Origin of the sequence: Herbaspirillum sp. NPDC087042 (assembly GCF_044745245.1) — a bacterium.
Taxonomy (GTDB): Bacteria; Pseudomonadota; Gammaproteobacteria; order Burkholderiales; family Burkholderiaceae_D; genus Herbaspirillum.
The window spans coordinates 55601-111992 of record NZ_JBIUZW010000013.1; the positions used below are offsets into that span (position 1 = coordinate 55601).

The 56392-nt window shown below is 63.1% G+C and carries 52 protein-coding genes, 1 tRNA gene and 1 riboswitch (2 of these 54 cut by a window edge); of the genes, 25 read left to right on the forward strand and 28 right to left on the reverse strand.

What is annotated here, in order from left to right:
* A protein-coding gene (locus tag ACIPHN_RS17790; RefSeq protein WP_400438119.1) for a Tex family protein crosses the window boundary here: on the reverse strand, positions 1-1543 show its 5' portion. It extends 809 nt beyond the left edge of the window; the window shows 1543 of its 2352 coding nt (coding positions 1-1543); it begins with the start codon at positions 1541-1543; the stop codon falls past the left edge of the window.
* Between the two features lie 215 nt (positions 1544-1758).
* Between ACIPHN_RS17790 and pth the strand changes: the two genes are divergently transcribed.
* Positions 1759-2337: an aminoacyl-tRNA hydrolase gene (gene pth, locus ACIPHN_RS17795; protein ID WP_400438121.1), complete on the forward strand. Its 579-nt coding sequence runs from the start codon at positions 1759-1761 to the stop codon at positions 2335-2337.
* Positions 2338-2498: 161 nt separating this feature from the next.
* Here the strand turns inward: pth and ACIPHN_RS17800 are convergent, their stop codons facing one another.
* Positions 2499-3266, reverse strand: a complete 768-nt coding sequence (locus tag ACIPHN_RS17800; RefSeq protein WP_400438123.1) for a DsbC family protein — start codon at positions 3264-3266, stop codon at positions 2499-2501.
* Between the two features lie 183 nt (positions 3267-3449).
* A complete protein-coding gene (locus ACIPHN_RS17805) occupies positions 3450-4682 on the reverse strand; it encodes a UbiH/UbiF family hydroxylase (RefSeq protein ID WP_400438125.1) in 1233 nt (410 codons plus the stop codon).
* 85 nt (positions 4683-4767) lie between these two features.
* On the opposite strand from ACIPHN_RS17805, the gene ACIPHN_RS17810 reads away from it, so the two are divergent.
* Positions 4768-4843 (forward strand) — tRNA-Phe (locus ACIPHN_RS17810).
* A 45-nt stretch (positions 4844-4888) separates the two neighbouring features.
* On the opposite strand, the gene ACIPHN_RS17815 is transcribed toward ACIPHN_RS17810, so the two are convergent.
* The 8 genes from ACIPHN_RS17815 to ACIPHN_RS17850 all read right to left on the reverse strand — a co-directional run bounded on the left by ACIPHN_RS17815 (position 4889) and on the right by ACIPHN_RS17850 (position 11151).
* Positions 4889-5398 carry a type II toxin-antitoxin system YhaV family toxin gene (locus tag ACIPHN_RS17815; RefSeq protein WP_400438127.1) on the reverse strand — a complete coding sequence of 170 codons (510 nt, stop codon included), beginning with the start codon at positions 5396-5398 and terminating at the stop codon, positions 4889-4891.
* The gene (locus tag ACIPHN_RS17820; protein WP_400438129.1) at positions 5395-5724 is read right to left on the reverse strand and encodes a type II toxin-antitoxin system PrlF family antitoxin; all 330 of its coding nucleotides are present in this window, start codon (positions 5722-5724) and stop codon (positions 5395-5397) included. The genes ACIPHN_RS17815 and ACIPHN_RS17820 overlap by 4 nt, the downstream gene beginning before the upstream one ends.
* 174 nt (positions 5725-5898) lie before the next feature.
* Positions 5899-6270 carry a winged helix-turn-helix transcriptional regulator gene (locus ACIPHN_RS17825; protein ID WP_400438131.1) on the reverse strand — a complete coding sequence of 124 codons (372 nt, stop codon included), beginning with the start codon at positions 6268-6270 and terminating at the stop codon, positions 5899-5901.
* Positions 6271-6379: 109 nt separating this feature from the next.
* Positions 6380-7234: a type I restriction-modification system subunit M gene (locus ACIPHN_RS17830; protein WP_400438133.1), complete on the reverse strand. Its 855-nt coding sequence runs from the start codon at positions 7232-7234 to the stop codon at positions 6380-6382.
* A 173-nt stretch (positions 7235-7407) separates the two neighbouring features.
* Positions 7408-8127 (reverse strand): hypothetical protein, encoded by a 720-nt coding sequence (locus ACIPHN_RS17835; protein WP_400438134.1) that lies wholly within the window; start codon positions 8125-8127, stop codon positions 7408-7410.
* Between the two features lie 170 nt (positions 8128-8297).
* A complete protein-coding gene (locus ACIPHN_RS17840) occupies positions 8298-9377 on the reverse strand; it encodes a protoglobin domain-containing protein (RefSeq protein WP_400438136.1) in 1080 nt (359 codons plus the stop codon).
* A 259-nt stretch (positions 9378-9636) separates the two neighbouring features.
* Positions 9637-10440, reverse strand: a complete 804-nt coding sequence (locus ACIPHN_RS17845; RefSeq protein ID WP_400438138.1) for a flagellar motor protein MotB — start codon at positions 10438-10440, stop codon at positions 9637-9639.
* Positions 10441-10455: 15 nt separating this feature from the next.
* Positions 10456-11151 (reverse strand): hypothetical protein, encoded by a 696-nt coding sequence (locus tag ACIPHN_RS17850; protein WP_400438140.1) that lies wholly within the window; start codon positions 11149-11151, stop codon positions 10456-10458.
* Between the two features lie 210 nt (positions 11152-11361).
* On the opposite strand from ACIPHN_RS17850, the gene ACIPHN_RS17855 reads away from it, so the two are divergent.
* The gene (locus ACIPHN_RS17855; protein ID WP_400438142.1) at positions 11362-12189 is read left to right on the forward strand and encodes an alpha/beta hydrolase; all 828 of its coding nucleotides are present in this window, start codon (positions 11362-11364) and stop codon (positions 12187-12189) included.
* Between the two features lie 66 nt (positions 12190-12255).
* Here the strand turns inward: ACIPHN_RS17855 and mqo are convergent, their stop codons facing one another.
* Positions 12256-13881, reverse strand: a complete 1626-nt coding sequence (mqo, locus tag ACIPHN_RS17860) for a malate dehydrogenase (quinone) (RefSeq protein WP_400438329.1) — start codon at positions 13879-13881, stop codon at positions 12256-12258.
* A 566-nt stretch (positions 13882-14447) separates the two neighbouring features.
* Between mqo and cheD the strand changes: the two genes are divergently transcribed.
* Positions 14448-15059, forward strand: coding sequence for a chemoreceptor glutamine deamidase CheD (cheD, locus tag ACIPHN_RS17865; RefSeq protein WP_400438144.1), 612 nt, complete (start codon positions 14448-14450; stop codon positions 15057-15059).
* Positions 15060-15164: 105 nt separating this feature from the next.
* On the opposite strand, the gene ACIPHN_RS17870 is transcribed toward cheD, so the two are convergent.
* Entirely contained in the window at positions 15165-16427 is a 1263-nt protein-coding gene (locus ACIPHN_RS17870) for a urate hydroxylase PuuD (protein WP_400438146.1), read from the reverse strand.
* 160 nt (positions 16428-16587) lie between these two features.
* Positions 16588-17412 carry an outer envelope protein gene (locus ACIPHN_RS17875; protein ID WP_400438148.1) on the reverse strand — a complete coding sequence of 275 codons (825 nt, stop codon included), beginning with the start codon at positions 17410-17412 and terminating at the stop codon, positions 16588-16590.
* 721 nt (positions 17413-18133) lie between these two features.
* Between ACIPHN_RS17875 and ACIPHN_RS17880 the strand changes: the two genes are divergently transcribed.
* The 7 genes from ACIPHN_RS17880 to ACIPHN_RS17910 all read left to right on the forward strand — a co-directional run bounded on the left by ACIPHN_RS17880 (position 18134) and on the right by ACIPHN_RS17910 (position 25921).
* Positions 18134-19165, forward strand: a complete 1032-nt coding sequence (locus ACIPHN_RS17880; RefSeq protein ID WP_400438150.1) for an ABC transporter substrate-binding protein — start codon at positions 18134-18136, stop codon at positions 19163-19165.
* Positions 19166-19360: 195 nt separating this feature from the next.
* The gene (locus tag ACIPHN_RS17885; protein WP_400438152.1) at positions 19361-20146 is read left to right on the forward strand and encodes an ABC transporter ATP-binding protein; all 786 of its coding nucleotides are present in this window, start codon (positions 19361-19363) and stop codon (positions 20144-20146) included.
* A gap of 19 nt (positions 20147-20165) precedes the next feature.
* A complete protein-coding gene (locus ACIPHN_RS17890; protein ID WP_400438154.1) occupies positions 20166-20945 on the forward strand; it encodes an ABC transporter permease in 780 nt (259 codons plus the stop codon).
* A 170-nt stretch (positions 20946-21115) separates the two neighbouring features.
* Complete coding sequence (locus ACIPHN_RS17895) at positions 21116-22666, forward strand: ABC transporter ATP-binding protein (protein ID WP_400438156.1); 1551 nt, start codon at positions 21116-21118, stop codon at positions 22664-22666.
* A complete protein-coding gene (locus ACIPHN_RS17900; RefSeq protein ID WP_400438158.1) occupies positions 22659-23753 on the forward strand; it encodes an ABC transporter permease in 1095 nt (364 codons plus the stop codon). The genes ACIPHN_RS17895 and ACIPHN_RS17900 overlap by 8 nt, the downstream gene beginning before the upstream one ends.
* Positions 23754-23769: 16 nt before the next feature.
* Positions 23770-24690, forward strand: a complete 921-nt coding sequence (locus ACIPHN_RS17905) for an ABC transporter permease (RefSeq protein WP_400438160.1) — start codon at positions 23770-23772, stop codon at positions 24688-24690.
* 91 nt (positions 24691-24781) lie between these two features.
* A complete protein-coding gene (locus ACIPHN_RS17910; protein WP_400438161.1) occupies positions 24782-25921 on the forward strand; it encodes a BMP family ABC transporter substrate-binding protein in 1140 nt (379 codons plus the stop codon).
* A 91-nt stretch (positions 25922-26012) separates the two neighbouring features.
* Here the strand turns inward: ACIPHN_RS17910 and ACIPHN_RS17915 are convergent, their stop codons facing one another.
* A complete protein-coding gene (locus ACIPHN_RS17915; protein ID WP_400438163.1) occupies positions 26013-26288 on the reverse strand; it encodes a HigA family addiction module antitoxin in 276 nt (91 codons plus the stop codon).
* A 19-nt stretch (positions 26289-26307) separates the two neighbouring features.
* Positions 26308-26586: a type II toxin-antitoxin system RelE/ParE family toxin gene (locus ACIPHN_RS17920; RefSeq protein WP_400438164.1), complete on the reverse strand. Its 279-nt coding sequence runs from the start codon at positions 26584-26586 to the stop codon at positions 26308-26310.
* 243 nt (positions 26587-26829) lie between these two features.
* On the opposite strand from ACIPHN_RS17920, the gene minC reads away from it, so the two are divergent.
* From minC to prmC, 8 genes are all read left to right on the forward strand, one after another.
* The gene (minC, locus tag ACIPHN_RS17925) at positions 26830-27618 is read left to right on the forward strand and encodes a septum site-determining protein MinC (RefSeq protein ID WP_400438166.1); all 789 of its coding nucleotides are present in this window, start codon (positions 26830-26832) and stop codon (positions 27616-27618) included.
* 72 nt (positions 27619-27690) lie between these two features.
* On the forward strand, positions 27691-28506 hold the full coding sequence (minD, locus tag ACIPHN_RS17930) for a septum site-determining protein MinD (protein ID WP_400438168.1): 816 nt from the start codon (positions 27691-27693) through the stop codon (positions 28504-28506).
* A 1-nt stretch (position 28507) separates the two neighbouring features.
* Positions 28508-28777 (forward strand): cell division topological specificity factor MinE, encoded by a 270-nt coding sequence (gene minE, locus ACIPHN_RS17935; protein WP_006465131.1) that lies wholly within the window; start codon positions 28508-28510, stop codon positions 28775-28777.
* A gap of 110 nt (positions 28778-28887) precedes the next feature.
* The gene (locus ACIPHN_RS17940) at positions 28888-29595 is read left to right on the forward strand and encodes a winged helix-turn-helix domain-containing protein (protein WP_400438170.1); all 708 of its coding nucleotides are present in this window, start codon (positions 28888-28890) and stop codon (positions 29593-29595) included.
* Positions 29596-29824: 229 nt separating this feature from the next.
* Entirely contained in the window at positions 29825-31117 is a 1293-nt protein-coding gene (gene hemA / locus ACIPHN_RS17945; RefSeq protein ID WP_400438171.1) for a glutamyl-tRNA reductase, read from the forward strand.
* Between the two features lie 106 nt (positions 31118-31223).
* On the forward strand, positions 31224-32303 hold the full coding sequence (gene prfA / locus ACIPHN_RS17950; protein WP_400438173.1) for a peptide chain release factor 1: 1080 nt from the start codon (positions 31224-31226) through the stop codon (positions 32301-32303).
* Positions 32304-32482: 179 nt separating this feature from the next.
* Positions 32483-32977, forward strand: a complete 495-nt coding sequence (locus tag ACIPHN_RS17955; protein ID WP_400438174.1) for a disulfide bond formation protein B — start codon at positions 32483-32485, stop codon at positions 32975-32977.
* The gene (prmC, locus tag ACIPHN_RS17960; protein WP_400438176.1) at positions 32977-33810 is read left to right on the forward strand and encodes a peptide chain release factor N(5)-glutamine methyltransferase; all 834 of its coding nucleotides are present in this window, start codon (positions 32977-32979) and stop codon (positions 33808-33810) included. Before ACIPHN_RS17955 ends, prmC begins: the two co-directional genes overlap by 1 nt.
* A gap of 18 nt (positions 33811-33828) precedes the next feature.
* Here prmC and ACIPHN_RS17965 read toward each other — a convergent pair whose 3' ends face one another.
* The 7 genes from ACIPHN_RS17965 to ACIPHN_RS17995 form a co-directional block, all read right to left on the reverse strand.
* Entirely contained in the window at positions 33829-37410 is a 3582-nt protein-coding gene (locus ACIPHN_RS17965; RefSeq protein ID WP_400438178.1) for an indolepyruvate ferredoxin oxidoreductase family protein, read from the reverse strand.
* A gap of 567 nt (positions 37411-37977) precedes the next feature.
* Entirely contained in the window at positions 37978-38859 is an 882-nt protein-coding gene (phhA, locus tag ACIPHN_RS17970) for a phenylalanine 4-monooxygenase (protein ID WP_400438180.1), read from the reverse strand.
* A gap of 95 nt (positions 38860-38954) precedes the next feature.
* Positions 38955-39704 (reverse strand): GNAT family N-acetyltransferase, encoded by a 750-nt coding sequence (locus tag ACIPHN_RS17975; RefSeq protein ID WP_400438182.1) that lies wholly within the window; start codon positions 39702-39704, stop codon positions 38955-38957.
* A 10-nt stretch (positions 39705-39714) separates the two neighbouring features.
* On the reverse strand, positions 39715-40950 hold the full coding sequence (locus tag ACIPHN_RS17980) for a multifunctional CCA addition/repair protein (protein WP_400438184.1): 1236 nt from the start codon (positions 40948-40950) through the stop codon (positions 39715-39717).
* Between the two features lie 10 nt (positions 40951-40960).
* The gene (locus tag ACIPHN_RS17985; protein WP_400438186.1) at positions 40961-41662 is read right to left on the reverse strand and encodes a glutathione S-transferase family protein; all 702 of its coding nucleotides are present in this window, start codon (positions 41660-41662) and stop codon (positions 40961-40963) included.
* 44 nt (positions 41663-41706) lie between these two features.
* The gene (locus tag ACIPHN_RS17990) at positions 41707-42675 is read right to left on the reverse strand and encodes a complex I NDUFA9 subunit family protein (RefSeq protein WP_400438188.1); all 969 of its coding nucleotides are present in this window, start codon (positions 42673-42675) and stop codon (positions 41707-41709) included.
* A gap of 60 nt (positions 42676-42735) precedes the next feature.
* Entirely contained in the window at positions 42736-44736 is a 2001-nt protein-coding gene (locus ACIPHN_RS17995) for a transglycosylase SLT domain-containing protein (protein ID WP_400438190.1), read from the reverse strand.
* On the opposite strand from ACIPHN_RS17995, the gene ACIPHN_RS18000 reads away from it, so the two are divergent.
* Complete coding sequence (locus ACIPHN_RS18000; RefSeq protein WP_400438192.1) at positions 44735-45367, forward strand: 5-formyltetrahydrofolate cyclo-ligase; 633 nt, start codon at positions 44735-44737, stop codon at positions 45365-45367. The two genes, ACIPHN_RS17995 and ACIPHN_RS18000, sit on opposite strands and share 2 nt — an antisense overlap.
* A gap of 55 nt (positions 45368-45422) precedes the next feature.
* Here ACIPHN_RS18000 and metF read toward each other — a convergent pair whose 3' ends face one another.
* The 4 genes from metF to metK all read right to left on the reverse strand — a co-directional run bounded on the left by metF (position 45423) and on the right by metK (position 49611).
* A complete protein-coding gene (metF, locus tag ACIPHN_RS18005; RefSeq protein ID WP_400438194.1) occupies positions 45423-46265 on the reverse strand; it encodes a methylenetetrahydrofolate reductase [NAD(P)H] in 843 nt (280 codons plus the stop codon).
* Positions 46262-46615 carry a phage holin family protein gene (locus ACIPHN_RS18010; protein ID WP_400438196.1) on the reverse strand — a complete coding sequence of 118 codons (354 nt, stop codon included), beginning with the start codon at positions 46613-46615 and terminating at the stop codon, positions 46262-46264. Before ACIPHN_RS18010 ends, metF begins: the two co-directional genes overlap by 4 nt.
* Positions 46616-46752: 137 nt before the next feature.
* The gene (gene ahcY, locus ACIPHN_RS18015) at positions 46753-48153 is read right to left on the reverse strand and encodes an adenosylhomocysteinase (RefSeq protein ID WP_400438198.1); all 1401 of its coding nucleotides are present in this window, start codon (positions 48151-48153) and stop codon (positions 46753-46755) included.
* Between the two features lie 49 nt (positions 48154-48202).
* A riboswitch (S-adenosyl-L-homocysteine riboswitch) is annotated at positions 48203-48292 on the reverse strand.
* Between the two features lie 155 nt (positions 48293-48447).
* Complete coding sequence (metK, locus tag ACIPHN_RS18020; RefSeq protein ID WP_400438199.1) at positions 48448-49611, reverse strand: methionine adenosyltransferase; 1164 nt, start codon at positions 49609-49611, stop codon at positions 48448-48450.
* Between the two features lie 193 nt (positions 49612-49804).
* On the opposite strand from metK, the gene ACIPHN_RS18025 reads away from it, so the two are divergent.
* Genes ACIPHN_RS18025 through dapF form a run of 3 tightly spaced genes read left to right on the forward strand, consistent with a single transcriptional unit; the run spans position 49805 to position 52451 of the window.
* On the forward strand, positions 49805-50650 hold the full coding sequence (locus tag ACIPHN_RS18025; protein ID WP_400438201.1) for a lysophospholipid acyltransferase family protein: 846 nt from the start codon (positions 49805-49807) through the stop codon (positions 50648-50650).
* Positions 50647-51531, forward strand: coding sequence for a lipid A biosynthesis acyltransferase (locus ACIPHN_RS18030; protein WP_400438203.1), 885 nt, complete (start codon positions 50647-50649; stop codon positions 51529-51531). The genes ACIPHN_RS18025 and ACIPHN_RS18030 overlap by 4 nt, the downstream gene beginning before the upstream one ends.
* Before the next feature lie 59 nt (positions 51532-51590).
* Positions 51591-52451, forward strand: a complete 861-nt coding sequence (gene dapF, locus ACIPHN_RS18035) for a diaminopimelate epimerase (RefSeq protein ID WP_400438205.1) — start codon at positions 51591-51593, stop codon at positions 52449-52451.
* 76 nt (positions 52452-52527) lie between these two features.
* Here dapF and ACIPHN_RS18040 read toward each other — a convergent pair whose 3' ends face one another.
* The gene (locus ACIPHN_RS18040; RefSeq protein WP_400438207.1) at positions 52528-54126 is read right to left on the reverse strand and encodes a tetratricopeptide repeat protein; all 1599 of its coding nucleotides are present in this window, start codon (positions 54124-54126) and stop codon (positions 52528-52530) included.
* Positions 54127-54493: 367 nt separating this feature from the next.
* Here ACIPHN_RS18040 and ACIPHN_RS18045 point away from each other — a divergent pair, with 367 nt between their 5' ends.
* Positions 54494-55657: a porin gene (locus ACIPHN_RS18045; protein ID WP_400438208.1), complete on the forward strand. Its 1164-nt coding sequence runs from the start codon at positions 54494-54496 to the stop codon at positions 55655-55657.
* A 259-nt stretch (positions 55658-55916) separates the two neighbouring features.
* Positions 55917-56392, forward strand: the 5' portion of a protein-coding gene (locus ACIPHN_RS18050; RefSeq protein ID WP_400438210.1) for a DUF484 family protein. 193 nt of this gene lie beyond the right edge of the window; only the first 476 of its 669 coding nucleotides appear in the window; it begins with the start codon at positions 55917-55919; the stop codon falls past the right edge of the window.

A 56392-nucleotide genomic window follows, 5' to 3' on the forward strand; every position in this document is an offset into this window, starting at 1 on the left:
CGGAAGCAGTGTTGACGTCCACGCCCACGGCGTTGACGCAATCCTCCACCACGGCGTCCAGCGAGCGCGCCAGTTGCGACTGGCTCACATCGTGCTGGTACTGGCCCACGCCGATGGACTTGGGATCGATCTTGACCAGCTCGGCCAGCGGATCCTGCAAGCGACGCGCAATCGAGACGGCACCGCGCAGCGAGACGTCCATATCCGGCAATTCCTTGGAGGCGAATTCGGAAGCGGAATACACCGATGCCCCCGCTTCGGACACCACGATCTTGGTGAGCTTGAGTTCCGGGCGCAGCTTGATCAGGTCCTGCGCCAGCTTGTCGGTTTCACGCGAGGCGGTGCCGTTGCCGATCGAGATCAGCGAGACATTGTGCTTCTCGGCCAGCTGCGAGAGCGAATGCAGCGAACCGTTCCAGTCATTGCGCGGCTGGTGCGGATAGATGGTATCGGTGGCGACGACCTTGCCGGTGGCGTCGACGATGGCGACCTTGACGCCGGTACGCAGGCCAGGATCCAGGCCCATGGTGGTGCGCGGGCCAGCCGGTGCGGCCAGCAGCAGGTCCTTCAGGTTGCGGGCGAAGACGTTGATGGCCTCGGCCTCGGCCTTCTCGCGCAGGTTGGTCATCAGCTCGGTTTCCAGGTGCATGAAGACCTTCACGCGCCAGGCCCAGCGCACCGTGTCGGAGAGCCACTTGTCGGCCGCACGGCCCTTGTTGGAGACACCGAAGCGCGAGGCGATGCGACCTTCGCAAGGATTGTGGGGAGCATCCCACTTGGGCTTCTCTTCTTCGCTGTCCAGGCGCAGGATGACGTTCAACATCTCTTCACGGCGACCACGGAACAGGGCCAGGGCGCGGTGCGAGGGGATGGTGGAATAGGTCTCCGAGTAATCGAAATAGTCGGCAAACTTTTCACCGGCATCCTGCTTGCCCTCGATCACCTTGGATTCGACCACGCCATGCTCGGTCAGGTATTCGCGCAGGCTTTGCAGCAGCTCCGCGTCTTCCGAGAAACGTTCCATCAGGATCTGACGCGCGCCATCCAGGGCGGCCTTGGTATCGGGCACGCCGGGGTTGTCGCCGTTGTCGGTGGTGAAGGCCGGCTTGAGGTACTTGGCGGCTTCTTCTTCGGGATTGAGGCCGGGATCGTTCATCAGCGCATCGGCCAGCTCGGTCAGGCCGGCTTCGGCGGCGATCTGGGCCTTGGTACGGCGCTTGGGCTTGTAGGGCAGGTACAGGTCTTCGAGACGGGTCTTGTCTTCGGCGTGGGTGATAGCATCCAGCAATACCGGTGTCATCTTGCCCTGTTCCTCGATGGAAGCGATGATCGCGGCGCGACGAGCTTCTAGTTCGCGCAGGTAGCGCAGGCGCTCTTCCAGCAGGCGCAGCTGGACGTCGTCCAGGCCGCCGGTGACTTCCTTGCGGTAACGGGCGATGAAGGGAACGGTGGCACCTTCGTCCAGCAAGGCGATGGCGGCAGCGACCTGAACCGGCTTGGCGGCGAGTTCAAGGGCGAGTCGTTGTTCGATAGAAGGCAGCATGGTGAAACCCAGTCAACAAATAAACGGTAAAGAAAAACAAGCGTTGGATGATACGCAATTCAGGCACATGCGCCAATCTTGACATTGCCCGATTGCACGGAAAACGAAGCGCCACGGGCATGCCCGCTCGGCGCGGCATTGGACGGGGAGCGGCAAAGCCGGGATAATCGCCGCTTCGACGCCCTCCATGGCGTACTACTATTCATTTTTGCAACATGTCCATCCGCCTTATCGTCGGTCTCGGCAATCCCGGCCCCGAGTACGAACAAACCCGCCACAACGCCGGATTCTGGCTGGTCGACAATCTCGCCGGTCCGGTGCGCCTGGCGCGCGAGGCGCGCTTCAATGCGCTGGCCGGCAAGACCAGCATCGCCGGCAGCGAAGTCTGGCTGCTGGAGCCGCAGACCTACATGAACCGCTCCGGCCAGTCGGTCGGTGCGCTGGCGCGTTTCTACAAGATCACGCCTGACGAAGTGCTGGTGGTGCATGACGAACTGGACCTGCCGCCGGGCGCGGCCAAGATCAAGAAGGGCGGCTCCTCCGGCGGCCACAATGGCCTCAAGGACATCACCGCGGCACTGGGCACCCAGGACTACTGGCGCCTGCGCCTGGGCATCGGTCATCCGCGCACGCTGAACCTGCAGCAACCGGTGGCCGACTTCGTGCTGCACCGGCCGCGCAAGGAAGAACAGGCGCTGATCAACGAGGCGCTGGACCAGAGCCTGAACGTGATTCCCCTGCTGGTGCAGGGCAAGTTCGAACAGGCCATGATGGAATTGCATACCGGGAAGTGAGCGCAAGGCGTGCGAGACTAAGTTGTTCGTCATGACATTGTTAGACACGGACCATCACGGACTAACAAGATTCCCACAGGCAAAGACAGGACCGGCAGAAGGATAATCGGACAAAAGGACAAAAGGGGCGCCCGCCATGCGGACGCCCCTTTTTTTCGGGCTTACTTGAGCGAGGACAGTTTCTGTTCCAGGCCCTTGGCATCGACCGCACCCGGGATGCGCGAGCCATCAGTGAAGATGATGGTCGGCGTGCCGGTGATCTTGAGCTTCTTGCCCAGCGCCAGCACGTCTTCATGCGGCGCGTTGCAGGAGGCCGCAGCGGCCGGGGCATCCTTGCCGCTCACCATCCACTCGTTCCATGCCTTGCTCGGATTGGGCGCGCACCAGATGTTGCGCGACTTGACGATGGAGTCCGGCGACAGGATGTTGTACTGGAAGGTGTAGTAGGTGATGTTGTCCACTTCCTGCAGGGTCTTGTGCAGACGCTTGCAGTAGATGCAGTTGGGATCCTCGAAGATGGCGATCACGCGCTTGCCATTGCCCTTGACGGTCTTGATGGCCTTGTCCAGCGGCAGGGCCGAGAACGGCACCTGGTTCAGCGAATCGATCTTTTCCTTGGTGTAGTCGCGGTAGGTCTGCGAATCGACCACGCGGCCGATGAAGAGGTACTGGGCCTTGGCATCGGTATAGATCACATCGCCGTCGATCTGGATCTCATAAAGGCCGCCATAGGGCGTCTTGGTCACGGAGTCGACCTTGGCATCCTTGCCCAGGCGCGGCTCGATGAGCTTCTTGATGTTGGCTTCAGTGCTGTCGGCGGCCTCGGCCTGCGCATGCGCGCTCACGCCGGCGACGGTGGAAATGAGCAGCACGGCGGCCATGCTCAGATGGCGCAACTTGCTGGTCGTTGTGCTAAAAATTTTTTTCATGCTCGTCCTGATTCAAATCAAACGCGCCGGCAATCTTCGAGATGTCGGCCGCAAAGCCGCGCCCGTACTACCTTTGCGCTCACCTGTCATAAATTGTTGTGAATGGTTCCAATGGAGGATGCTGCCTGTCGGACGGGTAGCGCCCTCCGATGAAGGCCCTACCTTACCCTAAAACGGCTGCCCTCACCGCCCCAGTGCATGCGCGATCAGGCGGCGCTTGAGCACGGGCAGATGATTGACCAGGCTCATGCCGAGATTGCGCACCAGCCGCACTGGCTCGGCCTCGGTAGAGAAAATCCGATGCAGGCCGTCGGTGGCGATCTGCATCAGCAGCACTTCTTCCTTGCGGGCGCGGCCATAGCGACGCAGCACGCGGTCATCGCCGCAATCGTACTGGGGCTCGCGCTTGACCAGGGTCTCGATCAGGGCATCGACGTCGCCGAAGCCCAGGTTCATGCCATGACCGGCCATGGGGTGGACCGCGTGAGCGGCATCCCCGATCAGCGCCACGCGCGGCGCGATCATCGCATGCGGCTTGATCAGGCGCAGCGGGAAGGCCTTGGCCACCTCGGGCTGCAGCGGCGTCAGCTGGCCCAGCACCGGACCGGCCCACTGCGCCAGGCGCTCGGCCAGGGTAGCCAGCGGCAGGCGCATCAATTGTTCCGCCAGCGCCTGGGGCGCCGACCATACCAGCGAGACGCGGTTACCCGGCAACGGCAGCAAGGCGATGATGCCCTCGGTAGGGCTGAACCACTGGTAGGCCACACCGCGATGCGGCAGCTCGCAGCTGAAATTGGTCACGATGGCGTTTTGCCCGTAGGCGCGGTAATCCAGGCCGATATCGCACTGGCCGCGCACCCAGGAATTGGCGCCATCGGCACCGACCACCAGGGCGGCCGACAGCGACTGGCCGGACTCCAGCGTCAGCGTGGCGGCCTCGGCACCGACCGACAGGCCGGTTGCACGGCCCTGGACCACACGCACATTGGGCGCGAAGCGCAGGGCGGCATCCAGCGCCTGGTCAAGGTTGCGGCCCTCGACGATCCAGGCCAGGGCATCGGTACGCGCGGCGTAGGCATCGAAGCTGAGCAGGCCGGGCTTGGCCTTCTCGGCCAGGCCATCGCCCTGCACGGTCATGTTATCCACAGGGGCGATGCGCTCGGCATCCATGGCATCCCAGACGCGCACCGAGGACAGCAGGCGGTGGGCGGTATGGTTCAGGGCATAGACGCGCACGTCCCAGCTGGCGTCGTCGGGCGGCGCGGCCTTGGGCGGTGGGGCCAGCAGCGTCACCTTCAGGCCCGCCTGCGCCAGCCCCAGCGCCGCGGTCTTGCCGATGGCACCGTCACCGACGATGCAGATATCAGAGCCAGCCGCAGCCGGCGAAGAGGATGAGGGATGTGCGTTGGTAGTCATGCCGGGCATTATAAACGGGGGCGCGGAAACTATTTTTCAAAAAGGCCTTGCATAATTTTTTAAAGTGACTATACTTGTCTCTCTTGGCCTGGTAGCTCAGTTGGTAGAGCAGAGGATTGAAAATCCTTGTGTCGGTGGTTCGATTCCGCCCCGGGCCACCAAGAATGTTCCAAGCAAAAACGCCAGCCCTCACCGGCTGGCGTTTTTCATTTCCGGGACTGAAATCCTGCGAACTGTTGCAAGCACTGCCCCTCGGCCCGAGCCTCAGCCAGCAATTGAGCCCAATCATCGGGAGGGTGGCCGCTTTCCAGCATCTTGCGGAACACCCGATAGGCATCATTGCCACTCTCATAGGCACGCTTGGTGTCTTCGTCATTGACCCACGCGAACACAATCATCTTGCTCGGTGCGTGGTAGCGAAAAAACAAGCGGTATTGCTGGAAGAATTTCGCCCGGAGCCAGTGCTTGTGATCTTCGCCCAAGGTGCCGCCTTGGCGGTATTCGGGTCGGGCAGGGTCTTCTGGAATGACGTCGAAGGCGAGTTTTGTGATCGCCGCAAGCCGCTTGCTGGCATTCTTTTTCATGTACCCGCTCGGGTCCTTCTGTTTGATGCTTTCGACCTGCCCGGCCAGCACCTCAATCTGAGCGAGGAACAGCGGATGGGCAAAAACTGTCCATCCGTGAATGACCAGTGGCACAGGCTTGCCCGCGCTCATTCATCGTCTGCCGACAGTTCGGCATCAAGGTCGACCTCGATAGAACCGACAAGCGACTGAAGCCGCTGGACAAGGCCCTCGTCGATTGCCTGCAGGCGCTCGGGATGATTGGCAATGTCGCGGGCCAGAAAGCCCAGGAACTGACCGAGTATCGGGTCGTCACCTTCTGAGGCTTCGGCACGGGTCAGCACCACCTCGCCGCTGGGGCGGATCGTGTAGTGGATCTTGTCGCGCTTACCAAGTTTGAGGGCGCGACGCACGGTTTCTGGCACCGTGGTCTGGTAGCGATCGGTCAACGTAGATTCGACATCAAGGGTGGCAGGCATGGTGCTCTCCGGTTAGCGGGGCGGATTTTTTTTGCATGGTAATGCAATCGCATTACCATGTCAATGCAAATGCATTGCCGCCGTTCGTTGCTATTCTGTCTGGTGTTCCGGGGGGGGGGCGACTGGCTGCCATTGGACACGTCGAACAGTGCCGAGTTAACCTGTCCAGCAGTTTCAGCCGATGTCTGTTGATTTGCTCGCAGATTTGACCCTCTCCATTTGACCCACCTTCCATTGCCTGCTGAAGGCAGCCACCCGGTCATACGACCCCTCATATCCCAGCTCTCTTAAGTCCAGGAACATCTGTTTCAGGGTCCTTCTTTGCTTCCGAGATTTGATCGCCTCTGCGCTGAGCCAGGCGGAGAGCCTGGCGGTGAATTCATCGAGCGAGCTTGGCGAACGCCTTGCTGGATAAGCGGGTTCGCTGACATCGGATCGGATGTAGCGGCGAACAGTGTTGCGGGAAATGTCGAGCCTGCGGGCGATTTCCCGAATTGAGATGCGGTCTCTGATGTACCAGCGTCGAATAATTCCAAGTAGGGCCACGTCTATCACTCCGTTCTCCCGCTCGCTGTGATGAGCAGGATTGTGGTCTAAACATGGGTCAACTTTGGATGCAAATTTCCTGGGAAAGTGGGTCAGTTTTCAATGCAAATCAACAGGTATCCCCCAGCTGCATATTGAACTTGTCGTAGTTCACGTTGTGCAGGAACATATTCATCCGCGCCAGGTTATAGGTGGTGTGGTTGATTTCCTGCCCGAAGAAACCGTCTTCGATGATGTGGGCGTCGAAGTGCTTCTTGGCTTGCAGCAGCAGCGAGCCCGATCCGCAGGCCGGGTCATAAATCTTATTGACCGTGGCCTGCTTGTGCATCGCCAGTTGCGCAATCAGTTTGGAAACGTGCTGAGGCGTGAAGAACTCGCCTCCCGACTTACCTGCATTGGCGGCATAGTTGGAGATGAGGAATTCGTAGGCATCGCCAAAGAGATCGATGTGGCTGGCATCGAAATCGCCGAAGTCCAGTTCGGCCACGCCCTTGAGCACCGCCGCCAGTCGTGTGTTCTTGTCTTTGACAGTGTTACCCAGGCGGTTGCTGGTGGTATCGAAGTCGGCGAACAGGCCCTTGATATCCGGCTCAGAGGGGTAGCCATTGGCCGAGGCCTCAATGGAAGAAAAGATCGCCGCCAGATCGGTGTTGAGGCTTTCATTCGTGTTCGCGCCAGCAGCCACATTGGCAAACAACTGGCTGGGGTAGATGAAGTAGCCCTTGGTCTTGATGGCATCGTCTTTCACCGCGATGATATTTTGATCCCCATCATCCATCGCGGCATAGTCCACCGACGCGTCGCCACCGGTAACGTAGTCCGTGAAATTCTCGCTGATGAAGCGATAGAACAGCGTGCCCAGCACGTACTGCTTGAAGTCCCAACCATCCACAGCACCCCGGACATCGTTGGCGATGGCCCAGATTTGGCGCTGCAAGGCAGCGCGTTGTTGACTACTCGACATGAAATTAACTTTCCCTGGTACAAATTTATTGAGCGACTTAGTTGGCCATCGGAATCCCAAATTGGGGAACACCAGGCCAATGAATACCGGCGTTGACTGAACTTAACTAAGTGATTTTCTCGCATATTTAAGCTCTCCGCTTACCTCAGCGGAGGGCGAGTTTGGCGCCCCAATCAGCCTCCCCCTGTCGCTAGTGGCTGTTTCGCAGACTTCTTCCGATGAGGGGATGACAGGACTTTCTTGGTGGCGCGACCAAGTGCGAACATGGACTGATCGAAACCATATAAGCGATCTTGCGATAATTGATCTCCTGAGATTTTCTGAACCCAGGCGACATAGCTCGCAATCTCGCTGCCCGTTGATATGTCTTTCAGATGGGCTTTGTCGTCCGCACAGTCATCGCGATGAATTCGGTAGGCACGCAATGTGTGCTGATCTGCAATAGGCTGCTGAGCAGGTGCAGCGAGATGCTGACCGAACTGCCTGAACACAGGGCCGGGGGTGTTCTTGTCCATCACGACTGAGCGACCCAGGCCATACCCTAGCCCCTCAGCGATGTGGCGAACCTTTTGCAGATCTCCATTCTTCCAAACGACGGCAATGATTAGTCGCTCCAGTGGCGTCGAAACCTTCGCCAGCAGTTCCGCTGCATTCAGCTTTGCATAGTCCGTCAAGGTCTCCAATTCGGCTTGAGTGAAGTTCATCTGCAGCCGAGGATATTCATCAACAGACATGTTGAAATTCTTAGGCAACTCAGACGCTTCAATGAAGCCGCCGAACTCACGCTTCCCGCTTTCGATATCAGCCAAACGCTGGTACAGCGGCAGCAGAGAATTACGAAGTTTCTCAGTTTCAGGGTCTAAGCAAGGGTAGCTGGCAAGGGATTGGGACATACCACTTCAGGAGTCGATTATTAATTTTCCAATACTAACACTCTGAGCTATTTCCATAAGACATCTCCTCAGAGTTGACCGCTACCCGCCCCCCTTGAAGCGGATCTCGTTCGTTTGATCAGGCTTCCGCCACACTCGGCCACCTTGCCCGCGATCTCCAACGCAGCAAGCTACCCATCCGCATGCCGCGCCTGAATCGCATCCACCTCCGGCAGGATGCGCATGAATGCCTCCACCAGCGCCGGATCAAACGCTTCTCCGCTATTGGCCTGCAGATACTCCACCGCCTGCGCCTGCGTCCACGCCTCCTTGTAGGGTCGCACCGAGACCAGCGCGTCGTACACGTCGCAGATCGTGGCGATGCGTCCCTCCAGCGGGATCTCCTCTCCCCGCAAGCCCGCCGGATAACCTCCGCCATCCCAGCGCTCATGGTGCGTGAGCGAAATGCGGCGCGCCATCCGGATCACCTCCGACGGATAGTCCGGGATGATGGTCGCGCCGATGTCAGGATGGGTGCGCATCACATCCTGCTCTTCCGGGCTCAGGCGGCCGGGCTTGAGCAGGATGCTGTCGGGGATGCCGATCTTGCCCACGTCGTGCAGGGGACTGGCGATCTGGATCATCTGCGCCCATTGCGCGCCCATGTCGATCTCGATGGCCAGGGCGTGGCACATCTGGCTCATGCGCACCAGGTGATGGCCGGTCTCGTTGTCGCGGAATTCGCCGGCGCGCGCCAGCGCAAAATTGAGCTCGTTGGCCATCTGGCGCAGAGCATCCACCTGGGAGTCGTAATAGACCGTGGTGGAGATGCCCATGTCCAGGCTGGTGACCCGATTGATGGCCGACAGATAGCGGTGCTGCCGCGCCGGGTCATCGGCGATGTTCTCCAGGATGACCTTGCTCAACTGGTCCAGCATCAGCGTGTAGGTGCCCATGTAGAAACGCAGGTCGACACCGAGCCGGTAATGCGCTTCGCCAATGCGCCGCGCCGCCGCCAGGTAGGCGTCGTCGAAATCGCCGGAGAAGACGAAACGCTGCCAGTGATGCCGCTGTGCCGCCTTGGCACGCGCCATCGAGTCGGCATTGGCAAACATCTTGCGCGTGGCGGGATTGGCCTGGATCACGGCATAGACCGCTTCCAGCATCGCGTCCAAATTGCGCTCCAGCAGCGGCGCCACCTCCCCCAGAACTGCGCGCGTGGAAGCATCGATGGAAAGAAAATCGAGCCATTCGTTGAGGCGTAGATGCATGACGTTTTTGATTGTTATAGGAGCCGATAGCGCCCCGCATCCATTCCGGAAAGAGGCAGATCACGCTTGGTCAGGACCAAGCCATCGGCCAATATACAAGTCGGGTGGGTGTTCCGAATTTGATACAGGACAAAGCCACAGGGAATAGACCGCTGGCGCAGGCGCTGTGCGAGCACCTTCCTGCGCCCGCGGCGCCTTTTCTCACGCAGTGGTGACGGTCACACGTAACTTTTCCGCCAGAAAAACGACGTGACTCCCTTTACTTCTTCTCCGCGCCATTGACGAACCTGACCTCCACGCGCCGGTTGCGCTCGTCGCTGGCGGCCAGTCCCGGCAGGGGTTGCGAATCCCCGTACCCGGCCACGATCACGCGGCGCGCTGCCTCGGGGGCGCTGTGGCCGATCAGCAGCAGGCGCGCTTCACGGGCACGCGCGGCCGAGAGGGTGATGTTGTCGTCATAGACCGTGCAGAAGGCGCGGTAGTCGGTCACCGGGGCCTTCACCGGTTTGTCGTCGGTGTGCCCTTCGACGTAGATGCGTCCGCCCGGATTCTGGCGCAGGTACTCGGCGATGCGCTCTTCCACCTGGGCAAAGGCGGCGCGGGCTTCCGGTTCGACGCAGGCACTGCCACGACGGAAGGCGCCTTCCTTCAGGGTGATCTTGCCGGCCTCGGTATCCACTGCCACCAGGCTGGCGGCGCCCTGCTGCGCGAACACGGTCTGCACCTGGCGCAAGACCACAGTCAGGCCCGGCCCTGATGATTCGTTAGCTGCCGCCGCCCCCTCCTGCGCCTGCGCCGACTGCTGCGCGGGTACCGGGGCCGGGGCCGATGCCGTCGCAACAGCTGCCGGAGCGCGCGGGGTTGCTGCCGATGGTGCTGCCGATGGTGCCGCCGGTGTCGCGGCCGGTGGGGCTACCAGTGCCGCTGCACGCACCTCATCGGCCTGCGCCTGCACCGCCGCCGGACCACCCGCGCGCATCACGGCCAGCATCAGCACCAGTACCGCCACCACACCCATCATCAGGTTGGCGACGACGACCCACTCACTCTGCTTGTCCTTCATGGCCATCCCCAGGTGTCAGGCTTGTCGTGCAGGCTGCCGCTGCAAGGCATCCAGCAGCTCGGCGTGACGCAGGTGGGCGCGTTGCGCCTCGGCCTGTTGCGCCACCAGCAGGGCGTTGCCGCTCTCCCGGATGGCATCGATGAGGCCTTGCTGCCCGTCGGCCTGCTGTTGTGCCTGGCGCTCGCGGGCCTGCTCCTGCAGGCGCCTGAGCGCGAGCGTGCTCCAGACCAGGCGCGCCTGATCATGCGCGCCGACGGTAAACCAGATCTTCAGGATCAGGAAGGCGAGGATGCCCCAGGTGGAAATCTTGAACTTGGCACCCAGCGCATCGATGACCGCGCCCAGCGCGCCCGGCGCCTGTTGTCCACCCAGCACGCCAGCCGTATCGCTCAGCGCCAGGCCCAGGCCGATGAAGCTGCCCAGCAGGCCGGCGATGAGCAACAGGCCCGGCAAGACAGCCGCCCAGCGTTCCGCGCCGCTGGCCACGGCCTGGCTCAACTCTTCCGGGGTCGTCTGCGCAGGCAGGGTCCCGCCCTGCCCGGCCAGCGCAGCCAGGCGCTGCTCCCACTGGCTGGCACGCGCGGCCCGGGCCAGCAGTAGCGGGGTCACGATCACCACCGCCAGGAATACCACGGCAAACACGGCCTGCAAACCACCATAGGTGGAGCCATCCCATTGCGGCAACAGAAAAGCCAGTACCGACTTATCCATGCCTGCCCCCTGCGCGTGTCTCTTTTGCCTTCATGCCAGCCCCTTTTGTCTTGATCTCGTTACCGCATGTAAAGACTGAAGATTATCAGAAAGACCACATAACAGGACGTAAAGTGATGTGTCGACAGGACTTCCAACGACATCGATCAAGGCTGCGGCACGCGCCAGGACTTGCTTGCCGGCCCATCGGGGCTACGCGACAATGCCGCCATGCGCCTCACTTCCCTGCTCTGCATCTGCCTTTCCCTGTTGCTGTCCTGCCTGGCGGGCTGCGCCATCGATCCATTGCAGCATGCCGATGACATTGCCACCCACGCCAGCCTGCAGCGCCAGGAGGTCACCGCTGGGCCCTTCGTCCTGACCGCCTATGCACGCCTGCGCGCACCGGACCAGCCCCTGACGGTCTACCTCGAAGGCGATGGCCGTGCCTGGCTCGGTCGCACGACGGTCTCACCCGATCCGACACCACGGCAGGCCGTGGGCCTGCAACTGGCGACCCGCGACCCCGCTGCCAATGTGCTCTACCTGGCACGCCCCTGCCAGTTCACGCCCATGGCGCGCAACCCGCAATGCCAGAGCCGCTACTGGACCGACCTGCGCTACGCCCCCGAGGTCGTCGACGCGATCGATGCGGCACTCTCCAGCTATGTCGATCGCCTGCATCCGTCGCGGCTGGACCTGGTCGGCTACTCCGGCGGTGGTGCGATAGCGGTGCTGCTGGCGGCGCGCCGTCACGATGTTTCCTCGCTGCGCACCGTCGCCGGCAATCTCGATCATGTGGCCGTCAATGCCTGGCACAAGGTCTCGCCCATGCCCGGCTCGCTCAATCCCATCGACGTGGCCGCGCAGGTGGCGCAGCTGCCGCAGCTGCACTTCAGCGGCGCCGACGACAGCATCGTCCCCACCGCCATCGCGCGCAGCTTCGTGGCGCTGGCCGCACCTTGTGCGGCCTTGCGCGTGATACCGGCGATGGGGCATGAAAGCGACTGGGCCGCGCTCTGGCCCACGCTCTTGCAGTCTCCGTTGCCTTGCCAGTAGACCAGCATGAAAAAGGGGAGCCATCGGCTCCCCTTCTTTATCTTGCAACGCTAACGCCAGCTGGCATTACAGCGCCATATCAGCCGCCGCATTGGCCTTGGGCTTGTCCATGCTGGCCTTGCCTGCGTCCTTGGACGGCGCCTTGGGGGCGATCACCGGCGGCGGGTTCAGCTGCAGCACGTCGCTGGTATAGGCCCATTCCTTGGCGACCTGGTCAGGATGGTCGTTGAGCTTGGTGCCGTAGCTGGGGACGATCTGATGCACCTTCTGCTGCCAGGCCGGGGTGGCCAGCTTGTCCTTGAAGACCTTCTCCAGCACCGTCAGCATGATGGGCGCGGCCGTGGAGGCGCCCGGCGAGGCGCCCAGGAGGCCGGCCATGCTGCCGTCAGCCGAGGTCACGATCTCGGTGCCCAGTTTCAGCACGCCACCCTTCTTCTCATCACGCTTGATGATCTGCACGCGCTGGCCGGCTTGCCACAGGCGCCAGTCTTCCTTCTTCGCATTGGGGAAGTATTCCTTGAGGGCGGCAAAGCGCTGATCGTCGGACTGCATCAGCTGGCCAGCCAGGTATTCCACCAGCGGATATTCATCGATACCGACACGCGCCATCGGCCAGACGTTGTGGGTGGTGGCGGTGGAGAAGAGATCCCACAGCGAGCCCTGCTTGAGGAACTTGGTCGAGAAGGTCGCGAAGGGGCCAAACAGGATCACGCGCTTGCCGTCCAGCATGCGGGTATCCAGGTGCGGTACCGACATCGGCGGCGCGCCCACGGAGGCCTTGCCATAGGCCTTGGCCAGGTGGCGCTCGGCCACGGCCGGATTGTCGGTCACCAGGAAGGAGCCGCCCACCGGGAAGCCCGCATATTCACGCGCTTCCGGGATGCCCGATTTCTGCAGCAGCTTCAGGGCGCCGCCACCGGCACCGATGAAGACGAACTTGGCGTCGGTCTCGGTGGTGCTGCCATCCTTGAGGTTCTTGTAGCCGATGCGCCAGGTGCCATCGGCGTTGCGGGTGATGTCACGCACTTCGCTGGAGAGCTTCAGGCTGAAGTTGGGACGCCCTTGCAGGTAGGCCGCGAACTGGCGGGTGATCTCGCCGAAGTTGACGTCGGTCCCCAACGGGGTCCAGGTGGCCGCCAGCTTCTGCTGGGGATCGCGGCCTTCCATCATCAACGGAACCCACTTCCTGATCTGCTCGTGGTCTTCCGAATACTGCATGCCGGCAAACAGCGGGCTGGCCTGCAGGGCTTCATAACGCTTCTTCAGGTAGGCCACGTTCTCGTCACCCCAGATGAAACTCATGTGCGGGGTCGAGTTGATGAAGGAGCGCGGATTCTTCAGCACGCCATTCTTGACCTGCCAGGACCAGAACTGGCGCGAGATCTGGAAGGCTTCGTTGATCTCGATGGCCTTGGCGATCTGGATCTTGCCGTCCTTGTCTTCGGGCGTGTAGTTCAGCTCGGCCAGGGCCGAGTGGCCGGTGCCGGCGTTGTTCCAGCCATTGGAGCTTTCCTCGGCCACGCCATCCAGGCGCTCGACCATTTCCATCGACCAGCCCGGTTCCAGCTCGTTGAGCCACACCGCCAGGGTGCTGCTCATGATGCCGCCGCCGATCAGCAGCACGTCGACCTTCTTGACGTCGGCCGCCTGCGAAGCCGGTGCGAACACCAGCGCAACTACGAATCCCAGCATGGCCAGGAAGGATTTTTTCAACATTGTCTAATCCGTTTGTGATGAGGGAGGGCTGCGTCCCCGGCGCACCGGTCCGCCAGGCGGAGGGTGGGAAGCGGGGGATGCGGGCAACCGGCGCGAGACGTATCGGCGTACGCCTGCCTGTGGAGAGGAAGAGCGACGTGAGGCGCCAAGTGCGCTATGCAAGTCTGTTTCGGGCCTGCACAACGCCTGCCGGGCGTGGCCGCTGGCGGCCACGGCGCATCAGGTCGGACGTGTGCCCGCGCCTGTGCCTGCCGGATTCAACTGCCTTTCCGATGCCTGTCTCCGGCATTTGGGGAATGCCTGTAGAAATCGTCTCCGTCAGAGCGGACCGGGATCGGGTCATGTCGAGGGGGCGCAGCGTAGCACGGGATGCGCATCGGGACGATTGCGGATATCCCTCATTACCGGCCACTCGGTAGCCTGCTTTCAGGTCTAGGGAATTCCCCGATATCGCCGCGACGTGGCCTCGCCGACAATAAGCCCAGCAAGACAATCACAGTCCCTCACAGCTCCATTCGATACGTCCGAGATCAGGAAACAGTATGCAAACCGTCATCAACAAGCCGGAAAATTTCGCTTCCTACGTCTATCATGACCGCTCCTTCAATTGCGAGACGGCCAAGATCCTGCCCGGCGAGTACTACTACACGGGCAATGACATGATGATCGTGACGGTGCTGGGCTCGTGCGTGTCTGCCTGCCTGCGTGATCGCGTCACCGGCGTGGGCGGGATGAACCATTTCATGCTGCCCGACGGTGGTGGCGAGGCTGACAGTCCGGTCTCGGCGTCGATGCGCTATGGCACCTATGCCATGGAAGTGCTGATCAACGATGTGCTCAAGGCCGGCGCCCGGCGCGAAAACCTGGAATGCAAGGTCTTCGGTGGCGGCGCGGTACTGCGTGGCATGAATGCGATGAACGTCGGCGAGCGCAATGCCGCCTTCGTGAGGAGCTACCTGTCGGCCGAAAAGATCCGCGTGGTAGCCGAGGACCTCAACGATATCTGGCCGCGCAAGGTGCATTTCTTCCCGCGTACGGGCAAGGTACTGGTCAAGAAGATCAAGGATGCCAACGCCGACCTGGCCAGCCGTGAGCGCGAGTATGCCTCCAAGCTGCAGACCAAGCCGGTGGGTGGCGAGATCGACCTGTTCTGAGCCCCGCTGGAGTGAGCAACGGGATTGAAAATACTTAATCCCGTCGCCGCCGCTCCCCGTAGGAAATTCCCTGAAAAACTAATAGTCGCTACCCGTCAAACTTAGTTAACGGGTAGCTGCTCCTGCTTCGAACCACTTCCCGATGATGGCTCTTTCTTCATCGGTGATATGGGTCATGTTCCCCAGCGGCATGGACTTCTGCACGACCGCCTGTTGATAGATCTGTTGCGCGTGCTGGGCGATATGCTCGCTCGAATCCAGCAGCACGCCCTTGCCCGGCACCGGCATGAGCGTCGGTTGCGCGGCATGGCACTGGATGCAGCGCGCCTGGATGACCTGCTGCACCTGGGCAAAGCCGCCCTGCGTGACCGGCGCGGCAGCTGCCGTCGGCGCCGCAGCCGCATCGGCCCCGGCTGGCGCAGGATGCAGGACCGCCGGCACCGGCTTGTCACGCATGGCCGGGCTCAATCCCACTGCCACCGCCAGCAGCAACACCACGGCCACACCCGGATACCACCAGTTGTAGACGCCCTTGTGACGCAGCACGAAGAACTGCCGGATCAGGGCGCCGGCGGCCATGATGAACAGCAGCACCACCCAGTTATGCGGCGCGCTGTAGGTCATGCTGTAGTGATTGGACAGCATGGCAAAGAGCACCGGCAGCGTGAAATAGGTGTTGTGGACGCTGCGCTGCTTGCCGCGCTTGCCGTGGATGGGGTCGGGTGCCTGGCCGGCACGCATCGAGGCCACCATCTTGCGCTGCCCCGGGATGATCCACACCAGCACATTGGCACTCATGATGGTGGCCATCGAGGCGCCACTGATCAGGAAGGCCGCCCGTCCCGAGAACAGGTGGCAGGCCGCCCACACCGAGACCACCACCTGCAGGCCCACCAGCAGATTGACCAGCCGGTCCGCGCCGGCACGATCACCGATGGTGCTGCAGATGGCGTCATAGACCAACCAGTTGAAGACCAGGAAGGCAATGGCGGTACCGCCGGCCATCGAGGCCGACATGTCGAAGACATTGCGGTCCACCAGGAACACATTGGCATTGAACAGGTACAGCAGCGAGAACAGCGCAAAGCCCGACAGCCAGGTGCTGTAGGACTCCCAATAGAACCAGTGCAGGTGTTCCGGCAAGACCTTGGGCGCCAGTAGGTACTTCTGCGGATTGTAGAAACCGCCGCCATGCACCGCCCACAGTTCGCCACCCACGCCCTTCTCCTTGAGCTCAGGATCGGTGGGCGCCACCAGGCTGTTGTCCAGCCAGACGAAGTAGAAGGACGAACCGATCCAGGCGATCGCCGTGATCACGTGCAGCCAGCGCAGCAGCAGGTTCAACCAATCAAGAATGTATGCTTCCATGACGCCCCGCTCTCCCTACAGGAACCTGATGACGGTTCGAAGAAAACCATTTAGCCAATTCTTGCGCCCACGCAGGCGCGCAAACAAAAATGCCGGATCCCAGGATCCGGCATCGTCACGCTAGACCAGAGGCCAGGCCGGCGGCCTGTGCCCGCCAGACTTAGAAGTGATACTCGGCACGGATCATCGGCGTCTTCGCCAGCGAACCCGGCACGTTGCTCGGATTGCCGAACTTGTTGCGCCAGTATTGGTATTCCAGGCCGACGCGGAAGGTGTTCTTGCCCATTCCCAGCGGGGTACCCACATCGTACATGACCTGGCCGTCGAAGTTCAGCTCGGGTGCGGTCGGGCCGCCGAACTCGTTCTTGCCCTTGGAGGCGATGTAGTTCATGTAGCCTTCGAAGGCCAGACCAGTCGAGCCCAGCGGAATGCCCCAGGCCAAGTTCAGCATCGGGTGCGTGTCGTAGGTGTAGCGGCTGGAAACGCCAATGGGCTGGTTGCTTTCGAACAGCGCCAGCACGCTCACATTCAGGAAGCCCGGCACATCCATCATCAGGGTCGGGCCGACCACCAACATGCGCTTCTTGGACGCGTAGCTCTTGTCGTTCTTGGTGTTCCAGTCAAAGCCCAGGGTCATGCCGACGCCGCGTGCAGGGCCGAAGGACAGATCCTTGCCGCTGATCTTGCCGATATCCAGGGTATTGCGATAGGTGATATAGGCTTCCTGGGCGCTATCGTCCTTGCTGTCCGACATCAGCAGGTCCACGTTCAGGAAGTTGGTGCCGTACTTGTAGCCGCTGGCGTGCTGGAAGTTGACAATGTTCTTGCTGATGTCCTGCGTGTTGTAGGGCTCGGCAAAATGGGTACCGTAACGGTAGCCGATCGAGTTATCCGACCAGTCGGCGGCATGCGCCGACAGGCTGCAGGCGGTCGACGCGACCACCGCTGCCATCATCCAGTGTTTCCCCTTGATGCTCTTCTTCATACTTTTCTCCCTGGTTTGCTTCATGAAAAATTTGTGTTGATAGGGAAGCCCTCCCGCCCACCGCAGCACCTTGCTCTCCCCGCTGCCATGTGCGTCCCGGACACCCTGCCTTGCTCACCTTGTCAAATAAGGCTGGGCAGATTGCTTACACGATTGCCGACATCCGTACCGACCGAAGCCTTTAGGCAAGGCTCGTGCCAGCCCATGAATGGCATGCCAAACTGCGCCGATGCACGGCAGCCAATACGAGCCCGTCAGGCGATCTGGCATCCCGGCTCCCGCGCACAGGGGCGCATGGTAGCCGAGCCAACGCCCGACCCAAAGAGAAAAGCGATCTTCCGACAATTTTTCGGCAGTGATTGTCGACAATCAACCACAGAATTGCGGGCAGGACAAAAACGGCGGAGATGCCGTCATATAGGACCTATAGCGGGGTGCGTGCTATTTTTTTTAGTGCATTTCTTTCTACTTAGGTGCAACAGAGCACCAATTTGTTGCAAATGGGTTTTTTGATTGTCGACAAAATCGACGCCGGCTGTTGATCGGCCAAGACGCGCACCGGCTAGCGCGAGCCCGATTCCATGCAAACTTGCTACGCTTGGCACATTAAATGCTTTTAAGGGCTCTGTCAGAGCACCTCATGCGGGGATGACCGTGCATGCAGAACAGATGTCTCGGCCATGGGGTGCGCATCCATCAACAAGGAAAGGGGAAGTCCATCGTGCAATTCAGCAAGCTCTCCAAACTGGGCGCAGCCCTCCTGCTAGCCGCATCGTGCTCGACCACGTTCGCCCAGGAAACCAAGATCAAGTTCCAGCTGGACTGGCGCTTCGAAGGCCCATCCGCCCTCTTCCTGGTGGCCAAGTCCAAGGGCTACTTCGCCCAGGAAAAACTGGATGTCACCATCGATGCCGGCAATGGCTCCGGCAATGCGGTCAACCGCGTCGCCTCCGGCACCTATGACATGGGCTTTGCCGACATGGCCGCCCTCATGGAATTCGCCGCCAACAATCCCGACGCCCCCAGCAAGCCGGTGGGCGTGATGATGGTCTACAACGACACGCCGGCCGCGATCTTCTCGCTCAAGAAGACCGGCATCCGGAAGCCGGCCGACCTGGCCGGCAAGAAGCTGGGCTCGCCGGTCTTCGACGCCGGCCGCCGTGCCTACCCGATCTTCGCCAAGGCCAATGGTCTGGATGCATCCAAGACGCAATGGACCAGCATGGACCCGCCACTGCGCGAGACCATGCTGGCGCGTGGCGACGTCGATGCCATCACCGGCTTCTATTTCACCTCGCTCCTGAACCTCAATGCCCGTGGCATCAAGGATGAAGACATCAATGTGATGATGTATCCCGACTATGGCGTGCGCCTGTACGGCAACGTCATCATCGCCTCCGATGCCATGCTCAAGCAGAAGCCGGAGGCCATCAAGGGCTTCCTGCGCGCCTTCGCCAAGGCCAGCCGCGATGTGATGGCCAATCCGGAAGCGGCCATCAAGGTCCTGAAGGAACGTGATGGCCTGATCGACGAGAAGCTGGAACTGCGCCGCCTGAAGCTGGCCATCGCCAGCGCCATCGCCACCCCGCATGCGAAGTCGGAAGGCTATGGCCAGGTGTTCGGCCCGCGCCTGACGCTGATGGCGTCGCAGGTCTCGGACGCCTACGGCACCAAGACCCGCGTCAATGCCGACAAGATCTGGAATGGCAGCTTCCTCCCTTCCAAGGCGGAGCTGGATGTGTTCCCCAAGTGATCCAGAGGAATCAAGGGAGTCAGGGGCGAGCCCTGTGACTTCCTGATTTGTTAGAAAAACGCTGTTGAAAACTTAGTTTCAACAAATTGCCACCGGGAAAATGATCCGATCGAAAAACTAAGTTTCGAGATCCCTGGATCCTTTTCATCGCATCGTTTTCCCGGCCGGCAGAACAGAAGAAAAACGACCCGATCCATGAGCGAACCCTTCGTCGATTTCCGCCACGTCTACCTGGCCTATGATGGCGCCACCGAATTCGCGGTGGAAGACATCGACCTGCAGACCCGGGCAGGCGAATTCATCGCCATCGTCGGCCCCTCCGGCTGTGGCAAGTCCACGTTCATGAAGCTGGCCACGGGCCTGAAGCAGCCCAATCGCGGCAGCGTGGTCATCGGCGGCCAGGTCGTGACCGGGCCGCTGAAGTTCGTGGGCATGGCCTTCCAGGCGCCCACGCTGTTGCCCTGGCGCACCACGCTGGAAAACGTGCTGCTGCCGCTGGAGATCGTCGAACCCTATCGCCGCGACTTCAAGCAGAAGAAAGCCGAATACACCGAGCGCGCCCTGAAGTTGTTGAAGACCGTGGGCCTGGACGGCTACGCCGACAAGTTTCCCTGGCAGCTCTCGGGTGGCATGCAGCAGCGCGCCTCGATCTGCCGCGCGCTCATCCACGAACCCAAGATGCTGCTGCTGGACGAGCCCTTTGGCGCCCTCGATGCCTTCACCCGCGAGGAGTTGTGGTGCGTGCTGCGCGACCTGTGGGCCGAGCGTCGCTTCAACGTCATCCTGGTCACGCACGACCTGCGCGAAGCGGCCTTCCTGGCCGACACCATCTATGTGATGAGCAAGCGCCCGGGCCGCATCGTGGTCAAGCGCGACAATCCGCTGCCGCGCCCCTGCGACCTGGAAACCACCTACACCGACGCCTTCAACGCCCTGGTGCACGAGCTGCGCGAGCACATCGGCCACGTGCGCAATACCTGACCCCGGCCAAGGACAGATCATGAAAAGAACCTTCTCCGGAAAACTCAACCAGGCCGCCACCACGCTGGCGCCCTGGATCCTGCTCATCGTCATCCTGGGCATCTGGCAGTTCATCTGCAGCGTGTGGAACGTCTCTGACTTCATCTTCCCCAGCCCGGCCTCGATCCTGCAGGCCATGGTGGAATTCGCCGGCCCCATCACCGAGCATGCACTCTCGACCTTCTGGGTCACCATGGTGGGCTTTGCCATCGCCGTGGCAGTGGGCGTGACGCTGGGCTTCGTCATCGGCTCTTCGCCCATGCTGTATGCCGCCGCCTACCCGCTGATGACGGCCTTCAACGCCTTGCCCAAGGCGGCTTTCGTGCCGGTGCTGGTGGTCTGGTTCGGCATCGGCGCGGGACCGGCGATCCTGACGGCCTTCCTGATCTCCTTCTTCCCCATCATGGTCAACATCGCCACCGGCCTGGCCACGCTGGAGCCGGAGCTGGAGGACGTCTTGCGCGTGCTGGGCGCGCGCCGCATGGATATCCTGCTCAAGGTCGGTTTGCCGCGCTCCATGCCGTACTTCTTCGCCTCGCTGAAAGTGGCCATCACGCTGGCCTTCGTGGGCTCGACGGTCTCCGAGATGAATGCCTCCAACCAGGGCATCGGCTACCTGCTGGTATCGGCCGGATCGTCCATGAAGATGCCGCTGGCCTTCGCCGGTCTGGTAGTGATCGGCGCCATGGCCATGGCCATGTACGAATTGTTTGCCATCATCGAGCGCCGCACGACGGCCTGGGCGCATCGCGGAAAATGAGGTCTTGCGCGCCGGGGGCCGTACCTGGCATGCAAAAGCGGTAGGCGGCACAGCACAATTTGTCTATGATGACGCGCGTACCAAGCCCCGGCCCTCGGCCGGCAGGCCGGACTGGCGAAGGGGCCAGCCGATTCGAAACAGAGAACCTCAGAGAACCACAGGGAAATCACGTGAGCGCAGTGCCACTCCGCCTTGAAATCAGCCACGTCCGCAAGGCCTATCCGGGCGTGCTGGCCAACGACGACGTCAGCCTGGCGGTCGCGCCCGGCGAGATCCATGCCGTGCTCGGCGAAAACGGCGCCGGCAAGTCCACCTTGATGAAGATCATCTTCGGCGCGGTCAAGCCCGATGCCGGCGAACTCCGCTGGAACGGCGCGCCGGTGCAGATCGCCAATCCGCAAGTGGCGCGCAAGCTGGGCATTGCCATGGTGTTCCAGCATTTCTCGCTGTTCGATACGCTCACCGTCACCGAGAACATCGCCCTGGGCCTGGATGCCAAGACCGACCTGAAGGAACTGGCCGAGCGCATCACCCGTACCGGTGAGAAATACGGCCTGGAGCTGGAACCGCAGCGCCATGTGCACACCCTGTCGGTGGGCGAGCGCCAGCGTGTGGAAATCGTGCGCGCCCTGCTGACCGAGCCGCAACTGCTGATCCTGGACGAGCCGACCTCGGTGCTGACCCCGCAGGCGGTCGAGAAACTCTTCGTGACCCTGCGCCGTCTGGCCGACGAAGGCTGCAGCATCCTCTACATCAGCCACAAGCTCGACGAGATCCGCGCGCTGTGCCACAGCGCCACCGTCATGCGTGGCGGCCGCGTGACCGGCAATTGCGATCCGCGCAATGAAAGCAGCGCCAGCCTCTCGCGCATGATGATCGGCGACGAACTGGTGCGCCTGCAGCGCGAGCGCAATCCCGATTCGCAACGCAATGAACGCAAGCTGCATGTCAATCGCCTCTCGCTGCCCAAGGCCCACCTGTTTGCGACCGAACTGAAGGACATCGAGTGCGAAGTACGTGCCGGTGAGATCGTCGGTATCGCCGGGGTCTCCGGCAACGGCCAGCAGGAGCTGCTGGCGGCACTCTCCGGCGAGGACCAACGGGCTGCGCCCAACATGATCATGCTGGGCGGCAAGCCGGTGGGCGATCTCTCGCCCAATCCGCGCCGCGCGGCCGGCCTGGGACTGGTGCCGGAAGAACGCCTGGGGCGTGGTGCCGTGCCGACCCTCTCGCTCACCGCCAATATGCTGCTGTCACACCAGAAGGCACCCTATGTAAAGCACGGCATGATCGACTTCGGCTTCACGCGTCGTGCCGCCGCGTCCATCATCGAACGCTTCAAGGTCAAGGCGGCCGGTCCCGATGCGGCGGCCAAGAGCCTCTCGGGCGGTAATCTGCAGAAGTTCATCGTCGGCCGCGAGATGGAGCGCAAGCCGGCGGTGTTCGTGGTGGCGCAGCCGACCTGGGGTGTGGACGTGGGCGCTGCGGCGCAGATCCACGGTGAAATCCTGAAACTGAAACAGGAAGGTTGTGCAGTGCTGGTGATCTCGGAAGAACTTGACGAACTATTCGCCTTATGTGATCGCCTGCATGTGATCGCCAAGGGGCGGCTCTCGCCCTCCATCCCGATCGAACAGGCCACCCGCGAGCAGGTGGGCGTGTGGATGAGCGGTCTGTGGGATGACGCTGCAGCCAGCGGTGCGGAGGTGCGCCATGGCTGATCGTATGGGTTTCCCGCTGCGCCTGGAGTTGCGTGGCGCGCCGTCGAAGACGATGACCTATCTCTCGCCGGTGATCGCCATCGTCGCCACGCTGCTGCTGGGGGCGCTGCTGTTCCTGGCGCTGGGCAAGGATCCGCTGGCGGGACTGAAGGTGTTCCTGGTCGATCCCTTCAATGGCAAGCGCGCCATCAGCGAACTGCTGTTGAAGTCGATACCGCTGATCCTGTGTGCGCTGGGGCTGGCGGTATGCTTCCGCGCCAGCATCTGGAACATCGGTGCCGAGGGCCAGTTCACCGTCGGTGCGCTGTGCTCGGGCGCGATGCTGGTCTGGCTGGACGTGCCGGGCCACAGCATCTCCGGTGGCATGGGCCTGGCGTTGATGATCGTGGCCGGCGTCATCGGCGGGGCGCTGTGGGCGGCCATCACGGCCTACCTGCGCGACCAGTTCAATGCCAATGAGATCCTGGTCTCGCTGATGCTGACCTATGTGGCGCAGCTGCTGCTGATGTGGGCGGTCAATGGTCCACTGAAGGATCCCAATGGCATGAACTTCCCGCAGTCCAAGGTGTTCTCCGACGAGTTCATGCTGCCCATGCTGATCTCCGGCACGCGCCTGCACGTGGGCTTTGCAGTGGCCATCGTGGCGGCCGTGCTGATGGCGATCTTCATGATGCGCAGCCTGCGCGGCTTCTCGCTGATGGTCGGCGGCGTGGCACCGCACGCGGCGCGTTATGCGGGTTTCTCGGCACGCTCGGCGCTGTGGGTGTCGCTCTTGATCTCGGGTGCCTTCGCCGGCCTGGCCGGGGCCTTCGAGATCGCCGGCCCCATCGGCCAGCTGCTGCCGTCGGTGTCGCCGGGCTATGGCTTCGCGGCCATCATCGTGGCCTTCATCGGCCGCCTGCATCCCATCGGCGCCATCCTGGGCGGCTTGATCATGTCGCTGCTGTATCTGGGTGGTGAGCTGGCGCAATCGCGCCTGGGCCTGCCCTCGGCGATCACGGGAGTGTTCCAGGGCATGCTGCTGTTCCTGCTGCTGGCCTGCGATACGCTGATCGATTACCGCCTGGCGTGGAAAAAGAAAGTCTAAGGAATCAGGACAGGATATGGATCAACTCGCTCCTCTCATCGCAGCCTCGATCAATGCCGGCACCCCGCTGCTGCTGGCGGCCATCGGCCTGCTGATCAATGAACGTTCCGGCGTGCTCAACCTGGGCGCCGAAGGCATGATGCTGGTCTCGGCCATCGCCGGTTTCGCCGTGGGCTATACCACCAAGAGTCCGCTCCTGGGCTTTGTCGCCGGCGCCCTCTGCGGCATGCTGATGTCCACCCTGTTTGCCTGGCTGGCCCTGCGCCTGGCCACCAACCAGGTCGCCACTGGCCTGGCCCTGTCGATCTTCGGCGCGGGCCTGTCAGCCTTCGTGGGCCAGCGTTTCGTCGGCCTGGCGCTGCCGGCGCAACCGAACTCGGTGCCGTTGCTGGGCGATATTCCCTTCGTCGGCCAGGCCTTGTTCCACCAGCACTGGATGAGCTACCTGGCCTTCGTGCTGTGCCTAGCCAGCATCTGGTTCCTCTATCGCACGCGCGCCGGCCTGGTGCTGCGTGCCGTGGGTGAATCGCCCGAGTCCGCCCATGCACTGGGCTATTCGGTGCGCGGCATCCGCTACCTGGCGCTGCTCTTCGGTGGCGCCTGCTGCGGCCTGGCCGGAGCCTACATGTCGCTGGTCTATACCCCGATGTGGGTCGAAGGCCTGGTGGCCGGGCGCGGCTGGATCGCGCTGGCGCTGACCGCCTTCGCCACCTGGCGGCCGGCACGTGTCTTGCTGGGTTCGCTGCTGTTTGGCGGCGTCACCATCGCCCAGTTCTACCTGCAGGGCATGGGCGTGACCATTCCTTCGCAGATCCTGTCGATGGCGCCTTACCTGGCCACCATCGTGGTGCTGGCGCTGATCTCGCGCAATCCCGACTGGATCCGCCTGAACATGCCGGCCTCGCTGGGCAAGCCTTTCCGCCCGGGCGCATCCTGATGCCGGCCTGAGCGGTGATCATTTTCGTAGCAGCACTTGTATTGGCAACACCTGTATCTGTATCAATCCACTGACCTTGAGGGAGAACACAATGAAGATTTCGCGCAGGGCATCGCTGACGATGCTCGCCACCCTGGCGGCAGCAACCCTGATCGGTTGCGGCAAGAAGGAAGAACCCGCTGCGGCCGCGCCTGCTGCAGCGCCGGCCGCAGCCGCACCGGCGGCTGATCCGCTGAAGGTCGCCTTCGTCTACATCGGCCCGGTCGGTGACGCCGGCTGGACCTTCGCCCACGACAAGGGCCGCAAGGCCGTGGAAGAAAAGTTCGGCGACAAGGTCAAGACCACCTTCGTGGAAAACATCCCCGAGTCGGCAGCCGACGCCGAGCGCGTCTTCCGCCAGCTGGCCACCGATGGCAACAAGCTGATCTTCGGCACCACCTTCGGCTACATGGAAGCCATGCTGAAGGTCGCCAAGGAATTCCCGGACGTCAAGTTCGAACACGCCACCGGCTTCAAGACCGCCGACAACCTGGCGCAATACGACGTGCGTACCTATGAAGGTGCCTACCTGGCCGGCGTGGTCGCGGGCAAGATGAGCAAGTCCGGCAAGCTGGGCGTGGTGGCATCGGTGCCGATTCCCGAGGTGATCCGCAACATCGACTCCTTCACCCTGGGTGCGCGTTCGGTCAACCCCAAGGCCACCACCGCCGTGGTGTGGGTCAACAAGTGGTTCGATCCGGGCAAGGAACGTGAAGCCGCCACCACCCTGATCGGCCAGGGCGTCGATGTGCTGATGCAGAACACCGACTCCGCCGCCGTGGTGCAGACCGCGCAGGAAAAGGGCGTGTACGCCTTCGGCTGGGACAGCGACATGACCAGCTTCGGCCCCAAGGCCCACCTGGCTGCTTCCATGATCAACTGGGGCGTGTACTACACCGCCCGCGTGCAGGCCGTGATGGATGGCTCCTGGAAGAGCAGCACCACCTGGGTTGGCCTGAAGGACAACGGCATCGACCTGTCCGCCTTCAATCCTGAGCTGCCGGCCGACGTGAAGTCGCTGGTGGAAGAGCGCAAGAAGGGCATCGTCGACGGCAGCGCGCCGATCTGGAAGGGTCCGCTCAAGGACAACACCGGCAAGGAAGTGCTGGGCAAGGATGCCGTGGCCGATGACGGCTTCCTGCATGGCATCAAGTTCTACGTCGAAGGCGTGGACGGCAAGGTACCGGGCTGATGCAACGTGGCGCGCCCAGGCGCGTCCGGTGACAGCGCAAGACCGTCGGCACTGCGAGGTGCCGGCGGTTTTTTTTCGGGATTGCCAAGGCCTATGCCGTGATGCGCTCGATCACGGGACGCTGCAGCTTGCTGGCCTGGTAGAGATCGAATTGCATCTGCATACCGGCCCACAGTTCGGGACTGGTGCCAAAGGCGGCAGCTAGCCGATAGGCCATGTCGGGTGAGATGCCGGCCGCGCCGCTGACCACCCTCTGCAAGGTGACGCGGCTCACGCCCAGCCGCAAGGCGGCTTCGGTCACCGTCATCTCGCCGAGGTACTCCCTGAGTACCTCGCCCGGATGCGGCGGATTGAACATGCGAGTCATCGTAGAACTCCCTTCGATATCAGTGATAGTCGCGGTAGTCCACCAGTACCGCGTCTTGTCCCTCGAAGGCAAACACCATGCGCCAATTTCCATTGACGGTGATTGCCCAATGCCCCTTCAAGTCACCTTTGAGCGGGTGCAGCGCCCATGACGGCGCCGACAAGTCTTCCGCACGGGTGGCCTGATCCAGCGCCGCCAGCTGCAGCCTGAGCCTGCCCGCGTGCGTGGCCTGGATACCGGCCTTGCTGCCTGTTTCAAAGAAACGCTGCAGCCCTTTGTGTCGGAAACTTTTTATCATGCGAGACAATGTATCCTGTATCGCTACTATTTACAATCCGGTTTCGAGCTGACTGTTGCGCCCCGTTGCCGCGCAACAATGCATGATCGGCATGTCCATGGGCTTTCCGGCCTGCGCCCCGCCCCGCCGAAAACCCCCGACCCGCCGCTATCACAGCCGCATCCAGCCTGTATAATGCACAGCCAATATCTGCCGGAAGCTGGCGTTTTCCTTCACTTCCTGCCGCAATCAACATCTAGATTTATGCAAAAAACCCGCAAACCGATCGAGATCAAGATTTCCACCGTGGTTGCCATTTCGGCAATCCTGCATGAAACCGACCCGGCCTCGCTCGAACAGGCCCTGAAGGAAATGACCGGCGGCGTCGCCGACTTCTTCGAGGACGAATTCGCGGTACTGGACATCGGCACCCTGGACGCTGATGCCGCCGCCGGCATCGACTGGAGTGCCGTGGTGGCGCTGTTCAAGCGCTTCCGCCTCAACACCGTGGCCGTGCGCAATGCACCGGAAGGCTTGCATGCCGGTATCGTCGAACACGGCCTGGCCATCGACAATTCGGCCGTCGCCGGTGCCGGCGCGGCCAATGCGCGCGCCCAGGAAGCCGCCGTGCAGGACAGCGCGCCCGCCCCTGTCGCTGCTGCACCGGTGGCGCCAACTGCCCCGGCGCCCGTGCAGCCTGCCGCCGTGCCCGTGGCCAATACCGTCGTGATCGATACCCCGGTGCGGGCCGGCCAGCGCATCTATGCGCGTGGCGCCGACCTGGTCGTGCTGGCCGTGGTCAACAACGGTGCCGAACTGATCGCCGATGGCTGTATCCACGTCTACGCGCCGCTGCGCGGTCGCGCGCTGGCTGGTGCCTCGGGCAATACCGAGGCACGCATCTTCGCCGCATCGCTGGAGGCGGAACTGGTGTCCATCGCCGGAGTCTATCGAACCTTCGAGAACGGTCACGCGCCCGAACTCGCAGGCAAGCAGGTGCAGGTGCGCCTGCAGGGCGAACGCATCGACGTGCTGCAGATGAAGGCGTCCTAAGACGCTGCGGTAAATAATTTACTGAATCCAGCCGGGATCACCCGGCGTACTGTTCTTCTTAAGGAGTTTTTCGTGGCAAAAATCATCGTTGTGACTTCGGGTAAAGGCGGCGTCGGCAAAACGACGTCGAGCGCCAGTTTCGCATCGGGCCTGGCCATGCGCGGCCACAAGACCGCCGTGATCGACTTCGACGTCGGCCTGCGTAACCTGGACCTGATCATGGGTTGCGAACGCCGCGTGGTGTATGACCTGATCAACGTCATCAACAAGGAAGCCACCCTGAACCAGGCCCTGATCAAGGACAAGCACTGCGACAACCTGTTCATCCTGCCGGCCTCGCAGACCCGCGACAAGGACGCCCTGACCGAAGAAGGCGTGGAACGCGTGCTGGGCGACCTGTCCAAGATGGATTTCGAATACATCATCTGCGACTCCCCCGCCGGCATCGAGCACGGTGCGGTGATGGCGCTGACCTTTGCCGATGAGGCCATCGTGGTCTCCAACCCGGAAGTGTCCTCGGTGCGCGACTCGGACCGCATCCTCGGCATCATCCAGGCCAAGTCGCGCCGCGCCTCCTCGGGCGGTGAGCCGGTCAAGGAACACCTCTTGATCACCCGCTATTCGCCCAAGCGCGTCGAAGATGGCGAGATGCTCTCCTATACCGATGTGCAGGAAATCCTGCGCATTCCCCTGATCGGCATCATCCCCGAGTCGGAAACCGTGCTGCAGGCGTCCAACCAGGGCTCCCCCGCGATCCACATGAAGGACAGCGATGTGGCGCAGGCTTACCAGGACGTGGTGTCGCGCTTCCTCGGCGAGACCGTCGAACTGCGTTTCACCACCTACGAAAAGCCGGGGTTCCTGCAGCGTATCTTCGGAGGTAAGTGATATGTCCCTGCTTTCTTTCCTCTTCCCCAGCAAGCCCAAGAGCGCGGTGGCGGCGAAGGAGCGGCTGCAGATCATCATCGCCCGCGAACGCTCCAATGGCCGCCAGGGCCCGGACTTCCTGCCGGCACTGCACAAGGAATTGATCGAGGTGATTTCCAAGTACACCAAGGTCAATGCCGACGACATCAAGATCTCGCTGGACCGCCAGGGCAACCTGGAGGTGCTGGATGTGAACGTGGTGCTGCCCGACAGCGACGTGCCAGCCGCGTGAGCGCCACAACGGCGAGCGCCTGAACAGGGCTCGCCGCGCAGCAAGGGCAGCTCCGGCTGCCCTTTCGTCTATCTGAATGCCCTTGCCCACTGAAGTCCTTGCCTGATGCGATGAAGATCGGGATCCTCTGCTCCGACGCCGATACCGTCACCCTGGTGACCCAGCTGGCCGAACGCCACGACTGCACCGTCCATACCAGCCCTGCCGAGCTGGAGCTGGCGTGCCGGGACGGCGCCGGCCTGCTGGTGGTCGACCTGGATGAGCTGCAGGGACACCCGCAGGCCAATGCGCTCACCGAGCTGATCCACGCGCATCGCCCACCGGTGACCCCGCGAGCCTTGCCGGCCGTGCTGCTGCTGGCCACGCCAGCACACCAGACCTGGCTGCGCGGCATGCTGCTGGCCGGTGCCGATGACTACCTGGTCAAGCCGGTACGGCGCCAGGAACTGGCCCTGCGCCTGGACCTGCTGCTGATGGCGGCGCAGCCGCATGACATCCCCGAGCGCATCGTGGCCGCCGGTGGCTTCACCATCGACCTGGCGCGCCTGCGCGCCACGCATCCCGAGCGGCCCGAAATGGATGTCATGCTGACCCGCAAGGAAGCCGAACTGGCCCTGCTGCTGCTGCAACACCTGGGACGACCGCTGTCGCGCGCCTTCCTGCGCGAGCGGGTCTGGGGGGCCGAGGCCGAATTGCCCACCCGTACGCTGGATACGCACATCTCGCGCATCCGCACCAAGCTCGGCCTGCATCCGCAATACGGATACCAGCTGGCGACGGTCTATGGTTATGGCTACCAGCTGGAACAGCTGGCGTAAGGACAGAAAAAGTGTCGGCACGGCAAGATGGGCGCAATCGCAACGCTTGCCCCCGAAAAAGCTGATCCATGTCAGAGACATATACCGATTATCAGGGCTTGCTCCAACCCGATATTTCGCAAAGAGTATAATAGTTCCCAAAACCGGGGCTAAAACTGCGTGTTTCTAGCTGTTTTCCCACCCGGCCCTGCATCATCCCAGCTCATCGGCGCCCTCGCCGCGAAATTCCATGCACCTGCTTGCCGTCGGCCTCAACCACACTACCGCGCCCGTTTCGCTGCGCGAGAAGGTGGCATTCCCTGCGGACCAGATCGGTCAGGCAGTGGCGGCAGCGCGCGCGTGGTTTGGCGGCAATGACAAGATCGTAGCCTCCGGCGAGGCAGCCATCCTCTCCACCTGCAACCGCACCGAGCTGTATGCCGCCGCCGTTGCGGGCAAGGATGGCGTGGATTTCGCCATCGACCGTACCGCGCAGTTCCTGGCGGACTACCACCAGATTGCCTACGCCGACCTGCGTCCCTATCTGTACTCGCTGCCCCAGGACAATGCCGTGCGCCATGCCTTCCGTGTCGCCTCCGGGCTGGACTCGATGGTGCTGGGCGAGCCGCAGATCCTGGGCCAGATGAAGGATGCCGTGCGCCAGGCCGATGCGGCCGGCGGCCTGGGCACCTACCTGCACCAGCTGTTCCAGCGCACCTTCGCGGTGGCCAAGGAAGTACGCAGCACCACCGAGATCGGCGCCCACAGCGTGTCCATGGCCGCCGCTGCCGTGCGGCTGTCGCAGCGCATCTTCGATGCCGTCTCGGGGCAGAACGTGCTCTTCATCGGTGCCGGTGAAATGATCGAATTGTGCGCGACCCACTTCGCCGCACAGAATCCCAAGTCCCTGACGGTGGCCAACCGTACGATGGAGCGCGGCGAGACGCTGGCGCATCGCTTCAACGGCCGCGCCATCCGCCTGGCCGACCTGCCGGCACAGCTGGCCAGCTTCGACATCGTGGTTTCCTGTACCGCCTCGCAGCTGCCCATCATCGGCCTGGGGCTGGTGGAACGTGCGGTCAAGGCGCGCCGCCACAAACCCATCTTCATGGTCGACCTGGCGGTGCCGCGCGATATCGAATCCGAAGTCGGCCGCCTGGATGACGTCTTCCTCTACACCGTGGACGACCTGGCCTCGGTAGTGCAAAGCGGCGTCGAAAACCGCCAGGCCGCCGTGGCGCAGGCCGAAGCCATCATCGAGACCCGCGTGCAGTCCTTCATGCACTGGATCGACAGCCGCGCCATGGTGCCGCTGATCCAGGATCTCAACGAAACCGGCGAGGCCCTGCGCCTGGCCGAACTGGACCGCGCCCGCCGCATGCTGGCCAAGGGCGACGACGTCGAAGCCGTACTGGAAGCCCTCTCCAAGGGCCTGACCGCCAAGTTCCTGCATGGCCCGCAACAGGCCCTGCACCACGCCCAGGGCGAACAGCGCAGCCAGCTGGTCTCGCTGCTGCCGCAACTGTTCCGCGCCAAGCGTTAGCGTTCTCTCTCCTGCTGCTCCGCATCGCCATGCGGAGCGCGTGCTGGCGCTTGCCGGCGCCCGCCCTAGCCCCATCTCTACCCTCTTTGCACCGGATCGACACCCCATGAAACCATCGATGCTCGCCAAACTCTTCCAGCTCGCCGAACGACTGGAAGAGCTCAACAGCCTGCTGGCACAGGAAGACGCCACGGCCAACATGGACAACTTCCGCAAGATGACCCGTGAACATGCCGAACTGGGACCGCTGGTGGCGCTGTACCACGACTTCGTGCAGGCCGGCGACGATATCCGCACCGCCCAGGAACTGCTGTCGGACCCCGACATGAAGGCCTTCGCCCAGGAAGAGATCGACGGCGCCAAGGCCCGCATGGATGCGCTGGAGCTGGACCTGCAGAAGATGCTGCTGCCCAAGGATCCCAACGACGAGCGCAACATCTTCCTGGAAATCCGCGCCGGCACCGGCGGTGACGAGTCGGCCCTGTTTGCCGGCGACCTCCTGCGCATGTACACCCGCTATGCCGAGCGCCAGCGCTGGCAGGTGGAGATCGTGTCCTCATCCGAGTCCGAACTGGGCGGCTACAAGGAAGTGATCGCCCGCATCGCCGGCTTCGGCGCCTATTCGCGCCTGAAGTTCGAGTCCGGCGGCCATCGCGTGCAGCGCGTGCCGGCCACCGAGACTCAGGGCCGCATCCATACCTCGGCCTGTACCGTGGCGGTGATGCCGGAAGCCGATGAAGTCGAGGACGTCGACATCAATCCGGCCGATCTCCGCATCGATACCTACCGCGCCTCCGGCGCCGGCGGCCAGCACATCAACAAGACCGATTCGGCCGTGCGCATCACCCACCTGCCCACCGGCATCGTGGTGGAGTGCCAGGACGACCGCAGCCAGCACAAGAACAAGGCGCAAGCCATGAAGGTGCTGGCCGCGCGCATCAAGGACGTGCAGCTGCGCGAACAGCAATCCAGGGAAGCCGCCACCCGCAAGTCCCTGATCGGCTCGGGTGACCGCAGCGAGCGCATCCGCACCTACAACTTCCCGCAGGGGCGCATGACCGACCATCGCATCAACCTGACCCTGTACAAGCTGGACTTCATCATGGACGGTGACCTGGACGAACTGACCAATGCCCTCATCACCGAACACCAGGCCGAACTACTGGCGCAACTGGGCGATGATTGAGGCGGCACTGACAGTTTCCCGACATCCGGAACCAAAAGGTATGATGCTGTTCTGAAACAAACGTCGAGGCCCGCCTGAGGGGGCGGGTGCAGACTATCGGGGCTGTCCACTACAATCACGCCATGGCTGCAGATCGACGCCGTGGCTATCCTCATTGTCCGAGAATTGATCGAATCGATATGAAATCTTCCAAACCGGTTTTCCTGCTGGTGGCGCTGGTCTGCATCGCGCTGCTGGGCTTCGCCATGTACCTGCAGATCGTTGAAGAGATGCAGCCTTGTCCCCTGTGCGTGATCCAGCGCTACATGTTCGTGCTGGTGGCGGCCTTCGCGCTGCTTGGCTACTTCATGCCGCTGCCGGCCCGACGCGCCGGCGCCGCGCTGGGTGTGCTGGCCGCGCTGGGCGGTGCGGGCACGGCCATCTGGCACCTGTATGTGAAGGCGCATCCGGGCGTGTCCTGCACCACCGATCCGCTGGAGACCGCACTGAACCAGCTGCCCACGGCCAAGCTGTGGCCGCAGATGTTTACCGCCGACGGCTTCTGCTCGGCGCCGTGGCCGCCGGTATTCGGCCTGCAGATCCCGACCTGGTCGCTGATCTGGTTCGTGCTGCTGGCCCTGGTGCTGCTGGTGCAGGTATTTGCCCGCGCGCCCCGCTCGACCATCTGGAAGTGATGACCGCGCCGTCCCACTACGCCGGCTGCACGCTGGCGACGGTCTTGAAGACGGCACCGCTGGAACCGCTGGAAAACCGCATCCTGCTCTGCCACGCCTTGCGGCTCACGCGGGTGCAACTGATCACGCAATCGGAGCGCCGCCTGGACGTGGCCGAGGCCGACGCCCTGGCCGCCTTGCTGGCGCGGCGCCTGCAGGGCGAGCCGATTGCCTATATCGTCGGCCTGCGCGAATTCTATGGACTGGATTTCCGGGTCACGCCGGATGTGCTGATCCCGCGTCCGGATACCGAATTACTGGTGGAACTGGCCATGGAAAGACTGCCGCAACGCGGCAGCCTGCTCGACATGGGGACGGGCTCGGGTGCCATCGCGGTCGCCATCGCCCATACGCGGCCCGACGCCAGCGTCACCGCCCTGGACGCCAGCGCGGCAGCGCTCGATATCGCGCGCGGCAATGCCGCCGCCCACCACACCAGCGTGACACTGCTCCTGAGCGACTGGTACCAGGCCCTGCCCGCCGGCCAGACCTTCGACGTGATCGCCTCCAATCCGCCCTACATCGTCGCCGGTGACCAGCACCTGTCGCAGGGCGACCTGCGCTTCGAACCGGTCGATGCCCTGACCGATCACGCCGATGGCCTCTCCGACCTGCGCAGCATCATCGACGGCGCCCCCGCGCATCTGCAGCGCGGCGGCTGGCTGCTGATGGAACACGGCTACGACCAGGCCGCCGCCGTGCGCGCCCTGCTGGCCGGCAGCGGCTTTGCCGAGGTGCAGAGCTGGCGCGACCTGGCCGGCATCGAGCGCGTCAGCGGCGCCCGCCTGCCCTGAACCTCACGGCCGCCGACCTCAGGCGGCCTCCTTGCCCCCACCCTGCGGACGTTGCGGCTGGCCGATCTCGGCCAGCAAGCTGGCCTCCTTCTGCCTGGCCGCCTGCAGGTGACGTTCCTTGACGTGGCCATAGCCGCGTATGTCTTCCGGTACCCGCGCCACGGCGACGACCTGCTCCAGATTGTCGGCACTGAGCTTGTCGAGCAGACGCGTGATGGTCTGGCGATAGTCACCAATCAGGGCGCGCTCCTGACGGCGTTCCTCGGTATGGCCGAAGGGATCGAAGAGCGTGCCACGCAGGAAGCGCAGCTTGGCCAACACGCCGAAGGCCGGCATCATCCAGCTGCCGTACTGCTGCTTGCGCAGATGCCCCTTCTCGTCGCGACGCGCCAGCAGCGGCGGCGCCAGGTGGAAGCGCAGCTTGTAATCGCCCTCGAACATGCCGGCGATCTTGTCGCGGAAGCTGCGGTCGGTATAGAGGCGGGCAACCTCGTACTCATCCTTGTAGGCCATCAGCTTGAAGAGGTACTGCGCTACCGCGCGGCTGAGCTTGAGCGCACGACCGGCCTCGCCCAGGCTGCTTTCGCGCACGCGCACCTGTTGCACGAAATCACTGTAGGTGCGGGCATAGGCGGCGTTCTGGTAGTCGGTGAGGAAGGCCACGCGACGCTCCAGCAATTCATCCAGCGTCGGTGTGCGCTTGAACTCGATCACCTGCGCGCTCACGCCGTTGCGCCCCGCCGCCGCCTGCACGAAGGCCAGGTCATGCGCGGCCACGCGGCCCCAGGCGAAGGCCTGCTTGTTGAACTCCACCTGCAGCGCATTGAGTTCGATGGCGCGCAGCAAGGCCGCTTCCGACAAGGGCACCCAACCCCGTTGCCAGGCATAGCCCAGCATGAACATGTTGGTGGCGATGGCGTCGCCCATCAATGCGGTGGCGATGTGGCCGGCGTCGACCAGGGAGAGGTTGTCGCGTCCGCAGGCGCGGGCGATCTCACCCTCGCTGGAGGCCGTGGGGAATTGCCAGTCCGGATTGCGCACGAAGGCCGCCGTGGGCATCTGGGTCGAATTGACGGCGGCATGGGTGCGGCCCTCGCCCATGCGCGAGAGGGCGTCGCGGCTGGCGGTGACGATCACGTCGCAACCAATCACCAGGTCTGCCATGCCGGTGCCGACCCGGGTCGAGTAGATATGGTCGGCATGCTCGGCCACCCGTACGTGTGACATCACCGGCCCGCCCTTCTGCGCCAGGCCGCTCATGTCCAGCACCGAGCAAGCGCGTCCTTCCACGTGCGCCGCCATGGCGATGATCTGGCCGATGGTGATCACACCGGTGCCGCCCACGCCCGTGACCAGGATGCCGTAGGGCTGGGCCAGTCCCGGCAACACCGGCTGCGGCAAGGCAGGCAGGGCCGGACCGGATTGCGCCTTGGCGCGCACGGGCTTCTTCAATGCGCCACCTTCCACCGTCACGAAACTGGGGCAGAAACCGCTCACGCAGGAGTAGTCCTTGTTGCAGGACGACTGGTTGATCTGGCGCTTGCGACCGAACTCGGTTTCCAGCGGCTCCACCGACAGGCAGTTCGATTGCACGCTGCAGTCCCCGCAGCCCTCGCACACGGCTTCGTTGATGACGGCGCGCTTGGCCGGATCGGGATAGGCATTGCGTTTGCGGCGACGACGCTTTTCCGAGGCGCAGGTCTGGTCGTAGATCATGGCCGAGACACCGGCGACCTCGCGCAATTCGCGCTGGACCGCATCGAGTTCGCTGCGATGGCGGATGGTCACGCCCTCAGCCCACTGGGTGCCGGCCGGGTACTTGTCGGGTTCGTCGGTGACCACGATGATGGGACGCACGTTCTCGGCCGCCAGCTGGCGCGAGATCATGGCCGGATCGAGCGGACCGTCGAACTCCTGGCCGCCGGTCATGGCCACCGCGTCGTTATAGAGGATCTTGTAGGTGATATTGACCTTGGCCGCCACCGAGGCACGCACGGCCAGGATGCCCGAGTGGAAATAGGTGCCATCGCCGAGGTTGGCGAAGACATGCTTTTCGCTCGTGAACGGCGCCTGCCCGACCCAGGTCACGCCCTCGCCGCCCATGTGCGTGAAGAGCTTGGTCTCGCGGTCCATCCAGGTCACCATGTAGTGACAACCGATGCCGGCCAGGCCGCGGCTGCCTTCGGGCAGCTTGGTGGAGGTGTTGTGTGGGCAGCCCGAGCAGAAGTGCGGGATGCGGTCCTTGTCGGGGTCAGGCTTGCTGCTGATGTTGAGGGCGGCTTCCTTGGCTTCCAGGTAGGCCACGCGGGTGCGGACCCGCTGCTCCACCGGATGACCGGCGAAGTAGCGCGAAATGCGAGCAGCGATGGCGCGCGCAATCTGCGCCGGATTGAGTTCGTAGGTCGCCGGCAGCAGCCAGTTGCCATGGCCGTCGCGCTGCGAGCCGCTCCATTCGCCGGTATCGTCGAACTTGCCGACCACACGCGGACGCACGTCGTCGCGCCAGTTGTAGAGCTCTTCCTTCAACTGGTATTCAAGGATCTGGCGCTTCTCTTCCACCACCAGGATCTCATCCAGCCCCTGGGCGAACTCGCGCACGCCTTCGGCTTCCAGCGGCCAGGTCATGCCGACCTTGTAGAGGCGGATACCGATGTCGCTGGCCACCTGTTCATCGATGCCCAGGTCTTCCAGCGCCTGGCGCGTATCGAGATAGGACTTGCCGGCGGTGATGATACCGATGCGCGCACGCGGGCTGTCCCAGATGATGCGGTTGAGCTTGTTGACCCGCGCATAGGCCAGCGCGGCATACCACTTGTAGTTGATCATCCGCGCTTCCTGGCCCAGCACGGTATCGGGCAGGCGGATGTTGAGGCCATCGGGCGGCAGGGCGAAATCCTCCGGCAGCTGGATCTTCACCCGGTCCGGATCGATCATCACCGACATGCCCGACTCGACCAGGTCGGTCACGCATTTCATGGCCACCCACAACCCCGTGTAGCGGCTCATGGCCCAGCCATGCAAGCCATAGTCGAGGTATTCCTGCACCGAGGACGGATAGAGCACCGGAATGCCGCAGGCCTTCAGGATGTGCTCGCTCTGGTGCGCGGCGGTGGAGGACTTGGCGGCATGGTCGTCGCCGGCAATGACCAGCACGCCACCATGCCTGGAGGTGCCGGCCATGTTGGCGTGCTTGAAGACGTCGCCGCAGCGGTCCACGCCCGGCCCCTTGCCATACCACAGGGAAAACACCCCGTCGTATTGCGCGCCCTCGAAAAGATTGACCTGCTGTGTGCCCCACACGCTGGTGGCGGCCAGGTCCTCGTTCATGCCGGGGTGGAACTTGACCTGTTTGGCCGCCAGGTACTTGCGGGCTTTCTCGGCGGTCTGGTCGACCGATCCCAGCGGGGAGCCGCGATAGCCGGTGATGAAACCGGCGGTATTCAAGCCGGCGCGCTCGTCGTATTGCCGCTGCAGCATCGGCAGGCGGACCAGCGCCTGGATGCCGGTCATGAAGACACGGCCGCGCTCCAGCGCGTACTTGTCGTCCAGGGATACGTCGTCCAGCAACAGGCGCTGTCCGGATGGTAGGGGTGCGTTCATGTGGTCTCCGTGCCAAAAATCTTGTTTTTGCTTGCACATGCGCCCGGTCAGGCGGGCTGTGTCAAACCATCGGTCTTGTGAACCGGGTTAGTGTTATGCAATCAAGTTAGCACAAGGGTCAGCGCCCCGCTACGCACGCCGCAGCAGGGTTTCCGGGCTTTTTTGGCATACCGGAAACACTTTCCGCAGGACTTGCGGCGTTAGAGGATGAGCAGAGAAGAAAATGCCGGAAAGCGCCAAACAACAATATTTCCGGCTGAAAAAAAATTATCGTGTCCGGCGATGCAAGGGAGCAAGTGTTACAGGCAAGACGCGAGTGTAACAACCGGTAAAAGACTTTGGCCCCTCAGCGCAGCGGGAGTTTAATGAGACCTACTTGAACAGCGATGGATTGGTATCTCTTACTGTGCAAGGTTCCTCCCCTCTAGTGTTGAAAGCACCACTAGCTCGCGGATCTGGCCTCCCCTGTCAGATCCGCTTTTTTTTTGTAGTTGTTGCAGCGGCCTCCAAGGGACTGGCGATCCGCCGCGTAGATCCACGACAGACCACCAGCGTTCATTCACGCATTCACACCGTGCCAGGCAAGTTGATTTCGCCGGGCAGCAGGGTATTGGCCGGCAAGGCTTCCTGCTGTTTCAGACGCTCGTAGAAGGGCGTGAAATCGGGCGCGGTATCGTTGAACAGTTGTTCGAAATCGCGAATGACGAAATAGGTTTCCTGGTAGGTGTCGATCTTGTAGAGCGTGCGCATGATGCGCTCGACCTGGAAGGGAACACGGCGCGGCTTGTCGCTGGAGAGGCAATACTCGACCTCGCCCCCCGAGGACAGGATGCCGGCGCCATAGATGCGCAGGCCCTGCTCGCTCTGGATCAGGCCGAACTCGATGGTGTACCAGTACAGGCGCGCCAGGTAGGCCAGGCCATCGAGCTTGAGGGCCTTCAGGCCACCCTTGCCGTATTCCTGCAGGTGGTTGGCGAAGATGGGATTGAACAGCAGCGGTACGTGGCCGAAGAAGTCATGGAACACGTCGGGTTCGACGATGTAGTCGAACTCGTGCTCCTCGCGCAGCCACACCGTGACCGGGAAGCGGCGATTGGCCAGGTGTTCGAAGAAGGTCTGGTCCGGCACCAGGCCGGGCACGGCCACCAGCTGCCAGCCGGTGGCCTTGTAGAGGGCTTCGGTGGTGCGGTCGAAACGCGGGATGCCTTGCGAGACATCGAGGGCCTTCAGGCTGTCGATGAAGACATCGCAGGCGCGCCCCGGGATCAGCTTGGCCTGGCGTTCGTAGAGACGGCGCCACAGCGCGTGCTGGGCGGGCGTGTAGCCGTCCCAGTCCTGGGCCACGACGTAGTTGGCGTCGGCCTGGCTGTAGTCGCCGCGCAAGGCGCCGCTGTCGGACTTGGTGGCGACGGTGGCGAAGAAATCATCGGTATTGGGATTGGTGCTCATGGCATACCCGTTATCAAAGTGAGGCGCATATTATGCGCTCCCTTGCCGGGCAGGTCATGTGCGCCCGCGCAAATGCGCGGCTTCGGGATGCCAGATCAGGGTGGCGGTGGCGGGCCGGTGTCCTTCTTCGCCGCGCCGATGCCGGTCACGCGCACGCCCCATTTCAGCAGGGCCTTGAAGTTGGCCTTGACGATGTAGTCCAGCATGGCGACCTGCTCTTCCATCGCCTCCTGGAACATGGTGGCGGAGTTGGCCGGCTTGATCTTGAGGTAGGCGTCGGCCTCGCCGTAGTCGCGGTGGATTTCCATGCCGGCCTTCTTGGCGATGTGCATCATCACCTTGTTGGACGACAGGCAGTGCATGTACAGCGTATCGACGTCGGCATTGCGACAGCGCATGGCGGCGCGCATGAACAGCCGCGTGCCTACCCCCAGCCCGCGTGCGGCGGCGCTGACCGATACGCCGAACTCGGCCACCACCGGCTTGATGGTGGCGCCGCTGATGCGCGTGGTTTCCTTGGGCGCGAACGCCAGGTGCCCCACGCCCAGCAGGCGCAAGCGGCGGTCATAGACACCGAAGACGGTATCGCGGTCGAAATCGATGTGCTCGACGTAACGCGCCACCATCTCATCGGAGAGCTTGGAGCCGAAGCGCAGCAGGCGGTCCTTCTCTTCCAGCGCCAGGAAATGGCGCATCAGGTGCCGGCGCGCCCGCGGCGACAATTCCTTGACGAAGACGATGGGCTTGTCGTGATGCTCCGGCGCGCCCGTGCCGCTGCCGGCGGCTGCTGCGCTGCCCGCCTGGCCGCGCAGGCGTCTGATCAGGGCTGAAACGGGATTGGTCATCGGCTTCCTCTCAGGGCTGCGCCGGTGGCTGACGGTCGACGTAGGCGGCCACCTGGGCGCTGCGCGCAGCCTGGATGGCCTCGGGGATACGTTGCGGCTGCGCCTGATGCTGGCCGGCGATGGCGCCGGCATCGATATCCTGCGCAGCCTGCAGCGCCCCTGCCAGGTAGGCGGCCTGCGGGAAGGGTTGCTGCTCCAGGCCGGTCCGCCCGCGATGGTCGCACTCGGCGGCGCGCAGCATGTCGATGAAGCGCTGCGGCTTGCGGAAGGCGTCGCAACGCGAGAACAGCTTGACCAGGGTGTCCGGGCGCATCTCGAAGGCACGACCGACATTGCCATGTTCGCGCGCGGTCATCAAGGCCAGGTCGCGGCAGTCGCCGGGTACCTTCAGGCGGGCACAGACCTGCTCGGCCAGCTGCGCGCTGCGGGCTTCGTGGCCGTGATGGCGCGGCCACATCTCCGGCGGCGTGGTCCCCTTGCCCAGATCATGCAGCAGCGCGGCAAAGCGCACCGGCAAGGCAAAGCCTTGTGCGGCGGCCCAGTCGATCACCAGCATCACATGCACGCCGGTATCGATCTCGGGATGCCACTGCGCCGGCTGCGGCACACCCCACAAGGCATCGAGCTCGGGCAGGATGCGCTGCAAGGCGCCACAGCCGCGCAAGACCTCGAACATGCGTGAAGGCCGGTGTTCCATCAGGCCGCGCGAAAGCTCCTGCCACACGCGCTCCGGCACCAGTGCATCGACCTCGCCCTCCTCGACCATGCGCCGCATCAGCGCATTGGTCTCGGGCGCCACGGTGAAATCGGCGAAGCGCGCGGCAAAGCGCGCCACGCGCAGGATGCGCACCGGATCCTCGATGAAGGCATCGGAGACATGGCGAAATACGCGCGCCGCAATATCCTCGCGACCGTGATAGGGATCGACCAGGCTGCCATCCTCGTCCTGGGCGATGGCGTTGATGGTCAGGTCGCGGCGCGCCAGGTCGTCTTCCAGCGTCACATCGGGGGCGGCATGGAAGGCGAATCCCTTGTAGCCGGGCGCGGTCTTGCGTTCGGTGCGCGCCAGCGCATATTCCTCATGCGAATCGGGATGCAGGAACACCGGAAAATCCTTGCCCACCGGACGAAATCCCCGGTCGAGCAATTGCTGCGGCGTGGCCCCGACCACCACGTGGTCGCGGTCCTTCACCGGCAGGCCCAGCAAGCCGTCGCGCACTGCGCCGCCGACGGTGTAGATCTTCATCGTGCGTGCCTCACTTGTGGTCCGGAAGGACTTCCTTCTCGGCCAGGGCCTCGCTGATCCAGCGCGCCACTGCCGGATGCGCGCACACGCGATCGGCATAGGCTTGCAGCGCCGGCGCCAGCGGCACCTGGTAGCTGACGAAGCGCATCACCACCGGGGCGTAGAAGGCATCGGCAATCGAGAAGTCACCGAAGAGGAAATCGTGATGGCCGAATTGCGCCAGGCATTCTTCCCAGATCTCGCAGACGCGGGCGATATCGGCCTGGGCGGCGGCAGTGCGGCCCTGGCCCGGATAGCGACCACGGATATCCATGCTCATGGCGCTGCGCAGGCCGGCAAAGCCGGAGTGCATCTCGGCAGAGATGCTGCGGGCGATGGCACGGGCATCGGTGCGGGCCGGCCACAGGCCACGATCGGGGAATTGCTCGGCCAGGTATTCGCAGATGGACAGCGAGTCCCAGATCGCCATGTCGCCATCGAGCAGCACCGGCACGCGGCCGGAACCGGTGTAGCGGGCGATCTCGTTGGCGGTCTCGGGCTGGTCCAGCAAGACGCGTACTTCCTTGAAGGGAATGTCGAAGGCGACCATGGCCACCCACGGCCGCATCGACCAGGACGAGTAATTCTTGTTGCCAATCACCAGCGTGGGCATGTGGCGGCCGGCTTTTTGCAGCGTTTCGGACAATACCGGATCAAGTTCTGTGTCTTGCATGTTGGCTCGTTTCTTGGGAGTCGGAAGACGTCGCTGCTACCCGCTCAGCGACGTGCGTTGCTGCGGAAATAATCGTACTGCTGTTGCGGACTGCGCGCCGACAGATAGGCCGGCACGATCTCCTCGATCGCCCTGGGCGTCAACTGCAGCTCTGGCGCCATCGGTGCGGACAATACATTATCCACGCGCATGGAGGCCACATTGTCGCGGCTCATCAGCTTGCCCGGCAAATGTTCCAGTGCGAAGGCCTGCAACAGGCCCAGCGCCGGGGGCAAGGCAATGATGGGGCGCGGATGGCCGCAATACCAGCCGGACAGGCGCACCAGCTCGCGCAGGCTGTAGCTGGCCGGTCCGCCCAGTTCGAAGACCTTGCCGCCCAGCCTGGGCTGCGCCAGCGCATTGGCAAAGGCCTGTGCCACATCGCCCACGTAGACGGGCTGGAAGCGCGCATCGGCGCTGCCCAGCGGGATCACCGGGAAACTTCGGTTCAGGCTGGCGAACATGTTGAAGAAGTGGTCGCCCTCACCGAACACCACCGAGGGCCGGAAGATGGCCACATCCAGACCCGGTGCCGACAAGGCCTCCTGTTCGCCCGCAGCCTTGGAGCGCAGGTACATGGAGGGGCCCTGCGCATCGGCACCCAGCGCACTCATGTGCAGGTAGCGACGCACGCCCTGCGCGACGCAAGCGGCCACGATACGACGCGGCAACTGCACATGCTGGCGCGCGAAATCCGGACCATAGGGTGCTCCACCCCGTGCCGGAAGCGACTGCAGGATACCAACCAGGTTGACCACGACATCAGCCTCACCCACCAATTGCGCCAGCACGGCATCCTGGTGGATATCGGCCTGCACCACCTGGACCACCGGCGACACCAGCAGATGCTTGGCGCGCTCGTAGCGGCGCGTAGGCACCATGATGCGGTAGTCGGTGCCACCGCCCAGCAATTCCACCAGGCGCGTGCCGATGAAGCCGGAACCACCGATGACCAGAATCTTCTTTACTGCCATGCAAATGCCTCCGAATTGCTGAATGCCGCCGCGATCATGGCGACGGCACGGGCACCAGGATCAGGGCAGGTCGGTGGCGACGTTGGAATTGGGCGCCACCGTCCCCATGCGTTGCTTCAGCGACTGTGGGCGGTTCTCGAACATGGCCGCATAGTAAGTCGCATTGGACATCACGTTCTTGACATAACCCCGGGTTTCATTGAAAGGGATGATCTCGGCGAAGATCGCGCCTTCCACCGGACGCGGCAAGGTCGCGCGCCAGGTACGCGGCCGTCCCGGACCGGCGTTGTAGCCGGCCGTGGCCAGGGTCTCGGAGCCTTCCAGGTTGTTGAGCACCATGTCCAGGTAACTGGTCCCCAGCAACAGGTTGGTGTTGATGTCGTTGACCTGGTCGGCCGTGAACTCGGTCATGCCGATCTTCTTGGCCACGAACTTGGCGGTGGCCGGCATGATCTGCATCAGGCCGGAGGCGCCCACGTGCGAGCGGGCCGCCTTGATGAAGCGCGACTCCTGGCGGATCAGGCCGTAGACCCAGGCGTTCTCCATGCCCAGCGGACGCGTGGCGGCATTCATCTCGGTCAGGTGCGGTGCCGGGAAGCGCTGGGTGAAATCGAATTCGGCGCGGGTACGGTCGGAGGTGTTGACCATGCGGTCCAGCACATCGCTTTGGCGCGCGAATTCGGCCGCGGCCAGCAACTGGCGATCGGTCAGGTTGCGCAGCTCCCAGTTCCATTCACGGATGGCTTCGAAGCGCAGGTTCAGCTGGTAGAACTTGAGCGAACGCTTGAAGCCGGCGTTCTGCGAATACAAGGCCACTTCACCGGCACCGGGCGGGGTCGGGCCGGGCGGGATGGCGATCTTCTGGCCCAGCTCTTCCAGCGCCAGCTGGCCGTAGAAACTGAAATTGGGAGAAATCGATTCGAACAGGCGGCGGGCAGCGTCGTTCTGGCCGTCTTCCTTGAGCGCACGGCCGAGCCAGTAGACCCAGGTGATATCGCTGCGCAGCGGCGCCGGCATGCCTTCGATGGTTTTGCGCACGGTCTTCCAGTCGCCGTCGCGCAGGGCCATGCGGACCTTCCACTGCATGGCGTCCTGCGACAATGGCGCATCCTTGGCGCGGCGCCAGTAGTCCGAGGCTTCCGGAACCAGCTTGTAGGAGGCTGACAGGGCGATCTGGGCCCAGCCCAGCGCGACTTCCTGGGAAGTCAGGTTGCGTGCGGCGTCGTTGAGGTAGCTGGCGGCCTGGGATGGATTGCTGCGGGCGATGCGGCCCAGCGCGATGATGTACAACTGGTGGTTGGCGGCGCCGCGCCCCGGGCCCTTGGCCAGCATCAGGGCCGGGCGATCCATCACCTGGGTCACGCTGACGTCACCGCTATCGACCAGCACGGCAGCACGACGCGCCACGGTGGCGTGACTGTTCTCGGCCGCCTGGCGGATCTGGAACCAGACATCGGCATCGCTGAACTGGCCGTTCTGCGCCAGCGTGGCGATCAGGTCACTGCAACCCTGGCCGTAGTCCTTGGGGGATGTCAGCAAGGCGCGTGCCTCGTCGGCGACATTGGCGCCCTTGAGGGCGCGCGAGTTCAGCGCGAAGCACTTGACCTGGGTATCGTCGTTGAGGATGAACTTGGGATACTGCTCGTCGAACACGGTCCAGTTGCCGGTCTTGCCCAGCGCCAGCAGCCAGTCATTGCGCAGACGGTCGGCAATGGCCTGGCCTTCCCAGCGCGACAGGAAATCGCGGATCTCCTGTTCGCTGGCGCTGTAGTCGCGCACGCGCGGCTTGAGGCGGTAGTAATCCACATAGGAAGGCAGTTCGTAGCCCGACAGGCGCTGCGCCAGGTCCTGGGCCAGTGCCGCATTGTCGCTGGAAGCCGCCTGGCGCAGCGCCAGGAAGATGTCATCCGGCGCGGCATCGGGTGCCAGGCGTTTCTGGGCCTGGGCGGGCGGCGCCACGGCCAGCAGGGTGCCGGTGGCCAGTGCCAGCGGAAGCGCCAGGGAGGCGGCCAGCGCACGCAGGCGCTGGTTGAACGGATGATTCTTCGGACGCATACTCATGCAAGCTTCTAAATGCAGATTGATGAAACAAATGATGAACCCAAGCATAGCACGCGATCCCCTCGCCCCGGAGTCTGGAAACGAGGCCGTCGCGCAGCAGAAAAACCTCTTGCGCAGCACCCTCCTGACGCGCCGCAAGGCGCTCTCCAGCGAGGACAAGGTCCAGGCCGAGGCGCGCCTGGTGCAGCGCCTGCTGGACTGGTGTAGCGCGCACACCATCAGCAGCCTGGGGGTGTACCAGCCGATCCGGCGCGAGCCGGACCTCCTTGCGGCCTATAACGCGCTGGTGGCGCGCGGGGTGCACCTGAGCCTGCCGGTCGTGGTCGGCCGGGAGGCGCCGCTGGAATTCCGTGCCTGGAAGCCCGGCGATGTCCTGGAGAAAGAGGCGCTGGGCACCCTGGTACCACCCGCCGGCGCGGCCGTGGTGCAGCCCCAGGCCTTGCTGATACCTTGCGTGGGATTCAATGCGGAGGGGTTCCGGCTGGGCTATGGCGGTGGCTACTATGACCGCACCCTGGCCGCGTCGCCGCGCCCGCTGGCGGTGGGCGTGTGTTATGGCTTCGGCCGGGTGGACTTCGAGGGAGAGCCGCACGACGTGCCGCTGGACCAGGTGCTGACCGATATGGACTGAACAATAAAAAAGCCGGACCTGAGTCCGGCTTTCCTTTTTATGCTGGTGCTGCGCCTTACTTGACCAGTTGCTGCCAGATGGCCTGCGTCGGCCCGGCCTGATTGAGCGAATAGAAGTGCAAGCCCGGCGCGCCGCCGGCCAGCAGGCGTTCACACAGTTGCGTGACCACATCCAGGCCGAAGGCGCGGATGGACTCCGTATCGTCGGCATAGCTGGCCAGCTTGAGGCGGATCCAGCGCGGGATCTCGGTGCCACACATGTCCGAGAAACGCATCAGCTGCGAATAGTTGGTGATGGGCATGATGCCGGCAATCACCGGGACCGTGGCGCCCAGCCTGGCGGCCTCGTCGACGAAGCGGAAATAGGCATCCGCATTGTAGAAGTATTGCGTGATGGCCGAATTGGCGCCGGCCTTGACCTTGCGCGCGTAGTTCTGCACGTCGTCCTGGGGCGAACGGGCTTGCGGATGCATTTCGGGATAGGCCGCCACTTCGATGTGGAACCAGTCGCCGGTCTCGGCGCGGACGAACTCGACCAGCTCGTTGGCATAGCGGAATTCGCTGGACGCCTGGTCCACCGCACCGTAGCCGCTGGGCAGGTCGCCACGCAGGGCGACCAGGCGCTTGATGCCGTTGGCGCGGTAGTCGTCCAGGATGGCACGCAGGCTGGCGCGGGAGCTACCGATGCAGGACAGGTGCGGCGCGGCCTCATGGCCTTCGCCGACGATTTCCAGCACGGTATCGCGGGTGCCTTGCTGGGTGGAGCCGCCGGCGCCGAAGGTCACCGAGAAATAACGCGGATCCAGCTCGGCGAGTTTGGCGCGGGTGGCGCGCAGCTTCTGCGCACCTTCCGCCGTCTTGGGCGGAAAGAATTCGATACTGAAATTATGCTTGCTCATTGATTCGATCCCGATTTCAGCAACAGCGTCGACAGCGCCCAGGAAACCACGCTATAGAGCAGCGCGCCACCCACCGCAGACCAGAATCCGGCGACATGGAAGCCACCCACCAGTTGCGCCACCACCCAGAACATCAGGCCATTGATGACCAGGATGAACAGGCCCAGCGTCAGCACGGTGACCGGCAGGGTCAGCACCACCAGTATAGGACGCACGATGGTATTGACGAACCCCAGGATGAGCGCGGCCAGCAGGGCCGAGCCGAAGCTGTCGACCTGCACCGAGTGCATCAGGTAGGGAACAGCCAGCAGGGCCAGGGCATTGATGAGCCAGGTCAGCAGCAAGCGCAAGGTGATTCCTTTCGACCCCGTCGGGGAGAGTGAAGAGAACACCCACGGGCGACACGCCAGGCGCAGCCCGTGGGTTGTTTTGTTAGTGTCGCGACAAAAAAAGCAGGGGCCGGCCCCAGGCCGGCCTGCTGCAGCGATCAGTAACGGTAGTGGTCGGCCTTGTAGGGACCGTCGATCTTCACGCCGATGTAGGCAGCCTGTTCGGGCGTCAGTTCGCTCAGTTGCGCGTTGAGCTTCTTCAACTGCAGGCGGGCGACCTTCTCGTCCAGGTGCTTGGGCAGGGTGTACACGCCGACCGGGTAGGCCTTGGTGTTGACGAACAGTTCGATCTGGGCAATGGTCTGGTTGGCAAACGACGAGCTCATCACGTAGGACGGGTGGCCGGTGGCGCAACCCAGGTTCACCAGACGGCCTTCGGCCAGCAGGATGATGCGCTTGCCGTCCGGGAAGATCACGTGGTCGACCTGCGGCTTGATGTTTTCCCAGGTGTACTGCTTCAGGGCGGCGACTTCGATTTCGTTGTCGAAGTGGCCGATGTTGCAGACGATGGCCTGGTCCTTCATCTTCTTCATGTGCTCGTGGGTGATCACATGGTAGTTGCCGGTGCAGGTGACGAAGATGTCGCCGTGTTCGGCGGCGTAGTCCATGGTCACGACACGATAGCCTTCCATGGCAGCCTGCAGGGCACAGATCGGGTCGATCTCGGTGACCCACACTTGCGCCGACAGTGCGCGCAGGGCCTGGGCCGAACCCTTGCCGACGTCACCGTAACCGGCCACGATGGCGACCTTGCCGGCAACCATCACGTCGGTGGCGCGCTTGATGCCGTCCACCAGCGATTCGCGGCAGCCGTACAGGTTGTCGAACTTGGACTTGGTGACCGAGTCGTTGACGTTGATGGCCGGGAAGGCCAGCTTGCCTTCCTTGAACATCTGGTACAGACGGTGCACGCCGGTGGTGGTCTCTTCGGTCACGCCCTTGACTTCCTTGATGCGCTTGGAATACCACTGCGGATCCTTGGCCAGATAGCGCTTGATGGCGTTGAACAGGCACACGGCTTCTTCCGAATCCGGCTTGTCCAGCACCGAGATGTCGGCTTCGGCGCGGGTGCCCAGGTGCAGCAGCACGGTGGCATCGCCGCCGTCGTCCAGGATCATGTTGGAATAGCCGCCGTCGGTCCATTCGAAGATGCGGTGGGTGTATTCCCAGTACTCATCCAGGGTTTCGCCCTTGATGGCGAAGACCGGGGTGCCGTTGGCCGCGATGGCTGCAGCAGCATGGTCCTGGGTCGAATAGATGTTGCAGGAAGCCCAACGCACTTGCGCGCCCAGCGCTTCCAGGGTCTGGATCAGCACGGCGGTCTGGATGGTCATGTGCAGCGAACCGGTGATGCGCGCGCCCTTCAGGGGCTGTGCGGCGGCGAATTCCTCGCGGATCGCCATCAGGCCCGGCATTTCGGTCTCGGCGATCTTGATTTCCTTCTGGCCCCAGCCAGCCAGGTTGATGTCGGCGATGATGTAGTCTTGTTGAGTAGTCATGGCAATGGCGCTGTTCACGCCCTCCTTTCATGTAAAAGCCAGAAAAAAAGTAACGTGAGCGCGGTTGCCAGGCGCGGTGCGCCCGTTCATCGCTGCAAGCCTGGCAGGGGATGTCCCTGTCGCAACGCTCCTTGCGGCGGTGAGGCATTGTGAGTGTTCAGGCCTGGCGCAATGCCAGCGTCAGACCATTGTCGCGGATGGGAATCCGCGGGAAGAGCATTGTAGCGCGAGGCTGGCGATAGTCAATCCTTACCGGATCGACCATCACCCGGCCCCGCGCCGGGGACGGCAGGATTACAGACCGGCCGAGGCACGCAGGGCGGCAACCTTGTCGGTGCGTTCCCAGGTGAATTCCGGCTCTTCACGGCCGAAGTGGCCGTAGGCGGCGGTCTTGGCGTAGATCGGACGCAGCAGGTCCAGCATCTGCACGATGCCCTTCGGACGCAGGTCGAAGTGTTCCTGCACCAGTTCGGCCAGCTTTTCATCGCTGATCTTGCCGGTGCCGAAGGTGGTCACCATCACCGAGGTCGGCTTGGCGATACCGATGGCGTAGGACACCTGGATCTGGCAACGCTCGGCCAGGCCGGCGGCCACGATGTTCTTGGCCACATAACGACCGGCGTAGGCGGCCGAACGGTCGACCTTGGACGGATCCTTGCCGGAGAAGGCGCCACCGCCGTGGGGAGCGGCACCGCCGTAGGTATCGACGATGATCTTGCGACCGGTCAGGCCGCAGTCACCCTGCGGGCCGCCGATGACGAAGCGGCCGGTGGGGTTGATCAGGAAGCGGGTGTTCTTGAGCCACTCGGCCGGCAGCACCGGCTTGATGATTTCCTCGATGGCGGCTTCGTGGATGTCCTTCTGCTCCATCTCGGGCGAGTGCTGGGTCGACAGCACCACGGTGTCGATCGCCACCGGCTTGCCGTCGACATACTTCAGCGTGACCTGGGACTTGGCGTCCGGACGCAGCCAGGGCAGGCGGCCATCCTTGCGCAACTGGGACTGGCGCTCGACGATGCGGTGCGCATAGTAGATCGCGGCCGGCATCAGTTCCGGGGTCTCGTTGCAGGCGTAGCCGAACATCAGGCCCTGGTCGCCGGCACCCTGTTCCAGATCGACGCCACGGCCCTCGTCAACGCCCTGGGCGATGTCGGGGGATTGCTTGTCGTAGGCGACCAGCACGGCGCAGCTCTTGTAGTCGATACCGAAATCGGCGTTGTCGTAGCCGATACGCTTGATGGTTTCGCGGGCCACGTCGATGTAGTCGACGTTGGCGCGGGTGGTGATTTCACCTGCCAGCACGACCAGACCGGTGTTGCACAGGGTTTCTGCGGCAACACGGGATTGCGGGTCCTGGGCCAGAATGGCATCCAGGATCGCGTCGGAAATCTGGTCGGCAACCTTGTCCGGGTGGCCTTCGGAGACCGATTCGGAAGTAAAGAGATATTCTGTGGACATGCAAGCCTCTAACTGAAAACGATTTTGCTGATGTCGCGGCCCATCGTCCTGTCGTGCCTGCGACGCTTTAGCGATATTTATACCCCGTCTCGCAAGTTGTCATTAACTCGACGGCATGTGCTATTTTACGCCTCTTGCATTTTTCTGCAATTTGGCGCTGGCGTCCAGCTGCCATTTCCTGTTATCGGCAAGTATGCTTGTTTCTTTATTCCGCCTGCTGTCCTTCCTGCCGTTGCCGGTCTTGCACGCCATTGGCGTGGCCGTCGGCTGGCTGGTCTTCCTGCTTTCGCCCTCCTATCGCCGTCGCCTGCGCGACAACATCAGCCTGGCCGGACACCGCGCCAGCCTGTGGAAAGCCGTGGGCGAAGCCGGCAAGGGCATGTTCGAACTGCCCTTCATCTGGTGCGCCAGCCCGCGACGGGTGCTGCGCACAGCCCGCATCGTCAACTGGGACCTGGTCCAGCAGGCGCTGGATGCCAAGGCCGGCGTAGTCTTCCTGACGCCGCACCTGGGCTGTTTCGAGATCTCGGCCCAGTCGGTGGCGCGCCACGCCAGCCTGAGCGTGCTGTATCGTCCGCCTCGCAAGGCCGCCCTGAAACCCCTGATCGAAGGCGCCCGCGCCCGCGCCAACCTGCACCTGGCCCCGGCCAACCTGGCCGGTGTGCGCATCCTGCTCAAGGCCCTGAAGAACGGCCGGGCCATCGGCCTGCTGCCGGACCAGGTGCCGCAGAATGGTGAAGGCGTATGGGCCGACTTCTTCGGCAAACCGGCCTACACCATGACCCTGCCGGCCAAGCTGCAACAGATGAGTGGCGCCCCCATCATCCTGGCCTATGCCGAGCGCCTGTCCTGGGGCCGTGGCTTTGCCGTGCACTTCGTACCCTTCGAGGGCGAGCTGGGCGATACTCCCGAGCAACAGGCCCGCGCCATCAACCAGGCCATGGAAAAACTGATCGCGCGCTGCCCGGCCCAATATATCTGGAGCTACAACCGCTACAAGACGCCCCCCGGCGTAACACCGCCGGGGGCCGCCCAATGAGGATACTGATTGCACTGATGTGGCTGCTGCACTGGCTGCCGCTGCCCATCCTTGGGCGACTGGGCGAGGGCATGGGCTGGCTGCTCTATATCTATATGAGGCCGCGCCGCCGCATCACCCTCATCAACCTGCGCCTGTGCTTCCCCGAGAAGACCGAAGAAGAGCGCCGCCTGATCGCCCGCCGCCACTTCCAGGCCTATGCCCGCAGCGCACTGGAGCGCGGCATCCTGTGGTGGGCGCCGGAGTCGCGCCTCAAGCGCCTGATCCAGGTCGAGCCTGGCGTCCCCTTCGAGACCCTGAACAAGGGACCGACCATCCTGCTCTGCCCGCATTTCGTCTGCCTGGAGATTCCCGGCATTGCCCTGGTGCTCAACTCGGACTACTCGGTATGCACCATCTATGCACGCCAGCAGAACGAAATCGTCGACCAGGCCCTGCTCAAGGGCCGCTCGCGCTTCCGCCCGGTGACCTTGCTGGCGCGTGAAAAGGGCGTCAAGCCGATCATCCGCGCCATGCGTGAGGGCTTGCCCTTCATCATGCTGCCGGACATGGACTTCGGCACCCGTGATGCCGAATTCGTCCCCTTCTTCGGCGTTCCGGCCGCCACCCTGACGGCCACGGCGCGCATCGCCGCCGCCACGGGCGCATCGGTGGTCCCGGTCATCACCACCTTCCAGCCCGGCTACCGTGGCTGGAAGACCACCTTCTACCCGGCCTGGACCGACTACCCGGGCGATGACATCGTGGCGGCCACGCGACGCATGAATGCCTTCATCGAGCAGCGCGTACTGGAGGCCCCGGAAGAATATTTCTGGGCGCACAAGCGTTTCAAGAACCGGCCACCTGGCCAACCCGACGTCTATCGCAAAGAACGCGACTGATTGCCCCATCCCCAACGCCGGCCCCTGTAAAACGGGGCCGGCGTCCTTATAATGTCCGCATGAAGATCAAATTTACCAAGATGCATGGCGCCGGCAACGACTTCGTCGTGCTCGATGCCATCAACCAGGCCATTTCCCTGACCCCTGCCCAGTGGCAATTCATCGCCGACCGTCGCTTCGGCATCGGCGCCGACCAGATGCTGGTGGTGGAAAAGGCCCGTGGCGATGGCGTCGACTTCCGTTATCGCATCTATAACGCCGACGGCGGCGAGGTCGAGCAATGCGGCAATGGCGCCCGCGCCTTCGTCAAGTTCGTCACCGACAAGGGCTTGACCAGCAAGCGCGCCATCCGCGTGGAAACCATGTCGGGCGTGATCGAGCCGCGCCTGGAAGACGACGGCCGCATCACCGTGGACATGGGCGCGCCCATCCTGACGCCGGCCGACGTGCCTTTCGACACGCGCGACCTGCAATACCGCAGCGAAGCCGACGACATCCTGTGGCCGCTGGACGTGGCCGGCAAGACCGCCTGGATTTCAGTGGTGTCGATGGGCAACCCGCACGCCGTGCAAGTGGTGGCCGACAGCGAAGCCGCACCGGTACTGGTGGACGGACCGCTGATCGAGCGTCACGAACGCTTCCCCAGGCGCGTCAATGCCGGCTTCATGCAGGTCGTCGATCGCCACCACGTCAATCTGCGTGTCTATGAACGTGGCGCTGGCGAAACCCTGGCCTGTGGCACCGGCGCCTGCGCGGCGGTGGTCGCCGGCATTCGCCGCGGCCTGCTCGACTCGCCCGTGGCGGTGCAGACCCATGGCGGCGTGCTCAGCATCGCCTGGGCCGGCCCCGGGGAGCCGGTCATGATGACCGGACCGGCGGTCTCGGTCTTCGAGGGTGAAATCGAATTGCCCGACGCCTGATAAGGCGACGCCCGGAACGACACCAAACAAAACGGCTTGCTGAATCAGCAAGCCGTTGTTGTCTTGAAAGTGAAAATCAGGCCTCCACGCCCTGCTCCTCGCTCTCTTCTTCCTCGGAGGACTGCGGCAGTATCGTCTTGAGCCGGTACAGGCGCTGCCGGTAGTTGCCTTCAGGGCCACTGGGCCCGCCCTCCATGTCTTCGAACAGGCGCCCGATGCGATTGAGCGCGCCGCGCTGCTCGCCGTTCTCCACCATGATAAGGCGGCGCTTGCTGCGCGCATACTGGCTACGGATATCCACCATCAGGCAATGACCGCAATCGGCCTGCTTCAGGTCGATCAGCAGGGCTTCCGGGCGGGTCAGTCCGAACAGCGAGGCCAGCTCGATGCGCGCCGCCAGGAAGGGGTGGGCATTGACCTGCTCGCGGCTCAGCTGGGTACGCGCCAGCACGGCCCATGGTGCGGCCTGCGGATGATCGGCCACCTTGTCCAGCAGCGCCCTGGCTTCCTGCGCCCCCTGGGTGGCGGCCTTTTGCAGCCAGTACAGGGCGCGCACGTCATTGCCCGGATCATCGCGGCGATTGCGCCAGGCGCCCACGCCACACTCCAGTTGCGCCGCCACATGGCCCATCTCGGCTGCACGTTCCAGGTAATGCTGCACGTCGGCCAGGTTGCGTTGCGAGAACTCCGGCTTGAGATAGATGCGCGAGAGCACATACCAGGCCGCCGCCAGCCCCTGCTCACCCGCCAGGGTCAGCCAGCGGATGGCTTTCTTGTAGTTGGCCGAGCCCATGCCGGCAAAGCGCCGTGCGCCCTGCTCGTCCAGGCGGCCGTATAGCAGGCCCAGTGCCAGCTGGGCATCGCGGTCGCAGGCCAGGGCCGCCAGCTCCAGCAATTGCTGGGCATGCAGCAGGTCTGGACGCTTGTCGGCCTGGTGGACCTGCGCCAAGCGGCGCAGCAATTCGATGTTTTGCCCGCCCAGGCTGGAGGCCAGCGTCTCGGACGGCGCATTGAGCTGGACCAGCATGGGCTCGTACTGACGCAGCAGAGCGTCGGCCAGCGGCTGGGCACGCTGGCGGAAGGCGTCATGATCGGCCTGGCGCCAGGCCGCTTCAGCCAGGGCGTGCTGTGCCTGCTCGATGCCGGCATCGGCCGCCTTCTGCGTCCATTGCCGCAGGTCCTCCGGCTTGACGGCTGGCGGCTCGGTGTCGGCATCGGCCGATGTGGCAGGCGAGGCTGGCGCATCCATCGGACCACCCTGGCGAGCCAGCAACCACTGCGCATCCGGATCGCCTTCGCGCGCCACCACTTCCAGCGCGCGGATGGCCCGGCTCTTCAATTCAGTGCTGATCTGCGCCACGTTATCCAGTACCAGGCGCGCAAACACCAGGCCAGCCTTGGTCAGCCCGGCCTCGAAGGCAAGCTCGTACCATTGCGCGGCCTCCTGGGGCTTGGCCAGGGGAGTGACGACTTCATAGGGGATATGCTGGGCGATCAACATCCAGGCGTCGGCCAATCCCTGGCGAGCGGCGCGCTCCAGCCAGTGGAATGCGGTGCCCAGGCTTTGCGGCAATCCATTGCCACCAAACAGGTAGCGCTTGCCCAGTGTGAGCTGCGCTTCAGCCTGTCCGGCTCGCGCAGCGCGGATGATTGCGAGATCTTCGCGATTTGCCATCAGCCCTCCACGTTAGGTCAGAAAGCCAAAATTATGCCCCACAATCCACATTTTTTTAAAATCCCAGTCAAATCTATCGAAATGCATCGTTTTAGCAACAAGACCACAAATCCCGCCGGATGAGTCAAGTTCCACCCTCCCACGTCGTAAACGAGGGATGAGCTGCAAGCCAAAATTTGCCTTTCAGGCATTGGCAGGCTGGAAAGCGTTTGAAAAAAACAACACTAGAACAGCTCTTTGGCGCTTTCAACCAAATTTCCCCCCTCCACGTGACCAATCTGCGGCCACGCCAAATGAGAACCCTTAATGTCTCACCATCCGACCAGAAGTGCGGATCCTCAAGACTATTTTTATAGAAGGATGTCAAATGAAAAAATCTCTGCTGGCACTGGCCGTCCTCGGCGCGTTCGCAGGTGCTGCTCAAGCACAAAGCTCCGTTACTATCTACGGTATCGTTGATACCGGTGTTGTCTACACCAGCAAGGCTGTCAACACTGCCACCGGCAACACCGGCAGCAAGTTCTCCCTGAACTCGGGCATCATCCAAGGTTCGCGTATCGGCTTCAAGGGCGTTGAAGATCTGGGCGGCGGTCTGTCGGCCGTGTTCAACCTGGAAACCGGCTTCAACAACGACAACGGCGCTCTGAACGGTCAAGACGCTGGCTCCACCAACCTGTTCCGTCGCAAGTCGGTGGTTGGTCTGGCTGGTGGCTTCGGCTCCGTCCTGGTTGGTCGTCAAACTGACTTCGCTGACACCATCTCCGCTTACACCTCCGTCAACGACTTCGGTGGCGTGACCGGCGCAGTCGGCCACAACCTGGACCGTCTGGAAGGTACCCGTACCAACAACTCCATCAGCTACACCACCGCTAACCTGAGCGGCTTCACCGGTAACCTGATCTACGGCTTCGGCGAAACCGCTGGTCAAACTTCGGCTGGCCAATCCTTCGGTATCGGCGGTAAGTACGACAACGGTCCTCTGGGTCTGGGTATCAACTACTACCAGTCCAAGCAAGGCGCAACTCCTTCGGACACCAGCCTGATCACTGCTACTAGCAGCACCACTGGCGCAGCTCAAGCTGGCAACAGCGCCCTGAAGAGCCTGAACATCGTGGCTTCGTATCAGTTCGGCCCGGCACGCGTGTACGGTAACTACTCGCGCGTCAAGCAAGACCTGAACACCACTTCCCCGGCAACCGTTGCAGCCGCAACCCTGGGCAGCGCCAACAAGGTTGACGTGTACGAACTGGGTACCGCTTACTCCCTGTCGCCTTCCCTGAAGCTGCTGGGCGCAGTGACCCACAGCCGTGCTGACTTCAACTCGTCCGCCAAGGGCAAGCTGACCCAAATCAGCCTGGGTACCGACTACTGGCTGTCCAAGCGTACCGACCTGTACGCTTTCGTGGCTAACGTCCGCGCTACCAACATGACCAACACTGGCGTGTTCGGTGATGCAACCGGTTCGGCAACCGTTGGCAACCCCAGCGACAGCCAAACCGCTGTGGCTGTTGGTATCCGCCACAAGTTCTAATTCAAGGACCTGATGCCGGTATGAACATACCGGTTTCAACCTGAATTGAACCGATTCGGGCCTGCATGAGCAATCATGCAGGCCCGTTTCTTTTTCCGCGGCCGCTGCAGCAACAGGAAAAAAGCCGCAAAGATGCTTCCGCAGGGCGCCCAAAGCCGGTGCCAATGATTGTCAGTGCCTGCGATAGCGTGGATAATCTCGCGATACTTCCGGCTTGCCCGCCAGCCCAGGCGGCGCCGTTCTCACCGACACCTTCACAATGACCACCGAACTGGATCCGAACCTGATTGCCGACTACCTGCTCGAACACCCTCACTTCTTCGAGGAGCACGCCGAGCTGCTTTCGACCATCAAGTTGACCAGTCCGGTGATGGGTCGCGCCGTCTCGCTGCAAGAACGCCAGATGGAAATCCTGCGCGAAAAGATCCGCGTCCAGGAGCTGCGCATGGCCGACCTGATGCGCATCGCCCAGGAAAACGACGAGATCACCAACAAGTTCCAGGCCTGGAGCCGCGCCCTGCTGCTCACCCGCGATGCCGCCGACCTGCCGCGCGCACTGACGACCCAGTTGCAGGAAATCTTCCATGTGCCGCAAGTCACCGTGCGCCTGTGGAACCTGGGCCAGGACCATGCCGAGAACTGGGCCACCCGCGACATCTCGGACGACGCGCGCCTGTTCGCCAATGGCCTGTCGGCGCCGTTCTGCGGTCCGAACAAGGATTTCGAAGCCGCCGC

What these genes read in the sequence shown, in the direction of transcription:
- metK (WP_400438199.1), bottom strand. Translation starts at nt 49,611, where the DNA reads ATGTCCACAGAATATCTCTTTACTTCCGAATCGGTCTCCGAAGGCCAC.
- prfA (WP_400438173.1), top strand. Translation starts at nt 31,224, where the DNA reads ATGAAACCATCGATGCTCGCCAAACTCTTCCAGCTCGCCGAACGACTG.
- dapF (WP_400438205.1), top strand. Translation starts at nt 51,591, where the DNA reads ATGAAGATCAAATTTACCAAGATGCATGGCGCCGGCAACGACTTCGTC.
- ACIPHN_RS17835 (WP_400438134.1), bottom strand. Translation starts at nt 8,127, where the DNA reads ATGTCCCAATCCCTTGCCAGCTACCCTTGCTTAGACCCTGAAACTGAG.
- ACIPHN_RS17995 (WP_400438190.1), bottom strand. Translation starts at nt 44,736, where the DNA reads ATGAGTATGCGTCCGAAGAATCATCCGTTCAACCAGCGCCTGCGTGCG.
- ACIPHN_RS18045 (WP_400438208.1), top strand. Translation starts at nt 54,494, where the DNA reads ATGAAAAAATCTCTGCTGGCACTGGCCGTCCTCGGCGCGTTCGCAGGT.
- ACIPHN_RS17820 (WP_400438129.1), bottom strand. Translation starts at nt 5,724, where the DNA reads ATGCCTGCCACCCTTGATGTCGAATCTACGTTGACCGATCGCTACCAG.
- ACIPHN_RS17965 (WP_400438178.1), bottom strand. Translation starts at nt 37,410, where the DNA reads ATGAACGCACCCCTACCATCCGGACAGCGCCTGTTGCTGGACGACGTA.
- ACIPHN_RS17905 (WP_400438160.1), top strand. Translation starts at nt 23,770, where the DNA reads ATGGATCAACTCGCTCCTCTCATCGCAGCCTCGATCAATGCCGGCACC.
- ACIPHN_RS17855 (WP_400438142.1), top strand. Translation starts at nt 11,362, where the DNA reads ATGCGCCTCACTTCCCTGCTCTGCATCTGCCTTTCCCTGTTGCTGTCC.
- minC (WP_400438166.1), top strand. Translation starts at nt 26,830, where the DNA reads ATGCAAAAAACCCGCAAACCGATCGAGATCAAGATTTCCACCGTGGTT.
- ACIPHN_RS17915 (WP_400438163.1), bottom strand. Translation starts at nt 26,288, where the DNA reads ATGACTCGCATGTTCAATCCGCCGCATCCGGGCGAGGTACTCAGGGAG.
- ACIPHN_RS17850 (WP_400438140.1), bottom strand. Translation starts at nt 11,151, where the DNA reads ATGGATAAGTCGGTACTGGCTTTTCTGTTGCCGCAATGGGATGGCTCC.
- mqo (WP_400438329.1), bottom strand. Translation starts at nt 13,881, where the DNA reads ATGCTGGGATTCGTAGTTGCGCTGGTGTTCGCACCGGCTTCGCAGGCG.
- ACIPHN_RS17975 (WP_400438182.1), bottom strand. Translation starts at nt 39,704, where the DNA reads ATGACCAATCCCGTTTCAGCCCTGATCAGACGCCTGCGCGGCCAGGCG.
- ACIPHN_RS17800 (WP_400438123.1), bottom strand. Translation starts at nt 3,266, where the DNA reads ATGAAAAAAATTTTTAGCACAACGACCAGCAAGTTGCGCCATCTGAGC.
- prmC (WP_400438176.1), top strand. Translation starts at nt 32,977, where the DNA reads ATGACCGCGCCGTCCCACTACGCCGGCTGCACGCTGGCGACGGTCTTG.
- cheD (WP_400438144.1), top strand. Translation starts at nt 14,448, where the DNA reads ATGCAAACCGTCATCAACAAGCCGGAAAATTTCGCTTCCTACGTCTAT.
- ahcY (WP_400438198.1), bottom strand. Translation starts at nt 48,153, where the DNA reads ATGACTACTCAACAAGACTACATCATCGCCGACATCAACCTGGCTGGC.
- ACIPHN_RS17845 (WP_400438138.1), bottom strand. Translation starts at nt 10,440, where the DNA reads ATGAAGGACAAGCAGAGTGAGTGGGTCGTCGTCGCCAACCTGATGATG.
- ACIPHN_RS17955 (WP_400438174.1), top strand. Translation starts at nt 32,483, where the DNA reads ATGAAATCTTCCAAACCGGTTTTCCTGCTGGTGGCGCTGGTCTGCATC.
- ACIPHN_RS18025 (WP_400438201.1), top strand. Translation starts at nt 49,805, where the DNA reads ATGCTTGTTTCTTTATTCCGCCTGCTGTCCTTCCTGCCGTTGCCGGTC.
- ACIPHN_RS17920 (WP_400438164.1), bottom strand. Translation starts at nt 26,586, where the DNA reads ATGATAAAAAGTTTCCGACACAAAGGGCTGCAGCGTTTCTTTGAAACA.
- ACIPHN_RS17910 (WP_400438161.1), top strand. Translation starts at nt 24,782, where the DNA reads ATGAAGATTTCGCGCAGGGCATCGCTGACGATGCTCGCCACCCTGGCG.
- ACIPHN_RS18030 (WP_400438203.1), top strand. Translation starts at nt 50,647, where the DNA reads ATGAGGATACTGATTGCACTGATGTGGCTGCTGCACTGGCTGCCGCTG.
- ACIPHN_RS17830 (WP_400438133.1), bottom strand. Translation starts at nt 7,234, where the DNA reads ATGTCGAGTAGTCAACAACGCGCTGCCTTGCAGCGCCAAATCTGGGCC.
- ACIPHN_RS17900 (WP_400438158.1), top strand. Translation starts at nt 22,659, where the DNA reads ATGGCTGATCGTATGGGTTTCCCGCTGCGCCTGGAGTTGCGTGGCGCG.
- pth (WP_400438121.1), top strand. Translation starts at nt 1,759, where the DNA reads ATGTCCATCCGCCTTATCGTCGGTCTCGGCAATCCCGGCCCCGAGTAC.
- ACIPHN_RS17940 (WP_400438170.1), top strand. Translation starts at nt 28,888, where the DNA reads ATGAAGATCGGGATCCTCTGCTCCGACGCCGATACCGTCACCCTGGTG.
- hemA (WP_400438171.1), top strand. Translation starts at nt 29,825, where the DNA reads ATGCACCTGCTTGCCGTCGGCCTCAACCACACTACCGCGCCCGTTTCG.
- ACIPHN_RS17980 (WP_400438184.1), bottom strand. Translation starts at nt 40,950, where the DNA reads ATGAAGATCTACACCGTCGGCGGCGCAGTGCGCGACGGCTTGCTGGGC.
- minE (WP_006465131.1), top strand. Translation starts at nt 28,508, where the DNA reads ATGTCCCTGCTTTCTTTCCTCTTCCCCAGCAAGCCCAAGAGCGCGGTG.
- ACIPHN_RS17985 (WP_400438186.1), bottom strand. Translation starts at nt 41,662, where the DNA reads ATGCAAGACACAGAACTTGATCCGGTATTGTCCGAAACGCTGCAAAAA.
- ACIPHN_RS17885 (WP_400438152.1), top strand. Translation starts at nt 19,361, where the DNA reads ATGAGCGAACCCTTCGTCGATTTCCGCCACGTCTACCTGGCCTATGAT.
- ACIPHN_RS18000 (WP_400438192.1), top strand. Translation starts at nt 44,735, where the DNA reads ATGCAAGCTTCTAAATGCAGATTGATGAAACAAATGATGAACCCAAGC.
- ACIPHN_RS17870 (WP_400438146.1), bottom strand. Translation starts at nt 16,427, where the DNA reads ATGGAAGCATACATTCTTGATTGGTTGAACCTGCTGCTGCGCTGGCTG.
- ACIPHN_RS17990 (WP_400438188.1), bottom strand. Translation starts at nt 42,675, where the DNA reads ATGGCAGTAAAGAAGATTCTGGTCATCGGTGGTTCCGGCTTCATCGGC.
- ACIPHN_RS18040 (WP_400438207.1), bottom strand. Translation starts at nt 54,126, where the DNA reads ATGGCAAATCGCGAAGATCTCGCAATCATCCGCGCTGCGCGAGCCGGA.
- ACIPHN_RS17890 (WP_400438154.1), top strand. Translation starts at nt 20,166, where the DNA reads ATGAAAAGAACCTTCTCCGGAAAACTCAACCAGGCCGCCACCACGCTG.
- ACIPHN_RS17875 (WP_400438148.1), bottom strand. Translation starts at nt 17,412, where the DNA reads ATGAAGAAGAGCATCAAGGGGAAACACTGGATGATGGCAGCGGTGGTC.
- ACIPHN_RS17805 (WP_400438125.1), bottom strand. Translation starts at nt 4,682, where the DNA reads ATGACTACCAACGCACATCCCTCATCCTCTTCGCCGGCTGCGGCTGGC.
- metF (WP_400438194.1), bottom strand. Translation starts at nt 46,265, where the DNA reads ATGAGCAAGCATAATTTCAGTATCGAATTCTTTCCGCCCAAGACGGCG.
- ACIPHN_RS17840 (WP_400438136.1), bottom strand. Translation starts at nt 9,377, where the DNA reads ATGCATCTACGCCTCAACGAATGGCTCGATTTTCTTTCCATCGATGCT.
- phhA (WP_400438180.1), bottom strand. Translation starts at nt 38,859, where the DNA reads ATGAGCACCAATCCCAATACCGATGATTTCTTCGCCACCGTCGCCACC.
- ACIPHN_RS17815 (WP_400438127.1), bottom strand. Translation starts at nt 5,398, where the DNA reads ATGAGCGCGGGCAAGCCTGTGCCACTGGTCATTCACGGATGGACAGTT.